This window comes from Pseudomonas sp. TWI929 (assembly GCF_039673335.1).
In the GTDB taxonomy this organism is placed as follows: Bacteria; Pseudomonadota; Gammaproteobacteria; order Pseudomonadales; family Pseudomonadaceae; genus Aquipseudomonas.
Map to the genome: position 1 here is coordinate 1 of NZ_JBDJLK010000048.1, position 41016 is coordinate 41016.

General features: G+C 64.4%; 15 protein-coding genes. 7 read left to right on the top strand and 8 right to left on the bottom strand.

What is annotated here, in order from left to right:
- Window positions 1–103: 103 nt before the first annotated feature.
- Window positions 104–1819: a bifunctional isocitrate dehydrogenase kinase/phosphatase gene (aceK, locus tag ABE456_RS18500; protein ID WP_346645196.1), complete on the bottom strand. Its 1716-nt coding sequence runs from the start codon at window positions 1817–1819 to the stop codon at window positions 104–106.
- A gap of 249 nt (window positions 1820–2068) precedes the next feature.
- Between aceK and ABE456_RS18505 the strand changes: the two genes are divergently transcribed.
- Complete coding sequence (locus ABE456_RS18505) at window positions 2069–2944, top strand: DMT family transporter (protein ID WP_346645197.1); 876 nt, start codon at window positions 2069–2071, stop codon at window positions 2942–2944.
- A gap of 13 nt (window positions 2945–2957) precedes the next feature.
- Window positions 2958–3416 (top strand): DUF4265 domain-containing protein, encoded by a 459-nt coding sequence (locus ABE456_RS18510; protein WP_346645198.1) that lies wholly within the window; start codon window positions 2958–2960, stop codon window positions 3414–3416.
- A 3-nt stretch (window positions 3417–3419) separates the two neighbouring features.
- On the opposite strand, the gene ABE456_RS18515 is transcribed toward ABE456_RS18510, so the two are convergent.
- Window positions 3420–4301: a DMT family transporter gene (locus tag ABE456_RS18515; RefSeq protein WP_346645199.1), complete on the bottom strand. Its 882-nt coding sequence runs from the start codon at window positions 4299–4301 to the stop codon at window positions 3420–3422.
- A 588-nt stretch (window positions 4302–4889) separates the two neighbouring features.
- Here ABE456_RS18515 and ABE456_RS18520 point away from each other — a divergent pair.
- Both ABE456_RS18520 and ABE456_RS18525 read left to right on the top strand, forming a co-directional pair.
- Window positions 4890–5750: a formylglycine-generating enzyme family protein gene (locus ABE456_RS18520; protein WP_346645200.1), complete on the top strand. Its 861-nt coding sequence runs from the start codon at window positions 4890–4892 to the stop codon at window positions 5748–5750.
- Window positions 5751–5876: 126 nt separating this feature from the next.
- Complete coding sequence (locus ABE456_RS18525; RefSeq protein ID WP_346645201.1) at window positions 5877–8339, top strand: TonB-dependent siderophore receptor; 2463 nt, start codon at window positions 5877–5879, stop codon at window positions 8337–8339.
- Between the two features lie 349 nt (window positions 8340–8688).
- On the opposite strand, the gene ABE456_RS18530 is transcribed toward ABE456_RS18525, so the two are convergent.
- From ABE456_RS18530 to ABE456_RS18545, 4 genes are all read right to left on the bottom strand, one after another.
- Entirely contained in the window at window positions 8689–26316 is a 17628-nt protein-coding gene (locus tag ABE456_RS18530; protein ID WP_346645202.1) for a non-ribosomal peptide synthase/polyketide synthase, read from the bottom strand.
- A 1-nt stretch (window position 26317) separates the two neighbouring features.
- Complete coding sequence (locus tag ABE456_RS18535) at window positions 26318–32785, bottom strand: amino acid adenylation domain-containing protein (RefSeq protein WP_346645203.1); 6468 nt, start codon at window positions 32783–32785, stop codon at window positions 26318–26320.
- A 463-nt stretch (window positions 32786–33248) separates the two neighbouring features.
- Entirely contained in the window at window positions 33249–33509 is a 261-nt protein-coding gene (locus ABE456_RS18540) for a DUF3077 domain-containing protein (protein WP_346645204.1), read from the bottom strand.
- Window positions 33510–33927: 418 nt separating this feature from the next.
- Complete coding sequence (locus ABE456_RS18545; RefSeq protein WP_346645205.1) at window positions 33928–34911, bottom strand: TauD/TfdA family dioxygenase; 984 nt, start codon at window positions 34909–34911, stop codon at window positions 33928–33930.
- Between the two features lie 181 nt (window positions 34912–35092).
- On the opposite strand from ABE456_RS18545, the gene azu reads away from it, so the two are divergent.
- Together azu and ABE456_RS18555 are read left to right on the top strand one after the other, a co-directional pair.
- Window positions 35093–35542: an azurin gene (gene azu, locus ABE456_RS18550; protein ID WP_346645206.1), complete on the top strand. Its 450-nt coding sequence runs from the start codon at window positions 35093–35095 to the stop codon at window positions 35540–35542.
- 34 nt (window positions 35543–35576) lie between these two features.
- Window positions 35577–37229, top strand: coding sequence for a cyclic peptide export ABC transporter (locus tag ABE456_RS18555; RefSeq protein ID WP_346645207.1), 1653 nt, complete (start codon window positions 35577–35579; stop codon window positions 37227–37229).
- A 320-nt stretch (window positions 37230–37549) separates the two neighbouring features.
- On the opposite strand, the gene ABE456_RS18560 is transcribed toward ABE456_RS18555, so the two are convergent.
- Window positions 37550–38485 (bottom strand): aspartyl/asparaginyl beta-hydroxylase domain-containing protein, encoded by a 936-nt coding sequence (locus ABE456_RS18560; protein ID WP_346645208.1) that lies wholly within the window; start codon window positions 38483–38485, stop codon window positions 37550–37552.
- A gap of 172 nt (window positions 38486–38657) precedes the next feature.
- Complete coding sequence (gene cysK, locus ABE456_RS18565; protein ID WP_346645209.1) at window positions 38658–39632, bottom strand: cysteine synthase A; 975 nt, start codon at window positions 39630–39632, stop codon at window positions 38658–38660.
- Window positions 39633–39766: 134 nt separating this feature from the next.
- Here cysK and ABE456_RS18570 point away from each other — a divergent pair, with 134 nt between their 5' ends.
- Window positions 39767–40840 carry a DUF748 domain-containing protein gene (locus ABE456_RS18570; protein ID WP_346645210.1) on the top strand — a complete coding sequence of 358 codons (1074 nt, stop codon included), beginning with the start codon at window positions 39767–39769 and terminating at the stop codon, window positions 40838–40840.
- The last annotated feature ends 176 nt before the right edge of the window (window positions 40841–41016 follow it).

Here is a 41016-nt window from a genome sequence, read left to right on the forward strand (position 1 = left end):
CCCACAGGGAACCCACAGTTCTCAAGGGCTGTGCTGTACCTGTGGGAGCGGCGGTGCGGCGATCCGATTCACCCGCGAAGAGGCCCTGCCTGCTGATGCAAAATCACCGGGCCTTGCGCCGGTAGGGAAACACATCAATCACCTTCCCTTCACGTATCGCCGCCTGCAGCCCTTTCCAGTAATCCGCGTCATACAACTCCCCATGCAAACGGCTGAACAAACGCCGCTGGCCGATATCGGCAAACAGAAACGGCGGAAACTCTTCGGGGAACACGTCATGCGGCCCGATCGAGTACCACGGCTCGCCCGACATTTCGTCCTCCGGGTAACGCGGCGGCGGAATGTGGCGGAAGTTCACCTCGGTCAGGAAGCTGATCTCGTCATAGTCATAGAACACCACCCGGCCATGCCGGGTAACACCAAAGTTCTTCAGCAGCATGTCGCCAGGGAAGATATTCGCCGCCGCCAGCTGCTTGATGGCCAGGCCGTAATCCTCCAGTGCCTCCAGCACCTGCCCCTCGCTGGCGTGCTCCAGGTACAGGTTCAGCGGCGTCATGCGCCGCTCGGTCCAGCAGTGGCGGATCAGCACCGTGTCGCCCTCCAGCGCCACGGTCGACGGCGCCACGTCCAGCAACTCGGCCAGGCACTCTGGCTCGAACTTGCTACGCGGGAAGCGAAAGTCGGCAAACTCCTGGGTATCGGCCATGCGCCCGACGCGGTCGACGCTTTTCACCAGGCGGTACTTGTCGATCACCGTGGCGCGGTCGACGGTCTTCGACGGCGCAAAGCGGTCCTTGATGATCTTGAACACGGTGTTGAAGCCCGGCAGGGTGAACACGCTCATGACCATGCCACGCACCCCGGGCGCCATGATGAAGCGGTCGTCACTGCCGGCCAAATGGTTGATCAACGCCCGGTAGAACTCCGACTTGCCGTGTTTGTAGAAACCGATGGAGGTGTACAGCTCGGCGATGTGCTTGCCCGGCAAAATGCGCTTGAGGAAGTTGACGAACTCCGCCGGCACCGGCACATCGACCATGAAGTACGAGCGGGTGAAGGAAAAGATGATCGACACCTCGGCCTCGTCGGTGATCAGCGCATCGGCCTCTATGCCATGCCCTTCGCGGTGCAGCAGCGGGATCACCAGCGGCCACTGCTCGTCACTGTTGTACAACCGGCCGACAAGGTAGGCACCTTTGTTGCGGTAGAGCACCGGTACGAACAGTTCCACCGCAAGGGCCGGGTCCTTGCACACCCAATCGGGCAGGCATTCGCGCAATTGTTCTTCCAGGCGGGCCAGGTCCCCGTCCAGGTCACCGTATGGCACATCGAACGGGTAATCGGCGAAGATCGCCCGCAACAGGCCCTTGAGGCCGCCGCCAAACGTATAGGTACGGGTTTGCGCGGCACGCTCACGGCTACGCATGGACGGCCGGGTGGTATGGATGAACATGCAGCCGTCGCTGATCTGGTCATGGCTGAACAGGCTGCAGAACAGCGAGTTGTACCAGGTTTCGGACAGCTCATCGTCCAGCCGTGGGTCGATCAGGTGGATATAGGCGTTTTTCACCAGCGGCCACTGCTCCACGTCCAGCAATACCTCTGCGGCAAAGGCCTGGCGCAGCCAGCCGTTGACCTCGGAAACCTTCTCTTCATAGAGGTTGATGCGGGCAGCGGCGGCACGCTGGATATCTTGCCAGCGCGCCTGTTCGAAGCGCTTGCGGGCACCGAGGGTGATGCGCCGGAAATGGTCGCGGTAGTCGTCGAAACCGGCGAGGATGGTCCGGGCGATTTCAACAGCGGGCCAGGGCTGGGACATGCGGGGGGCCTCGGTACAAGGTGAGATAGAGAGCTTAGCCTCCCCCTGGATTTTGCGGTGCCTGCTCGGGCCTCTTCGCGGGTAAACCCGCTCCCACAGGTACTGCACAGCTTCCAAATACAGCACTATCCCTGTTGGAGCGGGTTCACCCGCGAAGGGGCCAGCACAGGTTTACACCGCAAGAAAGCACAAGTATCCCCCCGCCCCCTGGCGTAAACTCGCGCCCCTGCCCTGCCTCCGGAGACCGTTGTGAGCCCCATCGCCTTAGCCCGCCTGCTAACCCTTGCCGCCGTCTGGGGGGCGAGCTTCCTGTTCATGCGCATCATCGCCCCCGAGCTGGGCACGGTGCCGACCGCGTTCTTCCGCGTCTCCATCGCCTGCCTGGGCCTGGTCGCACTGCTCGCCGCCAGCCGCGTGCGCTGGGACTTCCAGGGCAAGCTCGGCGCCTGCCTGGTGCTGGGCATGATCAACTCCGGCATCCCCGCCACCTTCTACTCCGTGGCCGCCCAGGTGCTGCCGGCCGGCTATTCGGCAATATTCAACGCCACCACGCCGCTGATGGGCGTGCTGGTCGGCGTGCTGTTCTTCCGCGAACCGATGACCCTGGCCAAACTCTGCGGCATCTTCCTCGGCCTGTTCGGCGTCGGCATCCTCAGCGGCGCCGGCCCGGTGGCGCTGGACATGGCCTTGCTGCAAGGCGCCCTCGCCTGCCTGGCGGCCACCACCTGCTACGGCTTTGCCGGGTTCCTCGCCCGCCGCTGGGTCAGTGGCCTGGACAGCCGCCTGTCGGCACTGGGCAGCATGCTCGGCGCCACCCTGATGCTAAGCCCGCTGTTCGCCTGGAGCGCGCTCAGCCAGCCCCCGGCCAGCTGGGGCGGCTGGCAGGTATGGCTGTCGCTGCTGGGCCTGGGCCTGCTGTGCACGGCGTTCGCCTACATCCTGTACTTCCGCCTGCTGGAAGAAATCGGCCCGGTAAAAGCCAGCACCGTCACCTTCCTGATTCCGGTATTCGGCGTATTGTGGGGGGCATGGTTGCTGGACGAACCGCTGTCGATGGCACACCTGTACGGCGGCCTGCTGATTGGCCTGGCATTGTGGCTGGTGCTGCGCCCGGCGCGCAGCTGAAGCGAGGCGCACGATGAACAACGCGTACAAGAAAGTCCTGTTCCGCCTGCAACAGGACGCAAACGGCTACCCACCGGCCTCGGTCGAGGGCCTTTGGGCCAAGGCCGTGGAAGGCGGCTATGCCGTAGACAACATTCCCTTCCATGTCTACGGCATCGCCCCGGGCGATGTAATCGGCACCCGTGAAGACAATGGCGAAACCTGGTTCGATGAGCTGCGCAGCAGCAGCGGCAGCTCGGTGTTCCGAGTGATCGTCAAACCACCGGAAACCCTCGACCAGGTACGCGCGGCATTGCTGGATTTCGGCTGCGCCTGCGAAACCGAGCAGGCGGTGAAGATGCTGGCCGTCGAGGTGCCGCCGCAGCGTACACTCGACACCCTGCTCTACTACCTGCTCACCCAGCGCGAAGCCGGCCTGCTGGACTTCGAGGAAGGCGTACTAAGGCACCCCATCCCCGAAGAGTTCCGCTAACGCTTACGCCTCGGCCAAACGTGCAGCGGGCTTGCGAAACACGAACAGCAGGCCCACCACGATCAGCCCCATGCCCAGCAGGCTCAGCGGTGCCAGGCGGTTACCGAAGATCATGAAGTCCATCACCGCAGTCACTGCCGGCACCAGGTAGAACAGGCTGGTGACATTGACCAGGTTGCCCTTGGCGATCAACCGGTACAGCAGCAAGGTTGCCAGCAGCGAGACCACCAGCCCCATCCACAGCAACGCACCAACAAAGCCGCCAGTCCACTGCACATGCAGCGGCTGCAGCGGTGCGAACACCGCGCACATGGCAAAGCCGGCCAGGTACTGCAACGGCAGCGTGCCCATCGGGTTGTCGGTGATGCGCTTTTGCAAGATCGAGCCAAAGGTCATGCTGGCCAATGCCAGCAAGGCGAACAGCATCCCAGCCAGCGACACCCCGCCCAGGTTGATGCCCTGGTAGACCACCATGATCAACCCGCCCAGCCCCAAGCCCAGGCCGAACAAACGGCTCCAGGAACGCTGGCGCTCCATCAGCACCACGGTAAGGATCGGTTGTACCCCCATCACCGTGGCCATGACGCCGGGGGTGACATGGGTGTTGAGGGCCAGCAAGTAGAAGATCTGGTAAGCGCCAAGCAGCACGCACCCGGTGCCCAGGGCACGCAGGATGGCCCCGCGACTGCGCGGCCAGCGTAGCCCCAGCAGCGGGCCGATCAGCAACAGGCCGGTCAGGGCCAGCGCCGAGCGCAACAGCAGGAAGGCGAACGGGCTGGCATGCGCCAGGCCAAGTTTGGAGACGATCGCCCCGCTGCTCCACAGCAGGACGAACAGGCTGGTAGTGGCCGCCGAGGCCACGGATGCTTTGGTAAAGACAGACATGTATTGCCACCTGATGTAAGGCGAATAAGCCAAACGGACGGCGTGCGCTTCAGCGTGGGAAGTAGCCGACCGTGTTCAGTAGGTTGCGTGTGCGAAGGGGAGCGGCCAGAAGCCGATCAGCCCAGCACGACCACGCAAGGAGGCGGAGCTACGCCGCCTACGACGCCACTGACAGGTGGTGGGTAGTGACTGATCATGACCGGCTGCTGGCTGCCACGCACAACCATGCCCGCGACTGGCGCGATGGCAAAGCATGTGGTGGAAGGGCTGGCTGGCATGAACAGGTCTTCGGGAAGAGAACAATGGCCTGGACTATAGCCCGGTGTCAGGCGGCTGGCAACCAATGTCATCGGCCGTTGTGAGGGCGGCTTTTTGTGGGAGCGGCCTTGCGTCGCGAAAGGGGCGCGTAGCGGCCCCACATTATCAGCCTCGCCGCAGGTATTGCTGGGGCCGCTTTGCGGCCCTTTCGCGACGCAAGGCCGCTCCCACAAGAAGACCGCGCCACTATGGCCACTGATTAATTTCCCACCACCCCGGCTCGTCTGAATGCGAAACGCAGCACGCATTCACCCGTTTCGAGGACCTTCGATGAACGTATCCACCTGGCTCTACCGGCCAGCCCAGATCACCTGCCTGCTGCTGGTCAGCGCCTACGCTCACGCCGCCAAGCCCGGCGATGTGTTCAAAGACTGCAAGGATTGCCCCGAGATGGTCGTGCTGCCTGCCGGCAGCTATGTCATGGGCGCCCCCGACGACGAAGTCGGCCGCCAGCCCGACGAGGGCCCGTTGCACACCGTGACCTTCGCCAAGCCGTTCGCCATGAGCCGCTACCAGGTCACCGCCAGCGAACTGGACGCCTACATCAAGGCCACCGGCACCGTCATCAAAAGCGGCGACGAGCGCCCCGGCCGCTGGTGCGAGGCCAGCAAGCCCAGCTACAAGCAAGGCCCCCGCCAGCCGGCGGTGTGCGTCGACTACGACGAAGTGCAGGCCTACACCCAATGGCTGGCCAAGACCACCGGCAAGCCTTACCGCATGGTCAGCGAAGCCGAGCGCGAATACGCCGCCCGCGGCGGCTCGACCGGGCCGTTCCCCTTCCCCTTCGACGAGCCGGGCAAGTACGAAATCAGCAAGCACGCCAACACCTACGGCCCCAAGGACGGTTACGCCTTCACCTCGCCGGTCGGCAGCTACCCGGCCAATGCCTTCGGCATGTACGACATGCACGGCAACGTCTACGAATGGGTCGCCGACTGCTACCACGACAGCTATGAAGGCGCCCCCAGCGACGGCAGCGCCTGGATCCAGGACCCCAAGTGCATCCGCGCGCACATGCGCGGCAACGACTGGGGCGAACCACCGATCTTCTCGCGCTCGGCCAACCGCAACGACCGCCTCAAGACCACCCGCGGTGACTTCCTTGGTTTTCGCGTAGCACGCGAACTGTGAAGTTGTGACGCGGTTAACGCAGCAACCGTGAGAAAAATTGCCAATAAGAATCGTTCCGGTTTTTCACGGGTGCTGCGTCATATAGCTGATATAGAAAAAAACCCTCTGCCAACGAGACCGCAATAGATGTCCAAGTCCTTGCCCGGCCCGCTCAACCCGCTTGCCAAAGCGTTACTGATTCGTCATTCCCTTCGCCCCCAGCGCGCGTTGTCGCGCGTCGGCCTGGGCCTGGCACTGTCCAGCGCACTGGTCGCCCAGGTACAGGCGCAAGAATGGACATTGGATATTCCGGCACAGTCGATGAACTCGGCATTGCAGGCACTGGCCAAGCAAACCGACAGCCAATTTCTGTATAGCCCAGAAGACATCAGTGGCTTGCGCTCCACGGCGCTCAAGGGGCGTCACGACTTGCAATCGTCGCTGCGCATCCTGTTGCAAGGGACCGGGCTGCGTTACCAGATCGATGGCAACACCGTGACCGTAACGGCCAGCTCAGCCGCAAAGGACGGCCAGGTCGAGCTGTCGGCGACCAATGTGAACAGCGTCGGCCTGGGCGCGACGACCGAGGGCACCGGTTCGTACACCACCGGCACCACCAGCACCGCCACCAAGATGAACCTGTCCATTCGCGAAACGCCGCAAACCATCAGCGTCATAACCCGCCAGCGCCTGGATGACCAGCAACTGCATACCATGAGCGAGGTGCTGACCCAGGCACCTGGCATCACCATGTCCCAGGACGGTGGCGAGCGTTTCAACATCTATTCGCGTGGCAGCCAGATCAACACCTACCAGATCGATGGGGTGACCACGACCCAGGAAAACCAGACCCGTACCATGCCAGGTACCTTGCTGGACATGGCCTTGTACGACCATGTGGAAATCGTGCGCGGCGCTACCGGCCTGATGACCGGTGCCGGCGACCCCAGCGGCGTGGTGAACGTCATTCACAAACGCCCCACCGCGCACTTTCAGTCCCATGTCCAGGGCACCGTTGGCTCCTGGGATTACAACCGCCTGGAAGCGGACGTTTCCGGCCCGCTGATCGACAGCGGCAAACTGCGCGGGCGCTTCGTCGCGGCCAAGCAGGACAACAACACCTTCATGGACTGGTACAGCCAGGACAAGAACATTGCCTATGGCGTCATCGAAGCCGATGTGACCGATACCACGCTGGTGCGTTTCGGCGTCGACTATCAGACCTACAAGGCCACAGGCGCCCCGGGCGTGCCGCTGATGTACAACAATGGCCAGCAAACCAACTTCTCCCGTTCGACCAGCGCAGGGGCACGTTGGGCGTACGATGACTATGAAACGTTCAACTACACCATCAACATCGACCAGCAGCTGGCCAATGACTGGCAACTCAAGCTGGCCGCAAACTACATGGATGTGGACCGTGACGTAGGCGTTGCCTACTACGCCACCAACAGCATTACCTCCAGCCTGGACCCGGCGACCAACCGTGCCAACGCCGAGCGCGGCAAGTCGTGGGCCGACCAGACACAAAAAGGCCTGGACCTTACGCTTCAGGGGCCATTTCAAGCCTTTGGCCAAAGCCACGAGCTGATCTTTGGCTACAACTTCCAGGAATACGACAACACGCACTTCTCGTACACCGGTGGTACGCAAAGCTTCGATTTCGATACCTGGGATAACGAACTGCCGAAACCCAGCAGCTACACCCCTTTGCTGGACTTCAACATCAACTCGCGGCAACGCGGTTATTTCGCGGCAACGCGTCTTAACTTCACCGACGAACTGCACCTGATCCTGGGCGCACGTGTCAGCGATTACGAGTACAACTACTATTCGAAAGTGCTCAACAACCCGACCCTGACGCCAGTCGACTATGGCATGCGCGAAAGTGGCGTGGTCACGCCCTATGCGGGCCTCGTCTACGACCTGACGCCCGAACAGTCGGTGTACGTCAGCTATACCGACATTTTCAAGCCGCAGGCCAACCGAGACATCGACAACAAGCCACTGGACCCGGTGGAGGGTACCAACTACGAGGTTGGCTGGAAGGGTGAGTTCTTCGACAGCCGCCTCAATGCCAATGCTGCGCTCTACTACATCAAGCGTGACAACCTGGGCGTCGCCACCGGCGAAACGATCCCGAACACCAATGATATCGCCTACAAAGCTGTCAGCGGCGCAGAGACCAAGGGCGTCGACCTGGAACTTTCCGGTGAGGTACTGCCAGGCTGGAACGTGCAGTCCAGCTATAGCTGGTCGCGCACCGAAGACTCCGACGGCAAGCGCCAGCTGACCCAACTGCCCACCGATACGGTGCGCTTCTGGACCACCTACCGCCTGCCCGGCGAGTGGGACAAGCTCACCGTCGGTGGTGGCGTCAACTGGAACTCCAATACGTCGTTGTACTTCACCCGCTACCAGACTCGGGCCAAACAGGATGATTACTATGTGGCCAGCCTGATGGCCCGCTACCAAGTCACCGATCACCTGAGCACTACCCTCAACATCAACAACCTGTTCGACGAAAAATACTATGCGGGTTTTGCCGGGAACTACGGCCACTACGGTGCACCGCGTAATGCCATGTTGAACCTGCGTTACGACTTCTAACGGGCTGTTCGATACAAAAAAGCGGCGTTGTTCCTGGTGAACAACGCCGCTTTTTTATTGCATCTCGGCTGCTAGGGGCTTGTCACAACATTATCTTCGCCTTTGAGACCGAGCGCCGCCCGCGCGGCGCTTCGCGGCTAAAGCCGCTCCTACAGGCACAGCGTCAAATCGAAGCCAGCGCAGTACCTGTGGGAGCGGGCGTGCCCGCGAACACCGGCGCAGCCGGTGCCATCCACCGTGTTGGGTTCTTCGCGGGCATGCCCGCTCCCACAGGTATTGTGCAGGTTTCAGGCTCACGCTGTACGGGTAAGCGCCGCGCGGGCGGCGCACCTGCAGCCCTAACCCTACCTCATTGCATAGCCGGCTCCTCCATCAGCAGCTTCGCTGCCAGCTGCTCGACCACCTCGGCGTGCTTGAGGATGCTGTAGTGGTCCACATCGAACGCCTGGTTTTCGCTGCTGCCTTGAATCAGGCCAGGGTCGGCCTTGCTCCCCGCCCACCAGCACACTGCGGACACCGCAGTTGCCGGTAAGCCTGGCAACTGCCGTGACAAGGCCTTGAGCTGCATCGCCACCCTGAAGGTATGGGCCAGCTCAGCGCTTTCGATACTGGCGTAGGCAGAGGCTTTGCCCCAGTGGCCGCGCACTTCATCGATCAACCGGGCCACGCAGGCCTCGTCGCTGCCAACCGGTACTGCCGGCAGCACAACCTGGGCTTTTTCAACATTGAGGATGACCCTGAGGAAACCCGCCAGGTCTTCACGCCAATCGCTTTCCGGTACCGACACCTCGGCAGACGGGATAAAGCTGTCCACCAGCGCAAGCAACGCAACCTGCTGCCCCTGGCTCTCCAGCTCCTCTGCCACCATCACCGCCAACGTCCCCCCCAGCGACCAGCCGGCCAGCCGATACGGGCCTTCTGGCTGCTTCTGGCGGATGTACTGGGCATAGTCGATAGCCATCGATTGCAGCGATTCGTCCTGCCACTCACGGTCCAGCAGCATGCGGCACTGCAGGCCATAGACACTGCAATGGCCATCCAGGCGACGCGCCAATGGCTCGTAGTCGAACACCGTGCCAAAACCTGCATGCAGGCAGAACAGCGGGCTCACTGCGGCAACACGGCTGTTGAGCAGCAACAGCGGGTCAAGGCTGACCTCGCCATCAGCATAGCCGGACAACGCTGCAATGGTCGGTTTGGCCATCACATCACGCAGTTTCAGTTCGATGGCCAGGTCGTCACGAGCGCGCACTTGCGACAACAGTTTGAGTACCCGCAGCGAGTCCCCTCCCAGCTCGAAGAAGTTGTCATCGATCCCTACCTCGTCCACTTCCAGCACGTTTTGCCAGATCTGCACCAATGCCTGCTCCAGGGCGTTGCGTGGGGCCACCCGCACGCGCTCGGCGCTGCTGTCGGGCGCAGGCAGCGCATTGCGGTCGATCTTGCCATTGGGCGTGAGCGGCAGCGCTGCCAGCAGCACGATCCGCGCCGGGACCATGTAATCGGGCAGTTCTGCACGCAAGGCTTCACGCAGCTGTTCGGCCGAGCTCGATGCCGCAGCCGTCACCACATAGCCAACCAACTGTTTGCCAGTGGTGCCCTCCCGCGCCACCACCACGGCGTCCCTGACATCAGCCAGGTTACGCAGGCGTGCCTCGATCTCGCCGGGTTCGATGCGGAACCCACGGATTTTCAGCTGGTTGTCCATGCGGCCAATGAAGTCAACCACACCATCGGCTCGGCGGCGCACCCGGTCACCGGTGCGGTACAGGCGCGAGCCCTCGGCGAACGGGTCGGCGACAAAGCGTTCGGCGGTTAGCGCCGAGCGCTGGTGATAACCCCGCGCAACCCCTTCGCCGCCGATGTACAGCTCGCCGGCAACGCCATCAGGCACCGGGTTCAGGTGCTGATCGAGTACATGCAGGGTACGCTGCCCCACCCGCTCACCGATCGGTGCGTACACCGCTTCGCAGCGTTGCTGCGCCGCCACCTTCCACAGCAACGGCGTAACTACCGTTTCCGTGGGCCCATAGCCATTGGTCAGGTACTGCGGCCGCAGTGCGCGCTTGACCAGTTCGAACAAGGCATCCGGCACGGCATCGCCGCCAAAGCAGTAGATGCGCACCGGCGGTGCCTGCTCCTGGCGAGCCTCGGCAAATTCGGCCAGCTGCTGCAGATAGGCCGGTGGGAAGCAGGCGATATCAATGCCTTGGTCATGCAGCACTTGCCAGGTTTCTTCGGCAGTCCACAGGCGGTTGTCGCGCACCACCAGGCAGCCGCCTGACGACAAGGTCGACAACCAGCGCTCCTGGGCACCGTCGAAGGCGAACGACATGAACAGCAGCTCGCGGGTGGTCGCGTCCATCTCGTACAACTGCGCGATTGCCTGGCAGTGCATGCGGATCTGGCCATGGCTCACCGCCACGCCTTTGGGTTTGCCTGTGGAGCCTGAGGTGTAGATCAGGTAGGCCAGGTTGTCGTCGCTGACGGTACTGTGCGCCAGGCTGCCCGCTAGCGCCGCGGGCTCGTTACGGTCCAGTTCAATGCAACGCTGCACCGTGGCAAAGCGTTCGCGCAGTGCGCTGCTGGTGATCAGCAGGTGCATGGCCGAATCCTCGACGATCCAGTCCAGGCGCTCTTGTGGGTAGTCAATGTCCAGCGGCACGTAGGCCGCTCCGGTCTTCATCACCGCCAGGAAGGCAACGATCACCTCTACCGAGCGCTCCAGCGCAATACCGACGGTAGCCTCCGGGCGCACGCCAAGGGCAAGCAGGCGCTGGGCCAGGCAGTTGGCGCGCGCGTCCAGCTCGGCATAGCTGAGCTGGCTTTGCCCACACACAACCGCCACGGCGTCGGGCTGCGCGGCGGCATGCGCGGCAATGCGCTCGGCCAGCCGTGGTGCAACGGGGCTGTGTGGCTGCAGCATATTGCGCTCACTGGCCTGCTGCAGCTGGGCATCACCCAGCATCTGCAAGCTGCCGAGCGTCGCCTGGGGGTTGTCCAGCATGGCCGCCAGCAGGCTTTCGAAGCAACTGCGCACGCCACGGGTCGCGGCCTCGGTAAAGCGGTTACGCAAGTACAGGAACTCTACCGACAAGGTGTCATTGAGGTGTACCGCCAGGTCCATCGCGTAGTTGGTAACGTCACGCGAGCTCACCTGGCCAAAGCGCAGGGCGTTGCTGCCAGCTTCCTGCAGGCGCTGGTCCACCGGGTAGTTCTCGAACACCACGATACTGTCGAACAATGCCTGCCCTGGGCGCCCTGCCCAGCGCTGAACATCGGCCAGCGCCGCATGCTCATGGTCGCGCAGCTCCAGGTTGCAGGCTTGCAGCTGTTGCAACCAGCTGCTGACACTTGCCTGCGGTTGCGGCGTCTGCACCACCGGCAAGGTGTTGATGAACAACCCCAGCATCTCGTCGGCCCCGGCCAAGCCTGCGGGGCGACCGGCCACGGTGGCACCAAAGCAGACGGTGGGCTGGCCGGTGTAGCGCTGCAACAGCAGCAGCCATGCTGCCTGCACCAAAGTATTGGGGGTCACGCGCAAACGCTGCGCCTGCTCACGCAAGTAACGGGTACGCTCGGCATCCCAATGCAGGTACAACGCATCGTGCCCGACCAGCCCGGCGTCAGGCTGAGGCGCCACACTGTTGGCCAGCAGCGTCACGCTATCCAGCGCCGCCAGCCGCGCACGCCAGAACTGCTCAAGCTCCAGCTGCGATTGCTGGCCCAGCCAACGGATGTAATCACGATAGCGGCCGGCTGGTTGAGCCGCCGCATGGCCATGGTAAGTCTGCAGCACCTCGCCCAGCAGCCGTGAACTGCTCCAGCCGTCCATGAGTATGTGGTGGCGCGTCCATACCAGCTGCAGGCGCTCATCAGTCAGGCGTACCAGCGTCAGGCGCATCAACGGGGCCATGCCCAGGTCGAAGCCTTGCGCCGCATCGTCGGCAAGCAACGCCTGCAAATCCTCGGCAGTGCTGCTGCGCCCACGCCAATCGAGCATGCGCAAAGGCAGTTCGATCTGGCGATGCACTATTTGCAGGGGCTCCGCCAGCGTCGCCGCTGACCAGAAGCTGGTGCGCAGGATATCGTGCCGCGCGATGACCTCGTTCCAGGCAGCAACGAATCGCTCGATTTCAAGGCCTTCGACCTCCACCGACGCCTGGTTGATGTAAAGCGCCGCTTCCGACCCCTGTAAGGTGTAGAACAGCATCCCTTGCTGCATCGACGACAGCGGGTAGATATCGACAACCTGGCGGCAAGGCACCGGCAAGTTGTCCAGTTGCGCCTGGTTCAGCCTGGCCTGCGGGAAGTCCGAAGGGGTAACCGCACGGTTGGCTTCGTCACAGCAATGCGCGATCAGCACTTTGAGTTCCCGGGCGTAGTCATCGGCCAGGCGCTGCACGGTGGTATCGTCAAACAGGCCACGGCTGAAGCTCCAGGCCAGTTTCAGTTCACCGCCATACACCTGGCCGGTCACTGCCAGCAGGCTGCTGAGCGCCGATGTTGCACTTTGCGTGGCGCCACCGTTTTCCTTGGCTGGCACGAACAAGCCGCTGTCAGCGTCGAAGCTGCCATCAAACTGCCCGAGGTAGTTGAAAACGATCTCGCCCTGCGGCAAGCGTTCAAGGGCTTCACGGCTCGGGCTGTCGCCCAGGTAGCGCAACAGGCCGTAACCCAACCCTTTGTTCGGGATCGCCCGCAGTTGCTCCTTGATGGCCTTGATCGACTCATCCAACGCGTGTTGCGGGCTCAGCTTGACCGGATAGATGCTGGTGAACCAGCCCACCGTGCGGGTCAGGTCGATGTCGTCGAACAGGTCTTCGCGACCGTGCCCTTCCAGGCGTACCACCAGCTCTGCCTGCTCGCTCCAGCGGCAGACAACCCGTGCCAGGGCAGTCAGCAACAGGTCATTGATCTGGGTCCGGTAGGCTCCCGGTGCGTCTTGCAGCAGCTTGCGCGTCCATGCCTGGTCCAGGTGAGTAGTCACCGAGGCCGCATGCTTCAGCTGGTTGCTGCCTTCGGGGTGATCGCAAGGCAGCGCATCGCTGGCACCCTGCAACTGGGCCTGCCAATAGGCCAACTCCGGCGCGAGCAGCTGGCTGTGCGCATGGGCCTGCAAATGCTCGGCCCACGCCTTGAACGAACTGCTCTTGGCTGGCAGCGCCGGCGGCCGGCCGGCGGCGAGCGCGCCATAAGCCGCTTGCAGGTCTTCCAGCAAAATCCGCCAGGACACGCCGTCTACCACCAAGTGGTGGATCACCAGCAGTAGCCGCTGGCTGCCGTCGGGCAAGTTACCCAGCAGGGCGCGCAGCAATGGGCCCTGCTCCAGGTCCAGGCTGCGTTGCACCTGGTTAGCCTCCTGCTCCAGCGCCTGGACGCTGTCGAACGAATGGACCTGCAGCAGCCCGTGCCCATCGGCCTGGTCGAACGTGGCGTGCCATTGCCCTTGGCGTGGCTGGAAGCGCAGGCGTAGCGCGTCGTGGTGTTCGCTAATAGCCTGCAGGGCCGCCTGCAGATGCGCCACGCCCAGTGCCTCGGTGGGCATGAGCAGAACGGACTGGTTCCAGTGCTGGCGTTGCGGTATCGACTGTTCGAAGAACCGCTGTTGCACGGGTGTCAGCGGCATGGCGCCGGTGACCGCACCTTGCTCGCCTGTCACCCCTTGCACGCGCCGTATCACGGCCATCAGGCCTTGCACGGTCTGGTGCTCGAACAAGTCCCTGGGGGTGAATTGAATGCCTGCCTGCCGGGCGCGGCTAACCACCTGCAAGGAAATGATCGAATCACCGCCCAACTCGAAGAAGTTGTCGGTCAGCCCCACCTGCTCCAGCTTCAGCACATCAGCCCAGATCGCCGCAACTTGCTGCTCCAGCTCGGTGCGTGGCGCAACATAGTGAGTTTGCAACAGGCTGGCGTCGGCTTGTGGCAGTGCCTTGCGGTCCAGCTTGCCGTTAGGGGACAGCGGCAAGCTGCCCAGGAACAGCACATGCGCCGGGACCATGTACTCCGGCAAGCTCGCCTTCAATTGGCCGCGCAAGCTGTCACGCAGCTCGGCCTGGCCTTCGGCGCTCTGCAGCAGCGCTGGCGTTGCCGGCACCACGTAGGCCACCAGTTGGTTGCCAAGCGGCCCTTGCTGGGCAATTACCACCGCATGCCGCACGCTGGCCTGCGCCCGCAATTGCGCCTCGATTTCCCCCAGTTCGATACGGAAACCGCGGATTTTCACCTGGTGGTCGACCCGGCCAACGTACTCCAGCACACCGTCGGCGCGCCAGCGAGCCAAATCGCCGGTGCGATACAGGCGCTGCCCGCCTTGCCCGGCGAACGGGTTGGCAATGAACCGTTCGGCGCTGAGCGCTGCCTTGCGGTAGTAACCGCGCGCTAGCGCTTTACCGCCCAGGTAGAGTTCGCCACACACCCCTACCGGTACCGGACAAAGGCCAGCATCCAGAACATGCAGCTGCGTGTCAGGCAGTGCCCTGCCGATTTCCACTTCGCCCGCTCGCTTGCCCAGGCGCTCACTGTGGGTGGCGTTGATGGTGGCTTCAACCGGGCCATAACGGTTGAAGATCGCCACCTGTGGCAAGCACTCGATGGCCGTGTTCAGCAGGTCGTGTGAAATGGCTTCGCCGCCCGAGAACAGCCGTTTCAGGCTGTGGCACTGCGTAACCCCCTGCGCTTCGATAAAGCTCCTGAGCATTGACGGGATAAAGTGCAAGGTCGTGACGCCATGCTGGCGAATCAGCTCGACCAGCAGTTGCGGGTCACGTTGATCGCCTTGCCGGGCCAGCAGCAGGCGCGCGCCACTGATCAGGGGCCAGAGGAACTCCCATACCGACACATCGAAGCTGAACGATGTTTTCTGCAGCACCACGTCCTGCTCGTTCAAGGCATAAGTGCCCTGCATCCAGCTCAAGCGGCCGCACAGCGCCTGCTGATCGACACCCGCGCCCTTCGGCTTGCCGGTCGAGCCCGAGGTGTAGATCACATACGCCAGGTTTTGCCCTGCAACCGCTGGCGCAGGGTTGGCAACCGGGTAATCGTCAAAGCTGCCTGGCTCCAGGCAAATTCCCTGGATATGCGCCGGTACCGCCAGGCGATTATCGTGCTGAGTCAACAGCAGCTTGATATCGCTGTCTTCAAACATGTAGGCCAGGCGGTCCTGCGGGTACTCGGGGTCGAACGGCACATAGGCGCCCCCGGCCTTGAGAATACCCAGCAGGCCGATGACCATCTCCAGGCTGCGCGACATCAGGATGCCCACCAGCACATCCGGCCCTACCCCCAACTCGCGCAAGCGGTGCGCCAACTGGTTGGCCCGGCGATTGAGCTCTGCGTAGCTCAGCGTCTGCTCAGCGAAGAGCACCGCCGTGGCATCGGGCGAGCGCGCCACCTGTGCCTCGATCATCTGCGCCACACTGCGACCATCAGGGTGCTGCAGGTCGGCGCCCTGCCAGCCGCTCACCACCTGGCGATACTCGGCTTCCTGCAGCATCGGCAAGTCACCGACAGCCGCTGTGGCATCTTCGATCAGCGCTTCGAGCAGGTTGCGCCAATGGCCAGCGACCTGGGTGATCGCCTCATCGCTCCAGAAGGCGCGATCATGGGTGAACCTGCACGTAAGGTTGCCGCCCAGCACCACTGCCACGCTCAACGGGTAGTTGGTTTGCTCCAGGTTAGCCACCTCACCAAAGCGCAGCCCCCCTGTTGCCCCCTGCTGCAACGCCTCGGATACCGGGTAGTTTTCAAACACCAGCAGGCTGTCGAACAAGGCTTCGCCACCCAGGCCCGCCCAGCGCTGCACATCATTCAACGGTGTGTGCTCGTATTCACGCAGGGCCAGGTTGCAGGCCTGCACCTGGTCGATCCATTGCCCTACCGACTGCTCCGGGCGTGGTGCGCCAGCAACCGGCAAGGTATTGATGAACAGGCCGATCTGCTCTTCGACCCCCACCAGTTCCGCCGGCCTGCCGGCCACTGTGGCGCCAAAGCACACCGTGGCCTGGCCGGTATAGCGCTGCAGCAGCAACAGCCAGGCCGATTGCACCAGGGTGTTCACGGTAACCCGGTTGGCCCGGGCAAACGCTTCAATGCGCGCGGTCTGTTCGCGGTCAAACTGCAGGCGTTGAATGCCGTGGCCGCTGCGCTTGGCATCAGCGTCGATACGCAGCGCCTGCGCCAGGCGGGTAGGCTCTTGCAAGTCAGCCAGGTGGCCCTTCCAGAAGGCTTCGGCAAGTGCGGCATCCTGGCGTTGCAACCAGGCGATGTAGTCCCGGTAGTGACCGGCCTGCGCGGCAACCGGCTGGCCGGCATAGCGCTGCAGCACTTCACCCAGCAAGCGGGAGGTGCTCCAGCCATCCATCAGAATGTGATGGCTGGTATAGATCAGGTGATGGCTGGCCTCGCCCGTGCGGATAATCTGCAGCCGCAGCAACGGTGCTTCGCTCAAGGCAAACCCCTGCTGGCGTTCGGCCTCGGCCAGGGTGCGCAGCGCCTCGTCCAGATGCACCTGGCCACGCCAGTCATGCTCGGCAACGGGCAGCTCCACATGCTTGCTCACCACCTGTACGGCCTGGCCCAGGTCGCCCTGCCAGACAAAGCCGCTACGCAGGATATCGTGCGCCTCGATTGCACCGCGCCAGGCCTGTTTGAAGCGTTCGGCATCCAGGCCTTCCACGTCCATGCGCATCTGGTTGATGTAATGGCCACGCTCCTGCTCGTACAGGGTGTGGAACAGCATGCCCTGCTGCATCGGCGAAAGCGGATACACATCGGCAATGCGTTCGGCTGCCACTGGCAGGTTGTCCAGCTGCACTTGGGAAAGCCCTGCCAGCGGGAAGTCCGAAGGCGTGACACCACGGTGTTCTGCCTGGCAGCAGTGCGCGATCAGCGCGCGCAGCTGCGCAGCATAGTCATCAGCCAGCTGTTGAATGGTCGCGGGGTCGAACTGCTCCCGGCTGAAATTCCAGGCCAGCTTCAACTCACCGCCGTAAACCTGGCCGTTAAGCGCCAACAGGCTACCCAGCGGCGCCTCGGCGTCCTGGGAGGCGCCAGCGTACTCCTTGGCCGGCACGAACAGCCCAGCCTGGTCATCAAAGCTGCCGTCGAACTGGCCCAGGTAGTTGAAGACGATTTCGCCCTGTGGCAATGCCGCCAGCGCGGCTTGCGCCTCGGCGCTACCCAGATGACGTAGCAGGCCATAGCCCAGGCCTTTGTTCGGCACCGCCCGCAGCTGCTCCTTGATGGCCTTGATCGATTCGGCCATGCCAGCCTGCGGGTTGAGCTTGACCGGGTACATGCTGGTAAACCAGCCCACGGTGCGGCTCAGGTCAATGCCATCGAACAGGTCTTCACGGCCATGGCCTTCCAGGCGTACCAATACCTCCTCACGCGCCGTCCAGCGTGCCACCACACGCGCTAGCGCAGTCAGCAGCAGGTCGTTGATCTGCGTACGGTAGGCTGCCGGGGCTTCCTGCAACAGCTGCCGGGTGGTTTCCCGGTCCAGGCGGGTGACGAGCGAGGTGGCATGGCGCTGCTGGTTACCACCCTGTGGCTGATCACACGGCAGGGTATCGCTGCTGCCCTGCAACTGGCTTTGCCAGTAGCCAAGCTCCGCTTGCAACTCAGGGCCAGCGGCATAAGCCTGCAACTGCTCGGCCCAGGCCTTGAACGAGCTGGTCTTGGCCGGCAACTTCAGCGCTTGCCCGGCGCACAGGGCTTGATAGGCCTGTTGCAGGTCTTCGAGCAGCACGCGCCACGACACGCCGTCCACCGCCAGGTGGTGAACCACCAGCAGCAAGCGTTGGCTGCCATCAGCCAGGTGCGCCAATACCGCTCGCAACAGCGGCCCATGCGCAAGGTCGAGGCTGCGCTGGGCTTGCTCGGCCACTTGCTCCAACGCCTGTACGTCGGCGCAGTGATGCTCCCACAGCAAGCCTGTCGCTTCGACAGCGCCGAAACTCGCCTGCTGGTCGAAGCGCAGCCGCAGCGCATCATGATGTTCGACCAGCGCCTGCAGCGCCGTGCTCAGGTGCGGCGCCTGCAACGCCTTGCCGGGTACCAGCAGTACCGACTGGTTCCAGTGGTGACGCGCAGGGATCGGCCGTTCGAAGAACCAATGCTGGATCGGCAGCAACGGGGTAACGCCAACAACTGGCCCCTGGTCGATGGTGCTGTTGTGCACAAGCCGCGCCACAGCCGCCAGGGCCTGCACGGTCTGGTTGAGGAACAGTTCCTTGGGCGTGAACTGGATACCCTGTTGCCGTGCACGGCTCACCACCTGCAACGAGATGATCGAATCGCCACCCAGCTCGAAGAAGTTGTCGCTCAGGCCCACCTGTTCCAGCTTCAGCACATCCGCCCAGATTGCCGCGATCTGCTGCTCCAGCGCGCTTTGCGGGGCAATGTATTCACCCTGCAACTGGCTGGCATCCGGCTGCGGCAGGGCCTTGCGGTCCAGCTTGCCGTTCGGCGTTACCGGCAGCTTGTCGAGCAGCAACAGGTGCGCCGGCACCATGTAGTCCGGCAGACCGGCTTTCAGTGCTTCGCGCAGGTTGTCGCGCAATGCACCCTGGTCTTGCGTGCCGTCGGCAGGCACCACATAGCCCACCAGCTGCTTGCCGCTCGGCCCGTCCTGGGCCAGCACCACCGCTTCCTGCACGCTCGGCAGTTCCAGCAGGCGTGCTTCGATCTCGCCCAGCTCGATGCGCAGGCCGCGGATCTTCACCTGGTGGTCGATGCGCCCAGCGTAGTCGATCACCCCATCGGCGCGGTAGCGCGCCAGGTCGCCGGTGCGGTACAGGCGCCCGCCGTTGGCGCTGAACGGGTCCGGCACAAAGCGTTCGGCAGTCAGCGCTGGGCGCTGGTGGTAACCACGGGCCAGGCCGACACCACCGAGGTACAGCTCGCCAGCACTGCCACGTACCGCCGGTTGCAGGCTGCCTTCGAGGATGTGGGTTTTCAGGTTATCGATCGGCTGGCCGATCGGCACGCTGATGCTTTCGTCTGGCTGGCAGGTCCAGTGAGTGACGTCGATGGCGGCTTCGGTCGGGCCGTACAGGTTGTACAGGCCGGCCGCCGGCAAACGCTGCAAGGTCTGACGCGCCAGCTCGGCCGGCAGCGCTTCACCGCTGCACACCACGCGCTTGAGGCTGACGCAGCTCTCGACCGCTTCGTGGGTCATGAACGCCTGCAGCATCGACGGCACGAAGTGCAAGGTGCTGATGCCATGGTGGTTGATGGTTTCGACCAACAGCTGCGGGTCGCGGTGCGCACCCGGCTGGGCCATGACCAGGCGTGCGCCGGTCATCAGCGGCCAGAAGAACTCCCACACCGACACGTCGAAGCTGAACGGGGTTTTCTGCAGCACGCTGTCGCTGGCGCCCAGGCCGTAGGCCTTCTGCATCCACCACAAGCGGTTGACCAGCGCCTGGTGGCTGTTGCCGGCGCCTTTCGGGCGGCCGGTGGAGCCGGAGGTGTAGATCACATAGGCGAGGTTCAGCGGCGCCACGTCGATGTCCGGGTTGGCGTCGCTGTAGCCGCTCAGGTCCTCGGTATCCAGCGCCAGGCTGCGCAGGCCGGCCGGGATCGGCAGGCTGTCGCGCAGGTGCGACTGGGTCAGCAGCAAGGCAATGCCGCTGTCTTCGAACATGTAGCTCAGGCGGTCCTGCGGGTATTCCGGGTCCAGCGGCACGTAGGCGCCGCCGGCTTTGACGATGCCCAGCAAGCCGACGACCATCTCCAGGCTGCGCTGCATGGCGATGCCCACCAGCACGTCCGGCCCCACGCCCTGCTCACGCAGTTTGTGCGCCAATTGGTTGGCCCGGCCGTTCAGCTCGGCGTAAGTCAGGGTGTGCTCACCCAATACCAGTGCCGGGGCGTCTGGGGTGGCGAACACCTGGGCCTCGATCAACTGCTGAATGTTGCGCTCGTCCGGGTAGGCGGCCTGGGTGGCGTTCCAGCTTTCGACCACCTGTTGCTGCTCCGGCTGACCCAGCATTGGCAGCTCACCGACAACGGCATCCGCGCGCTCGACCAGCGCCTGCAGCAGGTTGGCAAAGTAGCCCGCCAGGCGGCCGATGGTCTCGTCGCTCCACAGCGCACGGTCGTGGCTGTACTGCATCGACAGTGTCGTGCCCAGCTCCACCACCAGGGTCAGCGGGTAGTTGGTCTGCTCCTGCACGGCCACGTCGCCAAAGCGCAGGCCACCGGGCGCGCCCTGTTGCAGCGCCTCGGCCACCGGGTAGTTCTCGAACACCAGGATGCTGTCGAACAGCGCATCACCGCCCTGCCCCGCCCAGCGCTGTACATCGTACAGCGGCGTGTGCTCGAACTCGCGCACGGCCAGGTTGCCGGCTTGCACCTGGCCGATCCACTCGGCCACGGTCTGCTCGGCCCGCGGCGCGCCGATTACCGGCAAGGTGTTGATGAACAGGCCGATCTGTTCTTCCACGCCTGGCAGGTCTGCCGGGCGCCCGGCCACAGTGGCGCCGAAGCACACGCTGGCCTGGCCGGTGCAGCGCTGCAACAGCAGCAGCCAGGCCGATTGCACCAGGGTGTTGACCGTGACCCGGTTGGCCCGGGCGAAGGCTTCGATACGCGCGGTCTGCTCGCGGTCGAAGGCCAGGCGATGGTCGCCGTAGCCGCTGCCGCCCGCACTGCCGGCGATGGCTTGGGCCAGCCGGGTTGGCTCGTCCAGCACAGCGAGCTGGGCCAGCCGGGTTGGCTCGTCCAGCACAGCGAGCTGGGCCTTCCAGAAGGCTTCGGCAACTGCCGCGTCCTGCCCTTGCAGCCAGCCGATGTAGTCGCGGTAATGCGTGGCCTGGGCCTGCGGCACCAGGCCGGCATAGCGTTGCAGCACCTCACCCAGCAGGCGCGAGGTGCTCCAGCCGTCCATGAGGATGTGGTGGTTGGTGTAGATCAGGTGGTAGCTGGTATCACCCGTACGCACCAACACCAGGCGCAACAGTGGTGCGGCGGCCAGGTCGAAGCCGCGCTGACGCTCACCGTCGGCCAAGGCCTGCAGGGCCTGCTCCAGGTCCGGCTGGGCGCGCCAGTCATGCTCGCTGAACGGCAGTTCGACGGCCTTGCGCACTACCTGCATGGCCTGCTCCAGCGCGCCTTGCAAGACAAAACCCGTGCGCAGGATATCGTGGGCATCGAGCGCGGCCTGCCAGGCCTGCTGGAAGCGCTGCACATCCAGCCCGTGCACATCCACGCGCAGCTGGTTGATGTAGTTGCCGGCCTGCTGGTCGTAGAGCGTGTGGAACAACATGCCCTGCTGCATCGGTGCCAGCGGGTAGACATCGGCGACCTGGCCGGCCGCCAGCGGCAGGCTGTCCAATTGCGCCTGGGTCAACGCGGCCAGCGGGAAGTCCGACGGCGTCACGCCCTGGTGGCGGGCATCGCAGCAGTGCTCGACCAGTTCGGCCAGGGCCTGCTCGTAGGCCTGGGCCAGATTGTCGATGGTTGCCGGGTCATGCACGTCGGCGCTGTAGGTCCACTCCAGGAACAGCTCACCGCCATACACCTGCCCGGTGATGCTCAGCCAGTTCCCCAGCTGCGCGCCAGCGCATTGGCTACGGCCCGCACGTTCACCGCTAGGGGTGAACAGCGCACCGGCCTCGCCAGTGAAGCTGGCGTCGAACTGGCCCAGGTAGTTGAAAGTGACACGGGGCTGGGCAGCACGCTCAAGCTGCCCACGCACTTCGGCATCACCGAGGTAGCGCAGCAGGCCGTAGCCGAGGCCTTTGTCCGGTACGCCGCACAGTTGCTCCTTGATCGCCTTGATCGACTGGCCAAGGTCGTGGCCGGGGGTGAGGCGCACCGGGAACAGGCTGGTGAACCAGCCCACGGTGCGGCTGAGGTCGAGGTCGTCGAACAGGTCTTCGCGGCCATGGCCCTCCAGCAGTACCTGCACATGGTCCTGTGTGCTCCACTGGCAAAGGGTGCGCGCCAAGGCAGTCAGCAGCAGGTGGTTGATCTGCGTGCGGTAGGCGGCGGGGGCCTGCTTCAACAGTTTGGCGGTGCGCTCGGCATCCAGCCGTGTGGCGGCGGTGCGGGCGTGGGTATTGGCCAGGCTGCCCTGCGGGTTGTCCCGCGGCAGCTCGGCGTTGTCGCCGGCCAGCGCCTGCAGCCAGTAGTCGCGCTGTACCTGCAGTGCCGGGCTGTTGGCGTAGGCGGCCAGGCGTTCGGCCCAGGTTTTTACCGGGGTGGTCTTGGCGGGCAGGTTTACGGCCTGCCCGTTCAGCAACTGCTGGTAGACCTCCTGCAGGTCTTCCAGCAGCACTCGCCATGACACACCATCGACTACCAGGTGATGCACCACCAGTAGCAGACGTTGCTGGCCATCGGCGAAGTCGAACAGTTCGGCGCGCAGCAGCGGCCCGTGCTGCAGGTTCAGGCTGGCCTGTACCTCGTTGCCGGCAGCTTCCAGTTCGTCCAGCACTGCCAGGTTGCGCTGGCGCAGCAGCGGCGCGTGGTCCAGCGGCTGAAAACGTGCCTGCCACTGGCCGTTGTCACGGCTGAAACGCAGGCGCAGGGCATCGTGCTGTTCGACCACTGCGCGCAAGGCCGCCTCCAGCTGTGGCACCTGCACCGGGCTGGCCGGCTTGAGCAATACCGACTGGTTCCAGTGCGCCGGTTGGGCGACCGCCATTTCAAAAAAGCGCGCCTGGGCTGGCAGCAGGGTCACTTCGCCACTGGTAGCCGTGTCCACAGGCGCCGCCGCTGCCGGCTGCTTGGCCTCGATGCGCTTGGCCACCTGAGCCAGCTGGGCAATGGTCTGTTGTTCGAACAGTTGCTTGGGGGTGATCTTGATGCCCTGGCGCTTGGCCCGGGCGATGATCTGCAGGCTGAGGATCGAGTCACCGCCCAGCTCGAAGAAGTTGTCGCTGCTGCCGACCCGCTCCAGCTTGAGCACATCGGCCCACACGGCGGCCAGTTTCTCCTCGACTTCGCCTTCAGGCGCAACATAGCCACGGCTGACTGCGCCCGGTGCTGGCAACGCACGCTTGTCCAGCTTGCCGTTGGCGGTCAGCGGCAGGCGCTCCAGCAGCAGCACCTGTGCCGGCACCATGTAGTCCGGCAGGCGTGCTTGCAGCTGCGCTTGCAGTTGCTGCACGGTCACCCCAGCGTCGGTTACCCCGTAGGCCACCAGTTGCAGGCGCTCGGCATCGCCTTCCAGCGGCAGTGCCAGCACCACGGCCTCGCGGACACCGGGCAGGCTGGCGAGCACGCGACCGACTTCGCCCGGTTCCACACGGTAACCACGGATTTTCACCTGGTCGTCGGCACGGCCAACAAACTCGACCAGGCCTTCAGCCGTCAGCCGCGCACGGTCGCCGGTACGGTACAGGCGGGCACCGGCTTCGCTGAACGGGTCCGGCACGAAGCGTTCGGCAGTCAGCGCAGGCTGGCCCAGATAGCCTTGGGCGACGCCCTGCCCGCCCAGGTACAACTCGCCGGCAACCTGCGCGGCCAAGGGGTTGAGGTAGCCATCCAGCACCTGGGCGCAGGCATTGCCCAGCGGGCGACCGACCGGCACAGTGCGGCAGCCCGGCAGCGGCTGGTCGGGCTCGAAGGTGAGCACACCGACAGTGGTCTCGGTCGGGCCGTAGTGGTTGATGACTCGGCAATCGGGGCGTAGTTCGCGGACCTTTTCCAGCAGGCCCCAGCTGCAGGCTTCCCCACCCAGGATCAGTGCCTCGGCGGGCAGCACATCGGCGGCGCGGGCCGCTTGCAGCAGGCCTTGCAGGTGGCTCGGCACCAGCTTCAGCACACCAACCTGGTGCTGCGCCATGTAGCTGGCGAAGCCATCCGGGTCGAACGCCAGTTCCTGTGGCAGCAGGTGCAGCAGGCGGCCCGAGGCCAGGGCACCGAACAGCACGGTATGGCCCAGGTCGGCTGCGGTGGTGGAGACCATCGCCATGCTCGCATCAGCCGGCAATTGCAGGCGCGCCAGCACCGCCTGGGTATAGCTGGCCAGCGCCCCGTGGCTGACCACCACGCCTTTCGGCTGGCCGGTCGAGCCCGAGGTGTAGATCAGGTAGGCCGGTTGTTCGGCGGCAATCTCCACCTCGACCGGGCTGTCGCTGCAGGTTGCCCAGGCGGTGTGATCACAGGCAACCACCTGCACGCCCTCCAGGCCGGCGAAGCGCTGATCACCCGGCTCGTGCAGCAGCATGGCGGCGCCACTGTCGGCAATCAGTTGCTGCAAGCGTTCCTGTGGTTGCTGGGTATCCAGGGGCAGATAGGCGGCGCCGGTCTTGAGCACCGCGAGCAAGGCGCTGACCCATTCGATGGAGCGCGGCAGGCACAGGGCGACGATGCTGCCTGCACCGACGCCACGTTGGCGCAGGTAGCCAGCCAGGCGGTTGGACGCTGCCTCCAGCCCGGCCTGGGTCATGAACCGCTCACCGGCGCGCACACCGCCGTTGGCCTGGCCTTGCGCCATAGCCTGGCGCCACAGGCCGAGGAAGTCGCCATGCGGGTAGCTTTGCACGGTAGCCGGCAGCACGGCGGCCACTTCCGGGCAATCGACGATGGCTTGCTGCGGGTCGCACACCAGTGCGTTCAATACCTGGCGCAGTGAGCCCGCCATGCGCTCGATGGTGGCCTGTTCGAACAAGTCAGTGGCGTAAGTAAAGTAGCCTTCGATGCCGTCGGCCTTGTCGGAGAAGTCGAATGCCAGGTCGAAGCGGGCATCGCCGCCGTCACGGGCAAAGCCCTCCACTTCCAGCGCGCCCAGGCGCTTACGGCCCGCGTCGCTGGCGGCCACGTGCTGGTTGATCTTGAACTGGAACAACGGGTTGTGGGCCAGGTTGCGCTCAGGCAGCAGGGCATCGACCAGGTGTTCGAACGGCAGCTCCTGGTGCGACTGGGCACCGCCAATCACCTCTTTCACCTGCTCCAGCAGCGCGGCAAAGGTGGCGCGCTCGTCCACCTGCACGCGCAGCACCTGGGTGTTGATGAAAAAGCCGATCAGGCCTTCCAGCTCTTTTCGGTTGCGTCCGGCATTCGGTGCGCCAATACGGATGTCGGCCTGGCCGCTGTAACGCGACAGCACCACCGCCACCGCCGCCAACACCAGCACGAACAGGGTGTGGCCGCCCTTGCGTGCCTGGCTGCGCAGGGCTTCGGCCTGTTCGCCGCCGATGTCCACACGCACCACCGCACCGCGCTGGCTTGGCGTGGCCGGGCGTGCAAAGTCCAGCGGCAGGCTCAGCACTGGCTGCTCATCGCCCAGCTGGGCCCGCCAGTAGGCCAATTGGCGCTGCGCTTCACCGGCTTCAAGCCAGGCACGCTGCCAGATGGCGTAGTCGGCGTACTGGATCGGCAAGGCCGGCAGCTCGGCCTGCCGGCCTTCGGCCAAGGCGGTGTACAGCTGGATGAACTCCTGCACCAGCACATCGCTCGACCAGCCGTCAGAGATGATGTGGTGCATGCTCAGCGCCAGTACATGCTCCTGCGCCGCCACGCGCAGCAGGGTCACCCGCAGCAGCGGCCCGCCAAGCAGGTCGAACGGCTGCTTGAGTGCAGCGTCCACCGCCTCGCTCAGCGCTGTTTCATCGGGGCTGCCGTCAAGCAGCACCCGCTCCAGCGGCAACGGGCAGTGGTCGAGGATTTCCTGATGGAACTCCCCCTCCTGCGAGACGAAGCGGGTGCGCAGCGACTCGTGACGCTGCACCAGCGCATCCAGCGCCTGTTGCAGCACCGCCTGGTCCAGCGCACCTTTCAGGCGCACCGCCATCGGCACGTTGTAGGCCGAGCTGTCGGGTTCCAGCTGCCAGAGAAACAGCAGGCGCTGCTGGGCGTACGACAGCGGAATACGCGCCAGGCCCTGGCGGGCGGGCACGATGGGCAGCAGGCGGAAGCTCTGGCCGCTGGCCTGCATCTTCTCCAGGATCTGCTGGCGCTGCTCCACGGGGAGGCCGACGAAACGTTGGGCGATGCGTTGTGCTGCAGTGAGTTCCATGTCAGGCCTCTGTGAATTCGTTCATCATTTTTTCGATATCGCTCAGGCCGTCGTCGGACAGCGACAGGCCCTGCTCATCCAGCGCCTGGGAGAAGGCGCGCAATTGCGGGTGGCTGAAGATCAGCCGCAGCGGCATGTCCACCCCCAGCTCGACGTTGATCCGCGACACTGCCTGGGCGGCCAGCAGGGAGTGGCCGCCCAGCTCGAAGAAGTTGTCGTTCAGACCGACCCGGGTGACGCTCAGCAACTGCGCCCAGATGGCCGCCAGCTGCTGTTGCCGCTCGGTCTGCGGCGCCTCATAGTCGTGCTGCGGCGGGTTCGGGTCGGGCAGTGGCAGGGCCTTGCGGTCGAGCTTGCCGCTGGGGGTCAGTGGCATGCTCGGCAAGGTCACCAGGTAGGACGGGATCATGTAGTCCGGCAGGCTGGCCTTGAGGTACTGCTTCAAGGCCAGGCGCAGGTCACCGCCGTAACCTTCGGCCGCTACGGCGTAGGCACACAGCTGCTTGCCGCCAGGCAGGTCGATGGCCAGCACGGTGGCTTCGCGCACGTCCGGGTGCGCCCGCAGGTACTGCTCGATCTCGCCCAGCTCGATACGGAAGCCGCGTACCTTCACCTGGTGGTCGACCCGGCCGCGATAGGCCAGCTGGCCATTTTCGTCGTAGCAGCCAAGGTCACCGGTGCGGTACAGGCGGCCACCGCCAACCGGGTCGAACGGGTCGGGGATGAAGCGTTCGGCAGTCAGCGACGGCCGCTGGTGGTAACCGCGTGCCAGGCAACCGGCGCCGCCGATGAACAGCTCGCCGGGCACGCCCACCGGGGTTGGCGCCAGGCCATCGTCCAGGGCATGCAGGCTGCGGCCGGCAATGGCGCGGCCGATCGGTACGCCGCCCTGGCTGATCTGCTGCGCGGTCATTTGCGAGCAGTCATAGGTGGTGGCGACTACGGTGGCTTCGGTCGGGCCGTAGGTGTTCAGCAGGCGCACCGCTGGCGGGCCATCGGCCAGCCAGGCGCGCAGGGCGTCTTCCGGCACCGCCTCACCGCCGACGTGAATCTGCTTCAACCGGCCATAGGCCTCGGGGGCGCGGCGCTCCAGCGCCAGCAGGCGCCAATAGGCCGCCGGCAGGTCGGCCACGGTTACGCCATGGCGGTTGATTTCGTCCAGCAACGTGGCGGTGTCCCACAGCCGCAGGTCACGCAGCACTACGCAGGCGCCCTGCGCCAATGGCGGGAAAAACTGCTCGATGAAACCGTCGAAACTGAACGTGGCGAATTGCAGCACGCGGTCGTCCGGGCTCAGCCGCGAATAGTCGCCGGCTACCTGGCAGAACACCGACAGGGCATGGTGGTCGATGGCCACGCCCTTGGGCATGCCGGTAGAGCCGGAGGTGTAGATCACGTAGGCCAGGTTGTGCGGCGCGGCCAGGTTGGCCAGCGGTTCGGCGGGCCAGGCGTTCAGCCACTCGAGGCCCGGCTCCAGCACCACGCAAGGCAGCTGCTTGCCCAGCTGCAGGCGCTCACGCGAAGGTGCATCGGCCAGCAGCAGGCCAATGTTGCTGTCCTCGACCATGTAGGCCAGGCGCTCTTGCGGGTAGTCCGGGTCCAGCGGCACGTAGGCGCCACCGGCCTTGTGAATGGCGACCAGCGCCAGGGCCATGCCCAGGCCGCGCTCGACCGCTACACCGACCAGGCGGTCCGGGCCCACGCCCAGCGCGCGCAGCCGGTGCGCCAGCTGGTTGCTGCTGTGGTCCAGCTCGGCGTAGGTCATTTGTTGGTCATCGAAGACCAGCGCCACAGCGTCTGGCCGCTGACGTGCCTGGCGTTCCAGCAACTGGTGCGCGCACAGGCCGCTGTCGGCCTGCGGCGCCGGGTTCCAGGCATGGGTCAGTTGCTGGCGTTCACCGCTGCCAAGCATGTCCAGCTCGGCAATGCAGCGCTGCGGTTGGGCACAGATGGCCTCCAGCAGCGCCTGCCAGTGGCCAGCCATACGCTCGATGCGCGCGGCGTCGAACAGGTCGGTAGAGTAGTTGAACGAGGCGGTCACGCCATCGGCGCGCTCCAGGGTGTTGAGCGAGATGTCGTACTGCGCGCCCGGCTCCAGCAGGTCGACTTCCTTGACCTGCAGGCCGTGCAGGGCATCGCTGGACACCTGCTCGCCAAGGTCGCGCAGGTGGTTGTACAGCACCTGGAAGAACGGGTTCACGCCCTGGTCGCGGTCCGGGTACAGCGCTTCGGCTACCTCCAGGAACGGTACGTCCTTGTTGGCCTGGGCCTGCAAGGTGGTTTCCTTGATCGCTGCCAGCAGCTGCGGGAACGGCTGGCTGCCATCGACACCAATACGGGCCACCACCACGTTGATGAAGAAGCCGATCAGCCCTTCGAGCTCCAGGCGGTTGCGGTTGGTGACCGGCACGCCGATGTTCAGCGTGCTTTTACGGCTGTAGCGCGACAGCACAATGGCATAGGCCGCCAGGAACACATGGAACAGCGTGGCGTTGGACGCCACTGCCAGGGCCCGCAGGCGCTCGGTCAGGGCCAGTGGCAGGCGCACGTCGTAACGGCTGCCCTGGTAGCTTTTTACCTGCGGGCGCATGCGGTCGGCAGGCAGTTCGAGCACTTCGAAGTCGCTTTCCAGACGGCCTTTCCAGTAGTCGATCTGCGCCTGCATCTGCCCTTCGGCCAGCCACTTGCGCTGCCAGGCAGCGAAGTCGGCGTACTGCACCTGCAGCGGCTCGATGGTGTGTGCCTGCCCCGTGGCCGCGGCGTTGTAGGCGGCGGCGAACTCGCGCACCAGCAGGCTCATCGACCAGCCGTCAGAGACGATATGGTGCAGGGTCAGCGACAGCAGGTGCTCTTGCGCGTGCACCTTGAACAACCGTGCGCGCAGCAGCGGGCCTTGCTCCAGGTCGAACGGGACAAAGGCTTCGGCTTCCAGCTTGCGCATCTGCGCGGCGTGGTCGTGGCCGCTGAGGTCTTCGAATCCGAGTGGCACCGTGGCGGCCGGCAGGATGCGCTGCCAGGGCAGGCCGTCGGCCTCGACGAACACCGTGCGCAGCGATTCGTGGCGGGCCACCAGCGCGTCCAGCGCAAATTGCACCGCAGCCTGGTCGAGGTTGCCCTGCATGCGCACGGCCATCGGGGTGTTGTAGGCCAGGCTTTGTGGGTTGAGCTTCCAGAACAGCCACTGACGGTTCTGCGAACGTGACACCGGCAGCGGTTGCTGGCGGTCAAGGATTTCGATGTCCAGGCCCCCGCCCTGCTCGCCTTCGACCACCGCCTGGGCGAAGGCCTGCAGGTCGACGGTGTCGAACAGGGTGCGCAGCGGAATATCCACGCCCAGCTGCTTGCGCACCCGCGAAACGGCCTGGGTAGCCAGCAACGAGTGGCCGCCGAGGGCGAAGAAGTTGTCGCTCAGGCCCACCTGCGCGACTTGCAGGACTTCGGCCCAGATCTGCGCCAACTGCACCTGCAGCGGAGTTTGCGGTGCCTGGTAGGCCACCTGGGTGGCAACCGGCTCCGGAAGCGCCTTGACGTCAACCTTGCCATTGACCGTGACCGGCAGGTGTTCCAGCACCATCAGGTGGGTCGGCACCATGTGCTCGGGCAGCAGGCCTTTGAGGGTGGTACGGAGCGAGTCTTGCCAGGCCAGGCTGTCGGCTGGCATCTCGCCAGGCACCAACCAGGCGGCCAATTGCAGTTGCGGCGCCTGGCCATGCACGCGGACCAGGGCGTTGGCGACGCCATCCAGCGCGCGCAGCTGGTTTTCGATTTCGGCCAGCTCTACGCGATAGCCACGGATTTTTACCTGGCCATCCATGCGCCCGGCGAATTGCAGGTCGTTGCCCTGGCGCACCCAGTCACCGCTGCGATACAGGCGCTGGCCGTGGCTGCCGTTGGGGTCGGGGACGAAGCGTTCGGCGGTGAGTGCCGGGCGGTTCAGGTAGCCACGGGCCAGGCCCGCGCCACCAATGTACAGCTCGCCCTTGGCCTTGGCCGGCAGTGGTTGCAGGCAGCGGTCGAGCACCGCCACATGGGTGTTGGCCAATGGCTGGCCGAGGCTGCTCTGTTCGTTCAGTTCGGCAACCAGCACGCCGACGGTGGTCTCGGTTGGGCCGTAGTGGTTGAACACCTTGAGCGCCGGGGCCAGTTGGCGGACCTTGCCCAACAGGCCTGGGCTGATGGCCTCGCCACCGAGCACCAGGCACTGCCCCGGCAGTGCCGCGCGGCCTGCCACCAGCATGGCCTCCAGGTGCGATGGCACGATCTTCAGCGCATCCACCTGGTGCTCGGCCAGGTAGGCGGCGAAACCTTCGGCATCCAGCACCTGCTCGCGCAGCAGCAGGTGCAGGGTGTGGCCGCCGCACAGGGCGCCGAACAGCATGGTGTGGCCCAGGTCGGCAGCCGGGGTAGAGACCTGGGCCATGCTGCGGATGCGCTCTAGCGGCAGGCGTGTGGCGATGCCGTCAACGTAGTTGGCCAGGGCGCCATGGCTGATCGCCACGCCTTTGGGCTGGCCGGTGGTGCCGGAGGTGTAGATCACATAGGCCAGGTTGGCCGGCACCGGAGCGATAGGTGCGGCGCCGCCATTGCCGGCTTGTGCCCAGTCTAGGTGCTGCACGGCTGCGGGCAGCGCGGCCTGCCAGCTGCCGGGGGCCAGCACCAGCCGCGTGCCGCTGTCAGCGAGCATGTAGGCCAGGCGTTCGGCTGGTTGCTCAGGCTCAAGCGGCAGGTAGGCGCCACCGGCCTTGAGTACGCCAAGGATACTGGCGAGCATGCCAACACTGCGGTCGGCCAGTACGCCGACCAGTGTGTCCGGCCCTACCCCGGCGTCGACCAATCGGCTGGCGATGCCTTCAGCGCGGGCAGCGAGTTCGGCGAAGCTGGCCTGCTCGCCGGCAGCCATCACCGCAGTGCGCTCGGGGTGGCGGTTGGCGGCGACAGCAAAGCGCTGATGCACCAGCAGCACTTCGTCAGCCTGCCCTGGCGCACCAACGGCAGCGACCGCCCCCGGCAACGCCAACTCGCCCACGGCGCCAGCGGCATCATCCGCCAACGCCTGCACCAGGGCCAGCCACTGTTCAGCCAAGGCTTCGACGGTGGCTTTATCAAACACGTCAGTCGCGTATGTGAATGCCGCGTGCAACTGGCCGGCACGCTCATGGGTGTCCAGCGCCAGGTCGAAGCGGGCGCTGTGCTTTTCCAGGGCAATAGGGGCCAGGCTCAGGCCGGAGCGGGTTTCAATGGCTTGTACGTCAGCCACCTGCGCCTGGTGGTTGAACAGCACGCGGAACAGCGGGCTTTCGGTGCTGCGCGGCAAGTCCAAAGCCTCGACCAACTGTTCGAACGGCAAGTCCTGGTGGCTTTGCGCGCCCACGGCGGTTTCACGCACGCGCTGCAGCAGGCCGGCGATATCCAGCAGCGGGTCGATCTCGGTGTGCAGCACCTGGGTGTTGATGAAGCAGCCGATCAGGCCCTGGCCTTCGGCACGGTTGCGGTTGGCGATGGGCACGCCCACGCGGATCGCGGCCTGGCCGCTGTAGCGTTGCAGCAGCAGCTTGAAGGCGGCCAGCAGGACCATGAACAGGGTGACATTGTGCTTGCGAGCCACACCGCGCAGGCGCTCGGCGACGTCTGCGGCGACAGGGAATTCATGGCGAGCGCCGCGGTAGCTGGGGCGGCCCTGGCGGGTGCGGTCCAGTGGTAACTCCAGCGGCGAATGGTCGTCGCCCAGGCGTGCCTGCCAGTAGGCCAGTTGGCGTTCCTGTTCACCGGCCTCGAGCCAGCTGCGCTGCCACAGGGCGTAGTCGCGGTACTGGATCGGCAGCGCGTCTAGAGTGGCCTCGGTGCCGACCACGGCGGCATCGTACAGATGCAGGAATTCGTCGATCAGCACGTTCATCGACCAGCCGTCGGCGACGATGTGGTGCAAGGTCAGCAGCAGTACGTATTCTTGCGCCGCCAGTTGCAACAGGCGCACACGCAGCAATGGGCCGCTGGCCAGGTCGAACGGGGCCAGGGCTTCGGCTTCGGCGATGGTCTCGATGGCGGCCTGGCAGGCGTTGTCGTCCAGACCAGTGAGGGCATCCTGGCGCAGTTGCAGCGGGGCTGCGACGGCATCGACCCGCTGGCGCACGTCATCGCCGTCGGTGACAAAGCGGGTGCGCAGGGTTTCGTGGCGGGCCACCAGGGCATCGAAAGCCTGTTGCAGGGCGGCCAGGTTCAGCGGGCCGTGCAGGCGCACGGCCATCGGCAGGTTGTACGCCGCGCCTTGCGGGTCGAGTTGCCAGAGGAACCACATGCGCCGCTGGGCGTACGACAGCTGGTCACGCTCGGCCACCTCCACCCCAGGCGCGATCGGCAGCACGGAAAAATCCATGCCCTCGCCCTGCAGCGCCTTGAGGAACAGGCGGCGCTTGTCGGGGCTGAGTTCGATAAAGCGGCGGGCGAGCTTGAGCGTTTGGTCGGCATTCATGTCGAGCGGAGTCCTGGCAGTCGAGCGGTAACTGTCAGACGAAGGGGTGGGGGGGTTATTTAGTGGGGGACAGCTGGGCTGTGGGAGTCGCCTTGTCGGGCCTGTTCGCGGTGGATGGCACGGGCTTCGCCCGTGTTCGCGGCCATGCCCGCTCCCACAGGCGTTTTGCATGCACTGGGGCATACGCAGCCCCTCCGGGCTGCGCTGTCGCGCAGGGAACTCTGCCCGCAAGCCCGCCGCACTCGGTGTGGGAGCCGCGCTTGCCGGCGATGGGCTGCGCAGCGGCCCCAAAGCCTCAAATCACTCACAATCCGTCAGAAGGGTGTCGTCTGTATTGGGGCTGCTTCGCAGCCCATCGCCGGCAAGCGCGGCTCCCACAGAGACCGCGTCAGATCAGAGAGTTACGATTTGTTCTATGAGAGCGGCTTTAGCCGCGAAAGGGCCAGCCCAGCCAATACAAGGGTCAGTGCATCAAACCCAACTCGGCATCATCCAGCAGCGCCTTGGCCATGGCTGCGAAGTAATGCGATGCCCAGAGCATCTGCTGGTCGCCATCCATCAAGCCGGTCAGTGACAAGTCGCGTGCATAGCCCATCAGTTCCGAGGCTTGCTCCCGGGCGCTGCGGCAGGGGATGCCCGCTGCAATACGGAACAGCGAATGGGTTTGGCCTTCGCCTTGGAAGAAGTAGGTGACACCGGGGGTGGTTTTGGTTTCGTCGGTCATGATTTTCGGCACCATAGTCATATGTGCCACCCGTCCGTTTCCACACATAGGGTGACAGCTGCACACGGGGTGGAAAACCAGGCATGGTGCGAACCCGGTAGGCCCGAAGGCCTCCCGCGTACAGCTGTCATAACGACTCGCACCATGATGTCTTGCCAGGTTTCCACACCCGATCGCTGAACCGTCAGCGACAGGCAAAGCCTAGAGGGCGGGATTTGCAGGAACAATCAGACGCGTGTCGACAGAGGTTGTAGGGTATTTCGCAAGGGGTGGAGTTGCCAGTCCCGAGGCGTAGGAAGATTCTGGAATTGTTGTAGGTTGCAGTGTTCGCCACAACCCTTTCAGCGCCTGTGAGATCGAGCGCCGCGCGGGCGGCGCTCGATCTCACAGGTGCCACACCTGCCACGGTGAACACCTGTCAGCCCAACACCTCACTATGCCCCTGCGCCATCGCCACCACCACCTTGCGCTTGCCGGTAAACGGCGACCGCGCATGCGCCGCGAGCATGTTGTCGAGCATCAGCACATCGTTCGCCAGCCAGGGGAAACTGATGGTGCATTCATCCAGCACCCCGCGCACCTCATCGAGCAACGAGTCCTCGATGGTCGTACCGTCGCCGTAGTACACGTTACGCGGCAGGTCTTCTTCCTCGACGATGTCCATCAGCGACTCGCGCACCTCTGGCTGCAGGTTCGACACATGGAACAGGTGCGCCTGGTTGAACCACACGTCATCCCCGGTCACCGGATGGCGCGCCACCACCTGGCAGCGCTGGCGGGTGCGCAGTTCGCCGTCGTCCTTCCAGATGCACTCGATGGCGTGCGCCCGGCAATAGGCCTCGACCTGGCGCGGGTCTTCGGTGTTGAACACCTGCGACCATTCCACATCCAGGCCGTTGCCATAGTTGCGCACGTACATCAGCCCTTTCTCCTCCAGCCGCTGGCGAATGCGCGCCGGCATGCGCCGGTACACCTCGCGGCTGTCGGCAATCGGCGTCTCGCCACCGGTCTCGGCGGGGATCACGCTGTAAAACCAGATCTTCATCGGCCACTCCAGGGTGTAGGCCTGCTCGTTGTGCAGGGGGATGCTCTGGTGCGCCGGGTACTCGGTGGAGGTGTACACGCCCTTGGTCACGTTGCTGCGCGGGGTGGAGCCGAACTCGTAGTTGAGCAGCGGGTGGCCGAAGGAGGCAGCGAACTGACGGAAAGCTTCGGCACCCGCCACTTCGAACCCGCGGAACAGAATGCCGCCAGCTTGCAGCAGGTGCTGGTCCACCAGCGGCTGCAGCTCGGCAAAGGCTTCCAGCAGGTCGATCCCCGGCTCCGGTGCACGCACCAGCAGCGGCAGGTTGCCACGCGCGGCGTCCAGCGGTTCGATGGCAAAGCTCAGCAGTTCACTCATGTACGGTCACCTCAAGCCAGGGCCGCGTTGGCGGCGAAATCGGGATGCGCGCCATGGCGGCGCCTGACTAGATGAACGAGCGGGCCAGCGGGAAATTCACCCGCGCAGTACACACAGGTAAAGCCAGCGCGCGCCGGTTCGTCTGAACGATGTGCACCCCTTTATCGCCCAGGAACCGTACATGACTCGCCAGCTTCTGCTCCTCGCCCTGCTCGCCACGGCCCCGGCCGCCTGGTCGGCGGAGCCCTGCGCCGTGGAAATCCACGGCACCGACCAGATGACCTTCGACAAGGCTGCCATCAGCGTGCCCAAGGCCTGCACCCAATTCACCGTCACCCTTACCCATCCCGGCGACATGCCGAAGAACGTGATGGGCCACAACTGGGTGCTGAGCACCCAGGCCGACATGCAGGGTGTGCTGGATGACGGCCAGAAGGCCGGCGAGGCGCAGGACTACGTCAAACCCGGCGACACCCGGGTGATCGCCCACACCCGCCTGATCGGCGGTGGTGAAAAGGACAGCGTCACCCTCGATACCAAGCTGCTGAAGGCCGGTACCGACTACAGCTTCTACTGCTCGTTCCCGTTCCACAGCACCTTGATGAAGGGCTCCCTGACCCTCGGCAGCTGACCCCGCCCCCACTCCACCAGCGAGATCACGCTTCATGAAAACCTCTTCCCCCGGGGCCATCCGCGAACTGCTGGGCCTGCTCAAACCCTACCGCCCGGCGGTAATCGTCTCGGTGCTGCTGGGCATGCTCGGCGGCCTGGCCGTGACCGCCCTGCTGGCCACCGTCAACCAGGGCCTGCACGCTGCCGATGGCATGAGCCAGGGCGTGATCCTGGCCTTCGCCGGCCTGTGCGTGCTGGCCCTGGTCAGCAGCGTGGCGGCCGACAGCGGCAGCAACTACGTCGGCCAGAAGGTGATTGCCCGGCTGCGCAAGGACCTGGGCGCCAAGGTGTTGTCGGCGCCAATCGAACAGATCGAGCGCTACCGCACCCATCGCCTGATCCCGGTGCTGACCCGTGATGTCGACACCATCAGCGACTTCGCCTTCGCCTTTTCCCCCTTGGCCATTTCCCTGACTACCGTGACGGGTTGCATGGCCTACCTGGCCTGGTTGTCGTGGCCGATCTTCCTCATCACCCTGGTGGCTATTGGTATCGGCAGCGGCGTGCAGTACATCGCCCGGCAAAAAGGTGTGGCTGGCTTCAACGCCGCGCGCGATGCCGAGGACAACCTGCAGAAGCACTACTCCGCCATCGCCGAAGGCGCCAAGGAACTGCGCATCAACCGCCGCCGTCGCCATGCCATGCTGACGCGCAACATCCAGGGCACTGCCGACTTCATCGCCAATACCCACATCCGCGCCATCAACATCTTCGTTGTGGCCAAGAGCCTGGGCTCGATGCTGTTCTTCGTGGTCATCGGCCTGACCCTGGCCCTGCAATCGCTGTGGCCGAGCAACGACCCGGCGGTGATGAGCGGCTTCGTGCTGGTGCTGCTGTACATGAAGGGCCCGCTGGAAACGTTGATCGGCAACCTGCCGATTCTTGGCCGCGCACAGGTAGCGTTCCGCCGCATTGCCGACCTGTCCGAGCGCTTCTCTTCGCCCGAACCACACCTGCTGCTGGAACCGCCGGTCAAACGTGCCGCCCCGGCCAGCGCGCACCTGGAGCTGCATAACGTCGAGTACGCCTACCCACCGGTGGACGGCAACGAACCGTTCCGCGTGGGGCCGGTGAACTTGAGCATCGAGCCGGGCGAGATCCTGTTCATCGTCGGTGAAAACGGCTGCGGTAAGACCTCGCTGATCAAGCTGCTGCTGGGCCTCTACACCCCGCAGCGCGGTGAGGTGCGCCTGAACGGCAAGGCCGTTGGGCCGCAAGCGCTGGATGACTACCGCCAGCTGTTCACCACGGTTTTTGCCGACTACTACCTGTTCGAAGACCTACCCGAGCATGAACATGCCCTGCCCAGCGATGCCACGCGCTACCTGGAGCGGCTGGAGATTGCCCACAAGGTCAGCGTGCGCGACGGCGCCTTTACCACCACCGACCTGTCGACCGGGCAGCGAAAGCGCCTGGCGCTGGTCAATGCCTGGCTGGACGGGCGGCCGGTACTGGTGTTCGACGAATGGGCGGCAGACCAGGACCCGACCTTCCGCCGGGTGTTCTATACCGAGCTGCTGCCGGACCTGAAGCGCATGGGCAAGACCATCATCGTGATCTCGCATGATGACCGGTATTTCGATACGGCGGACAAGGTGGTGCACCTTAGCCGTGGGAAGGTGGTGGAGGCGTTGGAGCCAGCTTGAAAGGCTGTACCCAGAGGTCCGAGGCATGCTCGGTACCTGTGGGAGCGGGCGTGCACTAATGCCAGTCAGTTAAGGCTACTGGGGCGGGTGCGCCCCCCAGCGCCGCCCACCCCGCCCCCACCACCCCCGCATCGCACTCAAGCCAGGCGCCTTTTCTGTGGGCGCCGGGCTTGCCGGCGATGGGCCGCAGCGCGGCCCCAAATTGCTTAACTAACTGGCATTAGGGCATGCCCGCTCCCACAGGGATCGCGCCAGCTTTCAGAAATTGAGCAAGACAATTGGCTCCCACAGGGGCTGCAAATCAACCCCAATAGGCAAAATCAGAACAACCAGCGATACAACGCATAAGCCACCACCGCCGCCAGCACCGGCCGCAGCACGCGGTAGGCCTTGGGGTTGGCGCGCTTGAACTGCTTCACGTGGCCACTGATCTTATTGCTGAAGCGCTTGCTCCAGGCATAGGCCTGGTTGATCCCGCCCACACGTTCGTCGTCGGTGTTCTGCGGCGCAGTGGCGCGGCCGAGGAAGGCACTGACCTTGCGGTTGATACGGGTCATCAGCGGGCTGCTCAGCGGGCGTTCGATGTCGCAGAACAAGATCACCCGGGTGAAGTCGGTCTCGTTCTTGACCCAGTGCACGTAGGTTTCGTCGAACATCACGTCTTCGCCATCACGCCAGGCGTATACCTCGCCGTCGACGTAGATGCGGCAGGCATCGGAGTTGGGGGTGGACAGGCCCAGGTGGTAGCGCAGGGAACCGGCGAACGGGTCGCGGTGCGGGTTCAGGTGGCTGCCACCAGGCAGCAGGGCGAACATCGCGCCCTTGACGTTGGGGATGCGGCTGACCAGCTCGACAGTGCGCGGGCACAAGGCTTCGGCCGACGGCAGTGGTTTGTCGTACCACTTCAGGTAGAAGCGCTTCCAGCCTTTCTTGAAGAACGAACCGAAACCGGCGTCATTGTCCTTCTCGGCGGCGCGGATGTAGCCCTCGTCGAACAGGCGCATGGCCTCTTCACGGATTTCCTGCCAGTTGTCCTTCAGCACGTCCAGCTCCGGGAAGCGCTGGCGGTCCAGGTAGGGCTTGGACGGCACACCAGAAAACAGGTACATCAAGGCGTTGTAGGGGGCGAACAGCGCCGAATGGTTGACGAACTGGCGCAACACCGGCAGGCGCGCCTTGCCGCGCAGGTGCACAAACAGCACGCTGCCGAAAAACACCAGCAAGACACCCGCCTTGGCTGCAAAGGAAAAGGTCATGCGTCACTCCTTGGGGAAGAGACAGGGCTGCGCGTCCTGCCCTCCTGAAAATCATCCTGCCATCATAAACCGATCCCGCCGAGGTAAAAACAACCTGGGCGGGATCGCATTCATGAAGATTTTGCAATAAACCACGCCGCTGAATATTGCGCCGAGTCAGCGGCAAGGCCGATTACTGCTGGTTTTCCTGCTCGCTGAACATGTCGCTGAACAGCATGCTCGACAGGTAGCGCTCGCCGGAATCCGGCAAAATTACGACGATGGTCTTACCTTGCATTTCCGGTTTTTCGGCCAGGCGCACGGCTGCCGCCATCGCCGCACCACAGGAAATACCGCAAAGGATGCCCTCTTCCTGCATCAGGCGGATGGCCATGGCCTTGGACTCTTCATCGGTCACTGTCTCCACCTGGTCGACGATCGACAGGTCGAGGTTTTTCGGTACGAAGCCGGCACCGATGCCCTGGATCTTGTGCGGGCTGGGCTTGAGCTCCTCGCCGGCCAAGGTCTGGGTGATCAACGGTGATGCTACTGGCTCCACCGCCACCGACAGGATCGCCTTGCCCTGCGTATGCTTGATGTAGCGCGACACGCCGGTGATGGTGCCACCGGTGCCCACGCCGGCCACCAGCACGTCGACCGCGCCATCGGTGTCATTCCAGATTTCCGGGCCGGTGGTTTTTTCGTGGATCGCCGGGTTGGCCGGGTTTTCGAACTGGCCAGGCAGGAAGTACTGGGCCGGGTCGGAGGCAACGATTTCGTTGGCCTTCTCGATGGCGCCCTTCATGCCCTTGGCCGGGTCGGTCAGCACCAGTTCGGCGCCCAGCGCCTTCAGTACCTTGCGGCGCTCCAGGCTCATCGAAGCGGGCATGGTCAGCATCAGCTTGTAACCACGGGCGGCAGCGACAAAGGCCAGGCCGATGCCGGTGTTGCCCGAGGTGGGTTCGACGATGGTCATCCCCGGCTTGAGCTTGCCGCTGCTCTCGGCGTCCCAGACCATGTTCGCGCCAATCCGGCATTTGACCGAGTAACCTGGGTTGCGCCCTTCGATCTTGGCCAGGATGGTCACACCGCGTGGGGCGATGCGGTTGATCTGCACCAGCGGCGTGTTACCGATGGAGTGGGCGTTGTCTGCAAAGATACGGCTCATGGCAGGGGTCCTTGGCATGAAAAAAAGCAGGGAAAGAGTTCAAGGGTAAGCCCCGGCCGATGGCCCGTAAAGCCTGTTCGAACTCCGCGGCAAGACGCGCGGTCAACCGCTCAAGCTACTCTGGAGAGGCTGTGATGAAAGGTCGCTACCGCTGGCCGCTGGTCGGCCTGGCCAGCCTGGCCATACTGCTGGTGGCCCTGCACTTGGCCCTGCCCTACCTGGTGCGCGAGTACCTGAACGACAAGCTGGCCAACATGGGCGACTACCGCGGCCAGGTGGCTGATGTGGACCTGGCCTGGTGGCGCGGCGCTTACAAGATCAACGGGCTGAAAATCGTCAAGACCCGCGGCAAGGTCCCGGTGCCGCTGCTGGACGCGCCGCTGATCGACCTGTCGGTGAGCTGGCGTTCGCTGTGGTACGACAAGGCCGTGGTGGCCAAGGTGACCTTCGTGCGGCCCGCGTTGAACTTCGTCGATGGCGGTAGCAAACAAGCGTCGCAGACCGGCCAAGGCACCGATTGGCGCCAACAGCTGGAAAAACTGCTGCCGATCACCCTCAACGAAGTGCTTATCGACAACGGCGTGCTGACCTTTCGCAACTTCAACTCCAAGCCGCCGGTCGACCTCAAGGCCACCCAGCTGGACGCCAACATCCGCAACCTGACCAACGTGCGCAACAAAAAGGGCCGGCGCGATGCCAGCCTGGAGGCCAGCGCCCTGCTGCTGGGCGATGCCAAGGTGGAAAGCCGCGCCACCTTCGACCCGTTCAGCGATTTCGATGATTTCCAGTTCCGCCTGCGCGCCACGGGCATCGAACTGCGCAAGCTCAATGACTTTTCCAGCGCCTACGGCAAGTTCGACTTCAATGCCGGGCATGGCGACCTGGTGATCGAGGCCCAAGCCGAGAATGGCCGGCTTACCGGCTATATCAAGCCGCTGCTGCGCGATGTCGACGTGTTCAACTGGCAACAGGATGTGCAGGAAAAAGACAAAGGCTTTTTCCGCTCGGTGTGGGAGGCCCTGGTGGGCGCAACCCAGACCGTGCTGAAGAACCAACCGAAAAACCAGTTCGCCACCCGCGTGGAACTCAGTGGCAGCGTGCGCAAGCAGGACGTGAGTGCCTTCGAGGCGTTTTTGCAGATACTGCGCAACGGCTTTATCCAGGCGTTCAATGCGCAGTATGAGCAGCCAGCGCCGAAGTCTGACTGAGCAGGCGTGACGGGGCATTCAGGGACTGAATACCCGGTCTGCGTTTTCAGCCGCTTGGGCCCGCGTTATAGTCGGTAACAACTTACAAACATGTGTCGCCTGTACCGGCCTCTTCGCGGGTGAACCCGCTCCCACAGGTACACCACACCATTCAAGGTCTGTGGAGATCCTGTGGG

Excerpts from the sequence above, each read along its gene's own strand:
- ABE456_RS18530 (WP_346645202.1), bottom strand. The coding sequence starts at position 26,316 with ATGGAACTCACTGCAGCACAACGCATCGCCCAACGTTTCGTCGGCCTC.
- ABE456_RS18520 (WP_346645200.1), top strand. The coding sequence starts at position 4,890 with ATGAACGTATCCACCTGGCTCTACCGGCCAGCCCAGATCACCTGCCTG.
- ABE456_RS18545 (WP_346645205.1), bottom strand. The coding sequence starts at position 34,911 with ATGAGTGAACTGCTGAGCTTTGCCATCGAACCGCTGGACGCCGCGCGT.
- ABE456_RS18510 (WP_346645198.1), top strand. The coding sequence starts at position 2,958 with ATGAACAACGCGTACAAGAAAGTCCTGTTCCGCCTGCAACAGGACGCA.
- aceK (WP_346645196.1), bottom strand. The coding sequence starts at position 1,819 with ATGTCCCAGCCCTGGCCCGCTGTTGAAATCGCCCGGACCATCCTCGCC.
- azu (WP_346645206.1), top strand. The coding sequence starts at position 35,093 with ATGACTCGCCAGCTTCTGCTCCTCGCCCTGCTCGCCACGGCCCCGGCC.
- ABE456_RS18560 (WP_346645208.1), bottom strand. The coding sequence starts at position 38,485 with ATGACCTTTTCCTTTGCAGCCAAGGCGGGTGTCTTGCTGGTGTTTTTC.
- ABE456_RS18570 (WP_346645210.1), top strand. The coding sequence starts at position 39,767 with ATGAAAGGTCGCTACCGCTGGCCGCTGGTCGGCCTGGCCAGCCTGGCC.
- ABE456_RS18535 (WP_346645203.1), bottom strand. The coding sequence starts at position 32,785 with ATGAATGCCGACCAAACGCTCAAGCTCGCCCGCCGCTTTATCGAACTC.
- ABE456_RS18515 (WP_346645199.1), bottom strand. The coding sequence starts at position 4,301 with ATGTCTGTCTTTACCAAAGCATCCGTGGCCTCGGCGGCCACTACCAGC.
- ABE456_RS18540 (WP_346645204.1), bottom strand. The coding sequence starts at position 33,509 with ATGACCGACGAAACCAAAACCACCCCCGGTGTCACCTACTTCTTCCAA.
- ABE456_RS18525 (WP_346645201.1), top strand. The coding sequence starts at position 5,877 with ATGTCCAAGTCCTTGCCCGGCCCGCTCAACCCGCTTGCCAAAGCGTTA.
- ABE456_RS18555 (WP_346645207.1), top strand. The coding sequence starts at position 35,577 with ATGAAAACCTCTTCCCCCGGGGCCATCCGCGAACTGCTGGGCCTGCTC.
- cysK (WP_346645209.1), bottom strand. The coding sequence starts at position 39,632 with ATGAGCCGTATCTTTGCAGACAACGCCCACTCCATCGGTAACACGCCG.